56 protein-coding genes, 1 tRNA gene, 1 other RNA gene and 1 pseudogene (2 of these 59 only partly in view) are annotated in these 54,902 nt (G+C 68.8%); 23 read left to right on the plus strand and 36 right to left on the minus strand.

Annotated elements, in window-relative coordinates; all coding sequences use genetic code 11:
* Positions 1 to 1,920 carry the 5' portion of an aminodeoxychorismate synthase component I gene (locus tag AC1DVU_RS03310; RefSeq protein ID WP_476920998.1) on the minus strand. It extends 807 nt beyond the left edge of the window, so 1,920 of the gene's 2,727 nt are visible here — the first part of the coding sequence; its start codon is at positions 1,918 to 1,920; its stop codon lies beyond the left edge, outside the window.
* Between the two features lie 322 nt (positions 1,921 to 2,242).
* Positions 2,243 to 3,928, minus strand: a pseudogene (locus AC1DVU_RS03315) (DNA polymerase III subunit gamma and tau); the annotation flags it as partial.
* Between the two features lie 137 nt (positions 3,929 to 4,065).
* On the opposite strand from AC1DVU_RS03315, the gene AC1DVU_RS03320 reads away from it, so the two are divergent.
* The gene (locus AC1DVU_RS03320) at positions 4,066 to 4,731 is read left to right on the plus strand and encodes a hypothetical protein (protein ID WP_476920999.1); all 666 of its coding nucleotides are present in this window, start codon (positions 4,066 to 4,068) and stop codon (positions 4,729 to 4,731) included.
* Between the two features lie 36 nt (positions 4,732 to 4,767).
* Here AC1DVU_RS03320 and AC1DVU_RS03325 read toward each other — a convergent pair whose 3' ends face one another.
* Both AC1DVU_RS03325 and AC1DVU_RS03330 read right to left on the minus strand, forming a co-directional pair.
* Complete coding sequence (locus AC1DVU_RS03325; protein WP_476921000.1) at positions 4,768 to 5,163, minus strand: VOC family protein; 396 nt, start codon at positions 5,161 to 5,163, stop codon at positions 4,768 to 4,770.
* Positions 5,160 to 6,146, minus strand: a complete 987-nt coding sequence (locus AC1DVU_RS03330) for an alpha/beta hydrolase (protein ID WP_476921001.1) — start codon at positions 6,144 to 6,146, stop codon at positions 5,160 to 5,162. Before AC1DVU_RS03330 ends, AC1DVU_RS03325 begins: the two co-directional genes overlap by 4 nt.
* 49 nt (positions 6,147 to 6,195) lie before the next feature.
* On the opposite strand from AC1DVU_RS03330, the gene AC1DVU_RS03335 reads away from it, so the two are divergent.
* The 3 genes from AC1DVU_RS03335 to AC1DVU_RS03345 are packed head-to-tail and all read left to right on the plus strand — an operon-like array spanning position 6,196 to position 9,912.
* A complete protein-coding gene (locus tag AC1DVU_RS03335; RefSeq protein ID WP_476921002.1) occupies positions 6,196 to 7,542 on the plus strand; it encodes a threonine/serine exporter family protein in 1,347 nt (448 codons plus the stop codon).
* 53 nt (positions 7,543 to 7,595) lie between these two features.
* Complete coding sequence (locus AC1DVU_RS03340; RefSeq protein WP_476921003.1) at positions 7,596 to 8,774, plus strand: acyl-CoA dehydrogenase family protein; 1,179 nt, start codon at positions 7,596 to 7,598, stop codon at positions 8,772 to 8,774.
* A gap of 1 nt (position 8,775) precedes the next feature.
* The gene (locus AC1DVU_RS03345) at positions 8,776 to 9,912 is read left to right on the plus strand and encodes an acyl-CoA dehydrogenase family protein (RefSeq protein ID WP_476921004.1); all 1,137 of its coding nucleotides are present in this window, start codon (positions 8,776 to 8,778) and stop codon (positions 9,910 to 9,912) included.
* A gap of 2 nt (positions 9,913 to 9,914) precedes the next feature.
* Here the strand turns inward: AC1DVU_RS03345 and AC1DVU_RS03350 are convergent, their stop codons facing one another.
* Positions 9,915 to 10,592 (minus strand): TetR/AcrR family transcriptional regulator, encoded by a 678-nt coding sequence (locus tag AC1DVU_RS03350; RefSeq protein ID WP_476921005.1) that lies wholly within the window; start codon positions 10,590 to 10,592, stop codon positions 9,915 to 9,917.
* A 99-nt stretch (positions 10,593 to 10,691) separates the two neighbouring features.
* On the opposite strand from AC1DVU_RS03350, the gene AC1DVU_RS03355 reads away from it, so the two are divergent.
* Positions 10,692 to 12,323, plus strand: coding sequence for an MFS transporter (locus AC1DVU_RS03355; RefSeq protein WP_476921006.1), 1,632 nt, complete (start codon positions 10,692 to 10,694; stop codon positions 12,321 to 12,323).
* A 66-nt stretch (positions 12,324 to 12,389) separates the two neighbouring features.
* Here AC1DVU_RS03355 and ffs read toward each other — a convergent pair.
* Positions 12,390 to 12,486: signal recognition particle sRNA small type (gene ffs / locus AC1DVU_RS03360), an RNA gene on the minus strand.
* Between the two features lie 98 nt (positions 12,487 to 12,584).
* Between ffs and AC1DVU_RS03365 the strand changes: the two genes are divergently transcribed.
* From AC1DVU_RS03365 to AC1DVU_RS03390, 6 genes are all read left to right on the plus strand, one after another.
* On the plus strand, positions 12,585 to 12,992 hold the full coding sequence (locus tag AC1DVU_RS03365) for a hypothetical protein (RefSeq protein ID WP_476921007.1): 408 nt from the start codon (positions 12,585 to 12,587) through the stop codon (positions 12,990 to 12,992).
* Between the two features lie 56 nt (positions 12,993 to 13,048).
* Positions 13,049 to 13,133 (plus strand) — tRNA-Ser (locus tag AC1DVU_RS03370).
* 305 nt (positions 13,134 to 13,438) lie between these two features.
* Complete coding sequence (locus AC1DVU_RS03375; RefSeq protein ID WP_476921008.1) at positions 13,439 to 13,936, plus strand: hemerythrin domain-containing protein; 498 nt, start codon at positions 13,439 to 13,441, stop codon at positions 13,934 to 13,936.
* Between the two features lie 108 nt (positions 13,937 to 14,044).
* Positions 14,045 to 14,398, plus strand: a complete 354-nt coding sequence (locus AC1DVU_RS03380; RefSeq protein ID WP_476921009.1) for a YciI family protein — start codon at positions 14,045 to 14,047, stop codon at positions 14,396 to 14,398.
* Positions 14,395 to 15,639, plus strand: coding sequence for an RNA polymerase sigma factor (locus tag AC1DVU_RS03385; RefSeq protein ID WP_476921010.1), 1,245 nt, complete (start codon positions 14,395 to 14,397; stop codon positions 15,637 to 15,639). The genes AC1DVU_RS03380 and AC1DVU_RS03385 overlap by 4 nt, the downstream gene beginning before the upstream one ends.
* 54 nt (positions 15,640 to 15,693) lie before the next feature.
* Complete coding sequence (locus AC1DVU_RS03390; RefSeq protein ID WP_476921011.1) at positions 15,694 to 16,032, plus strand: helix-turn-helix domain-containing protein; 339 nt, start codon at positions 15,694 to 15,696, stop codon at positions 16,030 to 16,032.
* On the opposite strand, the gene AC1DVU_RS03395 is transcribed toward AC1DVU_RS03390, so the two are convergent.
* From AC1DVU_RS03395 to AC1DVU_RS03415, 5 genes are all read right to left on the minus strand, one after another.
* Positions 16,029 to 16,634, minus strand: coding sequence for a ClpP family protease (locus AC1DVU_RS03395; protein ID WP_476921012.1), 606 nt, complete (start codon positions 16,632 to 16,634; stop codon positions 16,029 to 16,031). The two genes, AC1DVU_RS03390 and AC1DVU_RS03395, sit on opposite strands and share 4 nt — an antisense overlap.
* A complete protein-coding gene (locus AC1DVU_RS03400; protein WP_476921013.1) occupies positions 16,631 to 17,245 on the minus strand; it encodes a ClpP family protease in 615 nt (204 codons plus the stop codon). Before AC1DVU_RS03400 ends, AC1DVU_RS03395 begins: the two co-directional genes overlap by 4 nt.
* Positions 17,246 to 17,332: 87 nt before the next feature.
* Entirely contained in the window at positions 17,333 to 18,091 is a 759-nt protein-coding gene (locus AC1DVU_RS03405; RefSeq protein ID WP_476921014.1) for a 2-phosphosulfolactate phosphatase, read from the minus strand.
* A 13-nt stretch (positions 18,092 to 18,104) separates the two neighbouring features.
* A complete protein-coding gene (locus AC1DVU_RS03410) occupies positions 18,105 to 18,905 on the minus strand; it encodes a phosphatase PAP2 family protein (protein WP_476921015.1) in 801 nt (266 codons plus the stop codon).
* 139 nt (positions 18,906 to 19,044) lie between these two features.
* Positions 19,045 to 20,799 (minus strand): helicase HerA-like domain-containing protein, encoded by a 1,755-nt coding sequence (locus AC1DVU_RS03415; protein ID WP_476921016.1) that lies wholly within the window; start codon positions 20,797 to 20,799, stop codon positions 19,045 to 19,047.
* Between the two features lie 49 nt (positions 20,800 to 20,848).
* Between AC1DVU_RS03415 and AC1DVU_RS03420 the strand changes: the two genes are divergently transcribed.
* Both AC1DVU_RS03420 and AC1DVU_RS03425 read left to right on the plus strand, forming a co-directional pair.
* On the plus strand, positions 20,849 to 21,151 hold the full coding sequence (locus AC1DVU_RS03420) for a type II toxin-antitoxin system VapB family antitoxin (protein ID WP_476921017.1): 303 nt from the start codon (positions 20,849 to 20,851) through the stop codon (positions 21,149 to 21,151).
* Positions 21,148 to 21,663 carry a LytR C-terminal domain-containing protein gene (locus AC1DVU_RS03425; protein ID WP_476921018.1) on the plus strand — a complete coding sequence of 172 codons (516 nt, stop codon included), beginning with the start codon at positions 21,148 to 21,150 and terminating at the stop codon, positions 21,661 to 21,663. Before AC1DVU_RS03420 ends, AC1DVU_RS03425 begins: the two co-directional genes overlap by 4 nt.
* 75 nt (positions 21,664 to 21,738) lie before the next feature.
* Here AC1DVU_RS03425 and AC1DVU_RS03430 read toward each other — a convergent pair whose 3' ends face one another.
* Positions 21,739 to 23,226 carry a potassium/proton antiporter gene (locus AC1DVU_RS03430; RefSeq protein WP_476921019.1) on the minus strand — a complete coding sequence of 496 codons (1,488 nt, stop codon included), beginning with the start codon at positions 23,224 to 23,226 and terminating at the stop codon, positions 21,739 to 21,741.
* 98 nt (positions 23,227 to 23,324) lie between these two features.
* On the opposite strand from AC1DVU_RS03430, the gene AC1DVU_RS03435 reads away from it, so the two are divergent.
* A complete protein-coding gene (locus AC1DVU_RS03435) occupies positions 23,325 to 24,050 on the plus strand; it encodes an alpha/beta hydrolase family protein (RefSeq protein ID WP_476921020.1) in 726 nt (241 codons plus the stop codon).
* A gap of 55 nt (positions 24,051 to 24,105) precedes the next feature.
* On the opposite strand, the gene AC1DVU_RS03440 is transcribed toward AC1DVU_RS03435, so the two are convergent.
* The 6 genes from AC1DVU_RS03440 to AC1DVU_RS03465 form a co-directional block, all read right to left on the minus strand.
* Positions 24,106 to 24,279, minus strand: a complete 174-nt coding sequence (locus AC1DVU_RS03440) for a CsbD family protein (RefSeq protein WP_476921021.1) — start codon at positions 24,277 to 24,279, stop codon at positions 24,106 to 24,108.
* Positions 24,280 to 24,337: 58 nt separating this feature from the next.
* Positions 24,338 to 24,769, minus strand: coding sequence for a hypothetical protein (locus AC1DVU_RS03445; protein WP_476921022.1), 432 nt, complete (start codon positions 24,767 to 24,769; stop codon positions 24,338 to 24,340).
* Between the two features lie 50 nt (positions 24,770 to 24,819).
* Positions 24,820 to 25,950 carry a MalY/PatB family protein gene (locus tag AC1DVU_RS03450; protein WP_476921023.1) on the minus strand — a complete coding sequence of 377 codons (1,131 nt, stop codon included), beginning with the start codon at positions 25,948 to 25,950 and terminating at the stop codon, positions 24,820 to 24,822.
* A 33-nt stretch (positions 25,951 to 25,983) separates the two neighbouring features.
* On the minus strand, positions 25,984 to 26,847 hold the full coding sequence (locus AC1DVU_RS03455) for an aldo/keto reductase (protein ID WP_476921024.1): 864 nt from the start codon (positions 26,845 to 26,847) through the stop codon (positions 25,984 to 25,986).
* Between the two features lie 42 nt (positions 26,848 to 26,889).
* A complete protein-coding gene (locus AC1DVU_RS03460; RefSeq protein WP_476921025.1) occupies positions 26,890 to 28,521 on the minus strand; it encodes an AbfB domain-containing protein in 1,632 nt (543 codons plus the stop codon).
* A 180-nt stretch (positions 28,522 to 28,701) separates the two neighbouring features.
* Positions 28,702 to 29,139 (minus strand): nitroreductase family deazaflavin-dependent oxidoreductase, encoded by a 438-nt coding sequence (locus tag AC1DVU_RS03465; RefSeq protein ID WP_476921026.1) that lies wholly within the window; start codon positions 29,137 to 29,139, stop codon positions 28,702 to 28,704.
* A gap of 61 nt (positions 29,140 to 29,200) precedes the next feature.
* Here AC1DVU_RS03465 and AC1DVU_RS03470 point away from each other — a divergent pair, with 61 nt between their 5' ends.
* On the plus strand, positions 29,201 to 30,178 hold the full coding sequence (locus tag AC1DVU_RS03470; protein WP_476921027.1) for an aldo/keto reductase: 978 nt from the start codon (positions 29,201 to 29,203) through the stop codon (positions 30,176 to 30,178).
* A 3-nt stretch (positions 30,179 to 30,181) separates the two neighbouring features.
* Here AC1DVU_RS03470 and AC1DVU_RS03475 read toward each other — a convergent pair whose 3' ends face one another.
* The gene (locus tag AC1DVU_RS03475; RefSeq protein WP_476921028.1) at positions 30,182 to 31,075 is read right to left on the minus strand and encodes a glycoside hydrolase family 16 protein; all 894 of its coding nucleotides are present in this window, start codon (positions 31,073 to 31,075) and stop codon (positions 30,182 to 30,184) included.
* Between the two features lie 444 nt (positions 31,076 to 31,519).
* On the opposite strand from AC1DVU_RS03475, the gene AC1DVU_RS03480 reads away from it, so the two are divergent.
* On the plus strand, positions 31,520 to 33,022 hold the full coding sequence (locus AC1DVU_RS03480; protein ID WP_476921029.1) for an MFS transporter: 1,503 nt from the start codon (positions 31,520 to 31,522) through the stop codon (positions 33,020 to 33,022).
* Between the two features lie 68 nt (positions 33,023 to 33,090).
* Here the strand turns inward: AC1DVU_RS03480 and AC1DVU_RS03485 are convergent, their stop codons facing one another.
* Complete coding sequence (locus AC1DVU_RS03485; RefSeq protein WP_476921030.1) at positions 33,091 to 33,504, minus strand: hypothetical protein; 414 nt, start codon at positions 33,502 to 33,504, stop codon at positions 33,091 to 33,093.
* 126 nt (positions 33,505 to 33,630) lie between these two features.
* On the opposite strand from AC1DVU_RS03485, the gene AC1DVU_RS03490 reads away from it, so the two are divergent.
* Positions 33,631 to 34,485 (plus strand): 3-hydroxybutyryl-CoA dehydrogenase, encoded by an 855-nt coding sequence (locus tag AC1DVU_RS03490; RefSeq protein ID WP_476921592.1) that lies wholly within the window; start codon positions 33,631 to 33,633, stop codon positions 34,483 to 34,485.
* Between the two features lie 3 nt (positions 34,486 to 34,488).
* Here AC1DVU_RS03490 and AC1DVU_RS03495 read toward each other — a convergent pair whose 3' ends face one another.
* Both AC1DVU_RS03495 and AC1DVU_RS03500 read right to left on the minus strand, forming a co-directional pair.
* A complete protein-coding gene (locus AC1DVU_RS03495; protein WP_476921031.1) occupies positions 34,489 to 35,082 on the minus strand; it encodes a gamma carbonic anhydrase family protein in 594 nt (197 codons plus the stop codon).
* Between the two features lie 40 nt (positions 35,083 to 35,122).
* On the minus strand, positions 35,123 to 35,953 hold the full coding sequence (locus AC1DVU_RS03500; protein ID WP_476921032.1) for a helix-turn-helix transcriptional regulator: 831 nt from the start codon (positions 35,951 to 35,953) through the stop codon (positions 35,123 to 35,125).
* A gap of 106 nt (positions 35,954 to 36,059) precedes the next feature.
* Between AC1DVU_RS03500 and AC1DVU_RS03505 the strand changes: the two genes are divergently transcribed.
* Entirely contained in the window at positions 36,060 to 37,592 is a 1,533-nt protein-coding gene (locus AC1DVU_RS03505; protein WP_476921033.1) for an AMP-binding protein, read from the plus strand.
* A gap of 12 nt (positions 37,593 to 37,604) precedes the next feature.
* On the opposite strand, the gene AC1DVU_RS03510 is transcribed toward AC1DVU_RS03505, so the two are convergent.
* The 6 genes from AC1DVU_RS03510 to dnaK all read right to left on the minus strand — a co-directional run bounded on the left by AC1DVU_RS03510 (position 37,605) and on the right by dnaK (position 46,340).
* Complete coding sequence (locus AC1DVU_RS03510) at positions 37,605 to 38,690, minus strand: fatty acid desaturase family protein (protein WP_476921034.1); 1,086 nt, start codon at positions 38,688 to 38,690, stop codon at positions 37,605 to 37,607.
* Positions 38,691 to 38,827: 137 nt separating this feature from the next.
* Positions 38,828 to 42,208 carry a pyruvate carboxylase gene (locus tag AC1DVU_RS03515; protein WP_476921035.1) on the minus strand — a complete coding sequence of 1,127 codons (3,381 nt, stop codon included), beginning with the start codon at positions 42,206 to 42,208 and terminating at the stop codon, positions 38,828 to 38,830.
* A gap of 120 nt (positions 42,209 to 42,328) precedes the next feature.
* The gene (locus tag AC1DVU_RS03520) at positions 42,329 to 42,712 is read right to left on the minus strand and encodes a heat shock protein transcriptional repressor HspR (RefSeq protein WP_476921036.1); all 384 of its coding nucleotides are present in this window, start codon (positions 42,710 to 42,712) and stop codon (positions 42,329 to 42,331) included.
* The gene (dnaJ, locus tag AC1DVU_RS03525; RefSeq protein ID WP_476921037.1) at positions 42,712 to 43,836 is read right to left on the minus strand and encodes a molecular chaperone DnaJ; all 1,125 of its coding nucleotides are present in this window, start codon (positions 43,834 to 43,836) and stop codon (positions 42,712 to 42,714) included. Before dnaJ ends, AC1DVU_RS03520 begins: the two co-directional genes overlap by 1 nt.
* Positions 43,837 to 43,869: 33 nt before the next feature.
* Positions 43,870 to 44,481 (minus strand): nucleotide exchange factor GrpE, encoded by a 612-nt coding sequence (locus AC1DVU_RS03530; RefSeq protein WP_476921038.1) that lies wholly within the window; start codon positions 44,479 to 44,481, stop codon positions 43,870 to 43,872.
* On the minus strand, positions 44,478 to 46,340 hold the full coding sequence (gene dnaK, locus AC1DVU_RS03535) for a molecular chaperone DnaK (RefSeq protein WP_476921039.1): 1,863 nt from the start codon (positions 46,338 to 46,340) through the stop codon (positions 44,478 to 44,480). The genes AC1DVU_RS03530 and dnaK overlap by 4 nt, the downstream gene beginning before the upstream one ends.
* Positions 46,341 to 46,474: 134 nt before the next feature.
* On the opposite strand from dnaK, the gene AC1DVU_RS03540 reads away from it, so the two are divergent.
* Positions 46,475 to 47,056 carry a hypothetical protein gene (locus AC1DVU_RS03540; RefSeq protein ID WP_476921040.1) on the plus strand — a complete coding sequence of 194 codons (582 nt, stop codon included), beginning with the start codon at positions 46,475 to 46,477 and terminating at the stop codon, positions 47,054 to 47,056.
* Between the two features lie 44 nt (positions 47,057 to 47,100).
* Positions 47,101 to 47,586: a hypothetical protein gene (locus AC1DVU_RS03545; protein WP_476921041.1), complete on the plus strand. Its 486-nt coding sequence runs from the start codon at positions 47,101 to 47,103 to the stop codon at positions 47,584 to 47,586.
* Positions 47,587 to 47,592: 6 nt separating this feature from the next.
* Here AC1DVU_RS03545 and AC1DVU_RS03550 read toward each other — a convergent pair whose 3' ends face one another.
* Genes AC1DVU_RS03550 through AC1DVU_RS03560 form a run of 3 tightly spaced genes read right to left on the minus strand, consistent with a single transcriptional unit; the run spans position 47,593 to position 49,652 of the window.
* The gene (locus AC1DVU_RS03550) at positions 47,593 to 48,840 is read right to left on the minus strand and encodes an RNA polymerase sigma factor (protein ID WP_476921042.1); all 1,248 of its coding nucleotides are present in this window, start codon (positions 48,838 to 48,840) and stop codon (positions 47,593 to 47,595) included.
* A 60-nt stretch (positions 48,841 to 48,900) separates the two neighbouring features.
* On the minus strand, positions 48,901 to 49,266 hold the full coding sequence (locus tag AC1DVU_RS03555; protein WP_476921043.1) for a YciI family protein: 366 nt from the start codon (positions 49,264 to 49,266) through the stop codon (positions 48,901 to 48,903).
* Between the two features lie 5 nt (positions 49,267 to 49,271).
* Positions 49,272 to 49,652 carry a YciI family protein gene (locus AC1DVU_RS03560; protein ID WP_476921044.1) on the minus strand — a complete coding sequence of 127 codons (381 nt, stop codon included), beginning with the start codon at positions 49,650 to 49,652 and terminating at the stop codon, positions 49,272 to 49,274.
* Between the two features lie 139 nt (positions 49,653 to 49,791).
* Here AC1DVU_RS03560 and AC1DVU_RS03565 point away from each other — a divergent pair, with 139 nt between their 5' ends.
* Positions 49,792 to 50,469, plus strand: coding sequence for a TetR/AcrR family transcriptional regulator (locus AC1DVU_RS03565; protein WP_476921045.1), 678 nt, complete (start codon positions 49,792 to 49,794; stop codon positions 50,467 to 50,469).
* A 6-nt stretch (positions 50,470 to 50,475) separates the two neighbouring features.
* Here the strand turns inward: AC1DVU_RS03565 and AC1DVU_RS03570 are convergent, their stop codons facing one another.
* Positions 50,476 to 50,844, minus strand: coding sequence for a YidH family protein (locus tag AC1DVU_RS03570; protein WP_476921046.1), 369 nt, complete (start codon positions 50,842 to 50,844; stop codon positions 50,476 to 50,478).
* Positions 50,841 to 51,725 (minus strand): oxygen-dependent tRNA uridine(34) hydroxylase TrhO, encoded by an 885-nt coding sequence (gene trhO / locus AC1DVU_RS03575; RefSeq protein WP_476921047.1) that lies wholly within the window; start codon positions 51,723 to 51,725, stop codon positions 50,841 to 50,843. The genes AC1DVU_RS03570 and trhO overlap by 4 nt, the downstream gene beginning before the upstream one ends.
* A gap of 81 nt (positions 51,726 to 51,806) precedes the next feature.
* On the opposite strand from trhO, the gene AC1DVU_RS03580 reads away from it, so the two are divergent.
* Together AC1DVU_RS03580 and AC1DVU_RS03585 are read left to right on the plus strand one after the other, a co-directional pair.
* Positions 51,807 to 52,154, plus strand: a complete 348-nt coding sequence (locus AC1DVU_RS03580; protein ID WP_476921048.1) for a cupin domain-containing protein — start codon at positions 51,807 to 51,809, stop codon at positions 52,152 to 52,154.
* Positions 52,151 to 53,563, plus strand: coding sequence for an amidase (locus AC1DVU_RS03585; protein ID WP_476921049.1), 1,413 nt, complete (start codon positions 52,151 to 52,153; stop codon positions 53,561 to 53,563). Before AC1DVU_RS03580 ends, AC1DVU_RS03585 begins: the two co-directional genes overlap by 4 nt.
* Positions 53,564 to 53,581: 18 nt before the next feature.
* Here AC1DVU_RS03585 and map read toward each other — a convergent pair whose 3' ends face one another.
* The 3 genes from map to AC1DVU_RS03600 all read right to left on the minus strand — a co-directional run.
* A complete protein-coding gene (gene map, locus AC1DVU_RS03590; protein WP_476921050.1) occupies positions 53,582 to 54,349 on the minus strand; it encodes a type I methionyl aminopeptidase in 768 nt (255 codons plus the stop codon).
* Positions 54,346 to 54,717: a hypothetical protein gene (locus AC1DVU_RS03595; RefSeq protein ID WP_476921051.1), complete on the minus strand. Its 372-nt coding sequence runs from the start codon at positions 54,715 to 54,717 to the stop codon at positions 54,346 to 54,348. The genes map and AC1DVU_RS03595 overlap by 4 nt, the downstream gene beginning before the upstream one ends.
* A 72-nt stretch (positions 54,718 to 54,789) precedes the next feature.
* Positions 54,790 to 54,902, minus strand: the 3' portion of a protein-coding gene (locus AC1DVU_RS03600; RefSeq protein WP_476921052.1) for a DUF222 domain-containing protein. The gene runs 1,132 nt beyond the window's last position; only the last 113 of its 1,245 coding nucleotides appear in the window; the start codon falls outside the window, past its right edge; it ends in the stop codon at positions 54,790 to 54,792.

The following is a 54,902-nucleotide window of genomic DNA, read 5'->3' on the forward strand; positions in this document are numbered from 1 at the left end:
CGAGTTGCTGACGAAGACCTCGGTCGCCGTCGACAGGTCCTCGACCGTCAACCGGCGCTGGAACACCGGGACGGTTCCTTCGCGCAGGATCTCGATGACGCGGGCGCGCGCCGTGCCGGGCAGGATGCGCCCGTCGGTCGGAGGCGTGTGCACCCCGTCGTCGTGGACCACGAAGATGTTGGCGCGGGCGGTCTCGAGGATCGCGCCGTCCTCGGCGAACAGCAGCAGGTCGCGGTCCGGGGCGTGCTCGAAGGACAGGGCTCGCCGGTCGCTCCACTTGTGCTGGCCGAAGCCGCCCTCGATCGTCCTCGGCGTCAGGGTCCAGGCGTCGGCATCGTCGTCGATGACCCGGCTGCTCATCGAGACCGCAACTCCGTGGTCGCTCGGCACCGCGTCGATGCGCATCCGCTGACGACCACGCAGACTCGCCGCCCGGCGCAGCACGGCGTCCTCGAGGCCGGCACGGATCGTGTCGCCGTAGATCGCTCGAACACTGGCGTCGAGGCGCGCGAGGTGCGCTTCGAGGTCAGCAACATGGCCGTCCTCGACGAGCAAGGTGTCGTAGATGCCCATCGACTCGTCGACAGTCGGCGGGTGCTCGGGAACGCCCGGCAGTCGCGGCTCGTCGAGGTCGGGGGTGTCGGCGGTGAGCTCGAGCACGCCACCGATCGCGTCGATCAGTGGTCGCGCCTTGACCAGGCACTCGGCGTACTCCCCGTCGGGAGTCGAGTCAGCCACGATGCCTCCACCGACGCCGAGCCACACGCGATCACCGGCGAACTCGAACGTCCGGATCACGACGTTGAGCTCGAGGCCCGCCGCCGGACTGACATGGCCGATCGCGCCGGTGTAGGCCTCCCGCCCGGTGGCCTCGAGCGTGTTGATGATCTCCATCGCGCGCACCTTGGGCGCGCCGGTGACCGAGCCGGGCGGGAACGTCGCCCGCAGCAGCTCCGAGTCGCGTACGCCACGGGCGACGTGGCCGACGACGTCGGACACGAGGTGCCAGACCGCGTGGCGCTCGGCGCGGGTGATCGCTGGCACGCGTACGGATCCGGGCACGCTGACGCGGCCGAGGTCGTTGCGCATCAGGTCGACGATCATGATGTTCTCGGCGCGATTCTTGGCCGAGGCGACGAGCTCGTCGGGATCGGTGTCCAGCGACGCCGTGCCCTTGATCGGTGAGCTCAGGACCTCGTCGCCCGTGCGCCGCAGGAACAGCTCCGGCGACAGGCTCGCGAGTGCGCCCTCAGGGCTCGAGACGAACGCGGCGTAAGCCGGTCGCAGCCGCTCGACGCCGGCGCAGAAGACATCCAGCGGGTCACCGCCGAACGGCGCCTCGAGCCGGGTGCAGAGATTGGCCTGGAAGATGTCGCCTGCCGCGATGTGCTCCAGCACGGTGCTGAGGGCGGCGCGGTGCGCGTCGGGTGTCGGCGTCATCTCGAACGTGCCGACCTCGTACGCCTGGGGGTCCGGCGAGCCGGTCCGGAGCGTCGCGATGATCGTGGCGTCGCGCTCCTCGTCGGCGCGCAGCGACTCCAGCCACCAGGTGCCGTCGGTGCGCCGCAGGACATGGTTGTAGAACGCGATGCGGTGATCCGGCTGCGGGATCGGGCGCCGCGGGGCATCCGGCAGCTCCTCGACGAGCCGGCCGAGCTGGTAGCCCCACGCGCCGATCCAGCCGCCGCCGAATCCGCCGACGTCGGACGGCAGTGGGTCGAGGTCGATGCCGGTGAACGGGTCGCCGTCGAGCACCGCGACCGGGTCGAACGCGATCAGCGCCTCGCCGTGGTGCCAGGCGCCGAGCAGCGCCACGAGCCGGTCGCGGCCGCGGAACAGCCGGAGGACGTCGAGCGGATCGAGGTCGAGGTCGAGACGCGTGCGGCCGAGGCCGTGGTCAGTCGGTGCGGGACTCGTCAATGACCTGTGCCCCCAGCTCCCGAGTCAGAAGGTCCTCAGGATCGATGTCCTCCTGCTCCACGACGGGATCGTCGCGGGTGGCGGTGGCATCGGGATCCTCGCGGGTCTCCGGGGTGGCGGGTTCGCGCAGCGCCTCACGTACGGACTCAGGTGCTCCCACACCCTTGCGTGGCGCAGCCGGGCTCGGATCGGCCGACGCCGGCTCGTCGGAGTCGGTCGCACCGGGTCGCGCACTCGGGTCGACGATGGCCTCGATCTTCCAGGTGACCCCGAGCACGGCGTGGAGTGCCTGCTGGACGTACTCCTCGGAGCGGCTGTTGATGAACGAGTCGCGGGCGCCGGCGTTGACCAGGGCGATCGTCAGGGTCGACCCGTCGAGGCCGGTGACCTGGGCGTTCTGGCTGAGCATGACCCACGCGAAGCGCCGCAGGTCGCGGATCTTGTCGAGGATCTCCGGCCACAGCCGGCGTACGTCCGCGATCGTGAGGTTGCCCGTCACCGGCGGAGCCTGCTCGGCCTGCGGTGGTTGAGGTGCGGAGCGAAGCGGAGCCTGCTCGGCCTGCGGTGGTTGAGGTGCGGAGCGAAGCGGAGCCTCGAAACCACCCGGATCGGCCTCTGGTGGTTTCGAGTCTTCGGCCGCGGGCGGCCTCTGCACCTCAACCACCGGGGGTTCGGGTTCGGCGACCGGGGCAGGCTGCTCGGCGACCGGCTCTGCGACCGGCGCCGGTTTGGCCTCAACCGGCGGAGCCACCGGGGGCCGGGTCGCGACAGAAGCCGGGGCGGTGCCGCCGTCGATCGACAGGCGACGCTCGAGCCGGTCGAGCCGGGCCTGGAACCCCTGCGTCGAGTTGTCGGACCCGGGCACCAGGATCCGCGCGCACATCAGCTCGAGCAGCAGCCGCGGCGCCGTGGCACCACGGAACTCGATCAGGGCCGCGTTGACGATGTCGGCGGCACGGGTCAGCTCCGACGGGCCGAAGTTGCTGGCCTGGCTGAGCAACCGCTCGGCGCGGTCGCCGGGGACGTCGAGCAAGCCCTTCGACAGCGCGTCGGGCACCGCGGCCACGATGACGAGGTCGCGCAACCGCTGGAGGAGGTCCTCGGCGAAGCGGCGCGGGTCTTGCCCCGACTCGATGACCTTGTCGACGACGCCGAACACCGTCGAGCCGTCGCTCGCCGCGAACGCGTCGATCGCCTCGTCGAGCAGGGAGTCAGGCGTGTAGCCGAGCAGCTGCACCGCGAGGTCGTAGGTCACGCCCTCCGGCCCCGCGCCGCCGAGCAGCTGGTCGAGGACGCTGAGCGTGTCACGGACCGAGCCCTGCCCCGCACGTACGACGAGCGGCAGCGCACTCGGCTCGAGCGTGACGTGCTCGGCCTCGCAGAGCTGGAGCAGGTAGTCGCCGAGGGTCTTGGGCGGCACCAGCCGGAACGGGTAGTGGTGCGTGCGCGACCGGATCGTGCCGATGACCTTGTCGGGCTCGGTCGTCGCGAAGATGAAGCGGAGGTGCGGTGGCGGTTCCTCGACGAGCTTGAGCAGCGCGTTGAAGCCCTGCGGCGAGACCATGTGCGCCTCGTCGATGATGTAGACCTTGTAGCGGCTGCTGACCGGTGCGAAGAACGCCCGCTCGCGCAGGTCACGCGCATCGTCGACGCCACCGTGGCTGGCTGCGTCGATCTCGATGACGTCGATGCTGCCGGGCCCGCCGCGGGCCAGGTCGCGGCAGCTCTGGCACTCGCCGCACGGGTCGGCGATCGGGGCCTTCTCGCAGTTGAGCGCCCTGGCGAGGATGCGGGCGCTGGTCGTCTTGCCGCAGCCTCGCGGGCCGGAGAACAGGTAGGCGTGATTGACCCGGTTGGCGGCCAGCGCGTGGCGCAGCGGCTCGGTCACGTGCTCCTGCCCGATCACCTCGGCAAACGTCTCCGGCCGGTAGCGGCGATAAAGGGCAAGGGGGGCATCCACGTCCTGAACTCTATAGACCCCGTCCGACGCTGACGAGGCCGTCGCCACCTCAGGTCGCCATCGGCGGGAAATCTTCCCGACCGACCCGGAAGTTCTCCTCGGACGGTCGGGAATCTTCCTCTGTTCCCGGGACTGCGGCCGGTTGGAACGTTGCTGGCAACAGCCATCACCGAAGGGATCTCACCATGACCAACATCTCTCGCACCACCGATCGCCGCGTCCACCCGATCCCGCTGGCCACGTGGGGTGTGGCGCTGTTGCTGCCGATCGGGCCCGCAGCGATCGCCGTGCTCAGACTGCTTCTCCCGTACTACACCGAGAGTGACTCGGCCGGCATGGTCGCCGCGGTTGACGCGCACCCGGGACGGCAGAGCGCCGTGCTCTGGCTGGCGTACATCGGCATCCTCACGCTCGTGCCCGGGCTCTTCGCCGCCGCCCGAGTCTGCCGCGACGCGTCCCCGCGTCTGACGACCTGGGCACTGGCGCTCAGCGTGCCCGGCTACCTGTCGCTCGGCATGTTGGTGGGTGGGGACCACCTGCTCTGGAGCGCATCAGACGCCGGCCTGTCCCGAGCCGATGCCGTCGCGGTGGTCGATGCGGGTCACCCGTCGATCGACGTCGCCATCGGGGTATTCGTCCTGGGTCACGTGATCGGCACGGTGCTCCTCGGGCTGGCGCTCCTGCGGTCCGGCCGGATCCCGGCCTGGGCAGGTTGGGCGATCGCCGTGTCGCAGCCGCTGCACTTCATCGCCACCGTGATCCTCGGCAGTCCACAGGTCGACTTCGTCGCCTGGAGCCTCACGGCCCTGGGGATGGCCGTCGTCGCCCGCGAGGTGCTGAAGCACGGCTGAGCGGTGACCGTTTGCGGCCCGGGCGCGGTACGACCGTCAGCGACCGGGTCGCGTCGGTGCCATGACCTCGACCCGGTTGTCGTTGCCATCTGCCGTGTGGAATCGCTCGAACCCGGCCAACGTCGAACGTTCGGACCAGTCGACCTCGAAGCCCGCGGCGTGCAGATCGTCGGCCCGCTGCTCGAGCTCTTTGGTCGAGTCGAGGACGAGCGCCGGATGTGCCTTGCGTGCTGGTACGAACTCCTGCTCGACGCCGACATGGATCTCAGCCGTCGTCTCGTCTCCGGTCGTCGAACGGAACCAACAGCCGCCGCGGTCGGCGAGGTTGGCCGGCTTGTCGACCTCCGTCATACCGAGGCCGTCGGCATAGAACCGGCGCGCGGCGTCCTCCCCACCCGGCGGGCAGGCGACCTGGACGTGGTGGACTCTCACCGGTTGACGAGCTCCTTGACCCGCAGCCAGTTGTCGACCGCGTCGTACGCGGCTCTGCGGGGCTCCTCCAGCGAGATGAACACGTCGTGCTTCGCGCCCTCGATCGGCATCACCGTGACCTGATCACCGAAGCAACCTGCCCACCGGGCGATCTGCTTGACGTCGAGCACGGCATCGGCCGTGGCGACATCGTCGTTGTAGCGCCGCGCGAAACGGCTGCGGGCCGAGCGGAGCACCAACGAGGGCACCCCGATGTCGAGGCCCTTGTGCAGGGCGGCGTGGCCGCGCCGGATCGCGGTCAGCCAGCCGTACGAGACGGGGAACCCTTCGAGCGGCTTGAACGCGGTGTTGAAGTCCCACTCGCCGTTGGCGCTGACGTGCAGGCTGCTGCCGTACGCATTCGTGTGCGGCAGCTTGATGATCGACTTGGGCTTGAGCCGCGCGACCGTCGCGATCGCCGTGGTGCCGACCGTACGCATCCAGGGTGCGCCCTGCAGGTCGAGCCACGGGCTGTTGAACACCGCACCGACGATCCCGGCGCCCTTGGTCCCGCCGGGCTGTTTGTTGAGCCGGTCGAGCCACAGCGCCATGATCAGGCCGCCGGTCGAGTGGGCCGACAGCAGGACGGGCTTGTCGCCGGTCTCGGCGCGAATGATCGCGAGCGACTCGTCGAGCTCGACGTCGTACAGCGCAAGGTCCGAGACGTAGTGGCCCGTCTGCCCCTCACGGCGAGAGCGCCCGCACTTGCGCAGGTCAAGGGCGTAGAACGCGAACCCGCGCTCGGCGAAGAACTCGGCGAGCTCACGCTGGAAGAAGTAGTCGCTGAACCCGTGCACATAGAGGACCGCGGCCTCGTACGTCTCGCCGGGCACCCGTCGGACGAGAGTCGCCTCGACCTCGCCCTCACCGTCGGGATCAGCACCGAGCGGGATCGTGTGCTGCTCATATCCCTCACCCAGCTCGTCCGGGATCCACTCCGTCATTCGGCACTCCTCGTTTGGACAGGGACGTCGGGTCCAACAGTATGGGACGGTGACCGAGACACGTGAGATCCAGCGCACGCTCGACCTCGCCCTGCGGGTGGGCGACATGCTCTTGGCCAATGGCGCCGGCGCCGCCGACGTCACGGCGACGATGTCGTCGATCGCGCATCATCTGGGCCTTCGGCAGGCCCTCGTCGACGTGACGTTCACGACGGTGCACATGAGTTATCAGGCCTCGCCCGACGATCCGCCCGTCGCGGCGACCCGGCACGTCAAGCAGCGCGAGACCGACTTCGACGACCTCACCCGGGCCGACCACCTCGTCAGGGACCTGCTGTCGGACGAGATCGACGCCGAGGAGGCCCGCATCCGGCTGGCCCAGATCGCCTCGACGGGCCACCGCACGCCGCGCTGGGCCGTGACGCTCGGCTGGGGTGCCATCGGTGCCGGCATCGCGATGCTGATCGGCGGCGACTGGATCGTCACCCTGATCGCTGCGCTCGCGGCGATCGGGCTCGAGATCCTGCAGCGCTACCTGACCCGCCTCCGGCTGCCGTTCTTCTACGCGCAGGTCGCCGGCGGGCTGTTCGCGTCCCTGCTCGCGGTCGGCGTGTCGGCGGTACATCCTGCGACGGATCCGTCGCTCGTCATCACCGCCAGCATCGTCATGCTGCTGGCCGGGCTCGGCTTCATCGGCGCGATCCAGGACGCGTTGACGGACTTCTACCTCACGGCCGGCGCCCGCATCCTCGAGGTCATGATCTCGACGGCCGGCGTGATCGCCGGGGTCAGTGGTGGCCTCACGGTCGGCCGGTTGATGGGCGTCGACATCGCCCTCGATCCCGGCGTCTCCGGCCTCTCGCAGTTCCCCCTCGTCATCGGGGGCGCCGCGCTGAGCGCGGGAGCCTTCGCCTTCGCGGCGTACGCCCCGAGCCGCGTCCTGCTGCCCATCGCGGCGATCGCCGGCGCGGCCGCCGGGATCAACCTGCTGCTCGCCGAGAACGAGCTGGGGCGAGCCTGGCCCGCCGCGATCGCCGCGATCTTCATCGGCCTGGTGAGCTACACCGTTGCGGGCCGGGCACAGGTACCGCCGCTCGTGATCGTCGTGTCGGGCATCGTCCCGCTGCTGCCTGGCCTCTCGATCTATCGCGGGCTGTCGCTGCTCGGCGCCGACGACTACTCCGGCATCCTCCAGATGATCACGGCCGCCGCGATCGCGATCTCGCTCGCCGCGGGCGTGATCCTCGGCGAGTACGTCGCCCAGCCGCTGCGGCGCGAGGCCCGGCGACTCGAGCACCGCCTGGCCGGTCCGCGACTCGTCGGCCCGCTGCGCGCCCGGACAGTGCGCAAGGCGGCCAAGGCGACGAAACATGCACTCGATGTGAATAAAGTTTGAAAAAACACTAGACTCGCCGTGCGCCGCGTGGCGCGATCGCCGAGGAGTCGTACATGAAACTTCAGCTGTCAGCAGAGGACGCAGCCTTCCGCGAGGAGATGCACACGTTCTTCACGACGCAGATCCCGCAGCACATCCGCGACACGGTTGCCGCTCGACGCGAGCTCACCAAGGAGCAGATCGTCGAGTCGGTGCAGGCCATGAACGCCGCCGGGATCGCCGTGCCCAACTGGCCCGTCGAGTGGGGTGGCAAGGACTGGACCCCGCTGCAGCGCCACATCTGGCACGAGGAGATGCAGCTCGCGAACGTACCCGCGCCACTGCCGTTCAACGCCTCGATGGTCGGTCCGGTCATCGCCGCGTTCGGCTCGCAGGAGATCAAGGAACGCTTCCTGCCCAAGACCGCCAACCTCGACATCTGGTGGTCGCAGGGGTTCTCCGAGCCTGACTCCGGCTCCGACCTCGCCTCACTGCGCACGACCGCCGTGCGGGACGGCGACGACTACATCGTCAACGGCCAGAAGACCTGGACGACGCTCGGCCAGTACGGCGACTGGATCTTCACGCTGGTCCGCACGGACCCCACCGTCAAGAAGCAGGCCGGCATCTCGTTCCTGCTGATCGACATGACCTCGCCGGGCGTCACGGTGCGCCCGATCGAGCTCATCGACGGTGGCCACGAGGTCAACGAGGTCTGGTTCGAGGACGTACGCGTGCCCGCCGAGAACCTCGTCGGCGAGGAGAACAAGGGCTGGGACTACGCCAAGTTCCTCCTCGGCAACGAGCGCGTCGGCGTCGCACCGGTCGGTTCGACCAAGCGCACGCTGTCGCAGGCCAAGGAGTACGCCAAGACGGCCGGCCCGGGCGGCACCTCGCTGCTCGACGACCCGCTCGTCGCGGCGCAGATCGCCGACCTCGAGAACGAGCTGCTGGCCCTGGAGCTGACGGCGCTTCGAGTCGTCGCCAACTCGTCCGACGGCAAGCCGCACCCCGCGTCGTCGGTCCTCAAGCTGCGCGGCACGGAGCTGCAGCAGGCCGTCACCGAGCTGTTCGTCGACCTCGCTGGCCCGTTGGCGCTGGCCTCGGGTGCGGGCGAAGGGTCGGACGTCCCTGACTGGGCACGGGTCACGACGCCCAACTACCTCAACTTCCGCAAGGCGTCGATCTACGGCGGCTCCAACGAGGTGCAGCGACAGATCATCGCCGGCACGATCCTGGGATTGAAGGGCTGACATGGACTTCCAACTGGACTCCGAACAAGAGGCCCTGCGCGACGCGGTCCGCGGGCTGCTCGCCAAGGCGTACGACACGTCCGAGACGCGGCGTGCCGTGACGAAGCAGGACCCGGGCTGGGACGAGAAGACCTGGCAACGCCTCGCCGAGATGGGCATCCTCGGGCTGCCCTTCGCCGAGGAGGACGGCGGCATGGGCGCCGGCCCGGCCGAGGTGTCGATCGTCGCGGAGGAGATCGGGCGGGTCATCGCCCCCGAGCCGTTCGTCGAGGCCGTCGTGCTGGCCGGTGGCCTCGTCGCCGCCGCGGGCACCGCAGAGCAGCGGGCAGAGGTCCTCGGGGCGCTGGCAGAGGGCGCACTCGTGCCGGCCTTCGCGCACACCGAGCCGTCCTCCCGCTATGAGCTCGCGGCATCCGACGTCAAGGCGTCGAGCACGGGCGACGCCTGGACGCTCAGCGGCGTCAAGGAGCCGGTGCTCGGCGGCGCTCGGGCCGACCTGCTCGTCGTCAGCGCGGCCGTCGAGGGTGGCACGGGGCTGTTCCTCGTACGGCCCGAAGCCGACGGCCTCACGCGTACGGGCTATGCCACGTTCGACGGTGGTCGCGCCGCCCGCGTGGCGTTCGACAACACCCCGGCCACCCCGCTGGGCGAGCCCGGCGCCGACCAGTCGGACGTCATCGCCGCGACGGTCGCACGGGCCCAGATCGCGTACGGGCACGAGTCGCTCGGCGCGATGGAGACCGCGCTGCGTACGACGACGGACTACCTCAAGACGCGCAAGCAGTTCGGCGTCCCGCTCATGACATTCCAGGCGCTGACGTTCCGTGCGGCCGACATGTACGTCTCGCTGGAGCTCGCGCGGAGCACGGTCTCATGGGCCACGCTGGTGCTGCTCGACGGCGGCGACGCCACGGAGGCCGCCTCACGAGCCAAGCTGCAGGTCAGCAAGGCGGGCCGGCACATCGGCCAGGAGGCGATCCAGCTGCACGGCGGCATCGGCATGACCGCGGAGTACAGCGTCGGCCACTACATGAGCCGGCTCACCGCGATCGACCACGCCCTCGGCGACGGCCGGCATCATCTCAACCGCCTGGTGTCGACCCTCGAGGGCCACACCGTCGTCGACCCCCTGCCCTGAGGTCAGGCCTGGGTGAGGGTTCTGGCGTCGGCCATGACGCCGGCGACGAAGATGTCGATGCCGTCCGCGTAGTACTCGTCGGAGTTGCCGCACTCGATCATCGCGTCCGCTGCGGCGCGCAGACGGGGATAGCGGTCCTCGGGGAGGGCCTGGATGTGGGCGCGCTTCGCTGCGAGCACATCGTCACGCTCATCGGGCTTGACGCCGAGCTCCGAGCCCGGCTCGCGGCTCACGAGCGTCAGCGAGATCTGCATCGTGTAGTGCGCGACCGCCGCTGACCTGTCGATGTCGAATCCCGCGACGGCGAGCTTGTCGAGGAAGCGCTCGGTCAGGTCCAGGCCGTTCTCGCCGAACATGAGCTGCTGGGCCACGAGTGTCGATGCGCTGGGGTGCGCGCGCATCGCGTCGATCAACGACGTCATCGCTTCGCGGAGGTAGTCCTCGAGCGGGAGCTCCGCGTCGGGCAGCCGGATCTGTGAGACCACGGCATCGCCCACCGCGGCCAGCAGGGCCTCCTTGTTGGCGAAGTGCCAGTAGAGCGCCATCGGCGTGACCCCGAACGCGTCAGCGACCTTGCGGACCGTCAACGCCTCGAGACCGTCGGCGTCGACGATCGCGAGCGCCCGGTCGACCAGAGCATCACGGCTGAGTGAATTCTTCGGGGCGTTCTTCGACTTCATGTTGACAACTGTACGGCATATAGTGTCCTATATCTAGTACATGTACGCCGTATAGTTACTCGGCGCACCAGCCACACCTCCCCACACCAAGGACCTCTCATGACTGACACCGCACTGGCACCCAACACCCCGCCGCCCGACCCCACGACCGCCGACAAGCCCGCCCGCCTGGGCTGGGCCCTGCTGCTCATCTCGGTCGCGCAGCTCGTCGTCGTGCTCGACGCCACGATCGCCACGATCGCCCTGCCGTTCATCGGCTCTGACCTGCACATCGGCTCGGCCAGCCTGGCCTGGGTCGTCACCGGCTACTCGCTCGCGTTCGGTGGCCTGCTGCTCCTCGGCGGCCGGCTCGGCGACATCTATGGCCGCCGCCGGATCTTCATGGCCGGCCTGGCGACGTTCGCCATCGCGTCGCTCCTCGGTGGCCTCGCCACTAACGAGGGCCTGCTCCTGGGTGCTCGCGGTCTGCAGGGCTTCGGCGCCGCACTCGCCTCACCCGCCGCTCTCGCACTGATCGCGACGACGTTCCCGGCCGGCCCGGCGCGCAACCGCGCCTTCGCCGTGTACGCCGCGATGTCCGGCGTCGGTGCCGCAGTCGGCCTGATCCTCGGTGGATGGCTCACCGGCCTCGACAGCGCGTTCGGCATCGAGATGAGCGGCTGGCGCCTGACCTTCCTGATCAACGTGCCGATCGGCCTGATCGCCGCGCTGCTCGCTCCCCGCTTCCTCAAGGAGTCCGAGTCACAGCTGGGCAAGCTCGACATCCCCGGAGCGCTGACCGGCACGCTGGGTCTGCTCGGGATCGTGTTCGGCCTGACCCGCGCCGGCGAAGAGGCACACGGCTGGGGAGACCAGTGGACGCTCGCCTCGCTCGTCAGCGGCATCGCCCTGCTCGTCGCGTTCGCCGTCATCGAGGGCCGCGTCGCCCACCCGCTGCTGCCGATCCGCATCCTGCAGAACCGTACGCGCGCCGCCAGCTTCATCGTCATGATGATCATCCCGGCCGCGATGTTCTCGATGTTCTTCTTCCTGAGCCTGTTCATCCAGCAGGTCGTCGGATTCAGCCCCCTGGAGACCGGATTCGCGTTCCTGCCGTTCTCCTTCGGCGTCATCGCAGGTTCGGCGATCTCGTCCAACCTGGTCAACCGCTACGACGCCCGGTTCGTCGCCGGGACCGGCGCGCTGCTGGGCTCGATCGCCCTGTTCGGCCTCTCGCGACTCGACGTCAACGACTCGGCCAGCAACATCGTGTCGACGCTCGCCTCAGGCGGCCACCTGGGCGGCGACGTGAACTACTGGGCGTCGATCTTCCCGTTCGTCCTGCTGCTCTCGTTCGGCATGGGCCTGGTCTGGGTCCCGATGACCCTGACCGCCGTCCACCACGTACGTGACGAGGACACCGGCATCGGCTCGGGCGTGCTCAACACGATGCAGCAGGTCGGCGGCGCCCTCGGCCTCGCGATCCTCAGCACGGTGTCGCTGCACTTCACCAGCGGCCGGGCCGACGACCTCGGTCCGCAGCTGACCAAGCTGGCAGGCGACAGCATGAGCCCGGACCAGCTGGGCTACGCCAGCTACCTCGGCTCGTTCACCGACGGAGCGACTGCGGCGATCCTGGTCGGCTCGGTCCTGATGCTGATCGGAGCCGTCGTGGCGTTCCTGTTCATCAACGTCAAGCACGACGAGCTGGCCACCTCCGGGCCGGATGGTGTGCCGGTCCACATCGGCTGATCACCGGGGTGGGCGGGGACGGGTGCGTCGGCCTTCGGGCCGGCGCACCCGCCGGCGTTTCTGGGCATGAAGGACCCCTCGCGCACCCGACAGAGGTCACTGACCCTTGCTGCCTTCCGGCCCTGGGGGAGTTGGGTGATGTGTCGCCGCGCGAGGGGCTGTCGTCCATCATACGGAGCGCTCTCGTACGGCCTCAAGTCGGGCGCTCGCTCTCCGAGGCCTCCCGGCCGACAATGTGGAATGACCCCAACAACGCGCAGAGTGATCGCCGTCCTCATCGGGGCGGTCGTCGGTGCGGGGCTGTTCCTCGCCGGCCGACTCACCAGCGACACCGACGACGCCCGAGGGGCCGGCTACTACGCAGGCCTGCGGCAGGGTGAGTCCCGTGGCATCCAGGAGGGTCGCGCGCTCCAGCTCACGGACGCCCTCCCCCAGGACGCGCGTGAAGCCGCCCGCGCTGCCTTCGACACCGGCTATGCCGCCGGCGCGAACGACGTCTTCGGCGGATACGACGGCGGGTGGTATGTCTCGAGGCCTTACGTCATCACCCTCGCCAAGGGCAGCGGACCCATCACGTACGACCTCAGCTCACGCACGATCCTGCACGCCGGCACGGACTACTTCTTGTGCCCGCACGCGCGCACGATCTGCCAGCGACCGCATCGCTGACGCTCGCGGGTGTCCCGATTCGTCGGCAACCGCAGTGGACCGGTAACCTCGTCCGCGGAGGATTCGCATAGTGGCCTAGTGCGCTCGCTTGGAAAGCGGGTTGAGTGAAAGCTCTCAGGGGTTCGAATCCCCTATCCTCCGCCGCTACGCGAGGAGCCCGGCTGACGCCGGGCCCTCGCGTCTTTGCTGGTCGCCTCGAATCTCGAGCCGGCGGAGGCTTGCCGCCGCCCCGTGAGGTCACAAGCTCGCGCGACCACGTCCACGCCGGGCCCTCGCGTCTTTGTGGTCGCCTCGCGAGATGACCCGGCGGAGGCTCGCCGCCGCCCGGCCCGGCCCGGCCCCACGCTCCCCTGCAACCCCGGCCCAAAGAGGCTACGAAGCACGCATGCGCCACCTCCCCCAGGGGTATGTACGGGCGTCCGACCCACCCCGTCCGAGGAGCCCCCATGTCAACCGATGCCATCGTGCTGCTGAAGAACGACCACAAAGAGATCCGCAAGGCGTTCGCGGACTTCCAGAAGGCAGAGGACAACGCGAAGGCGAAGGGCAAGCTCGTCGACAAGATCATCGAGCTGCTCACGATCCACACGTACATCGAGAACGAGGTCATGTACCCCCGCGTCCGCGATCTCCTCCCCGACCTCGAGGAGGACGTGCTCGAGTCGTACGAGGAGCACCACGTGGCCGATGGCCTGGTCATGGAGCTCGCGACCATGAAGCCCGACGACGAGCGGTTCACTGCGAAGACCACGGTGCTGATCGAGAACGTCACCCACCACATGGACGAGGAGGAGCAGGACTGGTTCCCGAAGGTCCGCGGTGGGCTGGGTCGCAAGGTGCTGCAGCAGCTCGGCGAGGACATGATGAAGGCCAAGAAGAAGGCCCCGCGTCGCCCGTCGCAGCCCAGCGCGCTCAAGAAGACCGTGGACGCCATGCTGAAGTAGGCCGTGGAACTTTCGGAGGATTTCCGAGAAGGTGTCGTATCGGGCCTGATCCGTTCGTGGAGACGTTAGAGGCAGCCGACCGGCCGCCAGCGACGAAGGGAATTCGACATGACGCAATACATGCTTTCCGTCTACGGCACCGCCGAGACCTACGACATGCCGCTCGAAGAGGCGCAGCCGATGTACGAAGCCACCGGGCGATTCAATGAGAAGCTCATGGCTGACGGCACGTGGGTCTTCGGCGGGGGCCTCGAGCGCCCGGACACCGCGACCACGGTCGACGGCACCGTCAGCGACGTGATCGTCACCGACGGGCCATACCTGGAGACCAAGGAGTTCCTCGGCGGCTTCTGGATCATCGAGGCTCCCGACCTCGACGCTGCCATGAAGATCGCAGCCGAGGGGTCGAAGGCCTGCGGCGGCAAGGTCGAGGTCCGACCGTTCCAGGCCGAGCCCGCTTGACCCCGAGCTCGGACCTGCGCGCGGAGATCGACCGGATCTACCGCGAGGAGTACGGCCGCGTGGTGGCTTCGCTCGCCCGTCGCTTCAGCGATCTCGACATCGCCGAGGACGCGGCGGCCGAAGCCCTCCTCACCGCGCTCGAACGCTGGCCCGTCGACGGCATACCGCCCAATCCCGGCGGCTGGCTGACGACCACGGCGGGCAATCGCGCCATCGACCGGCTCCGCCGCGAGTCCCTGCGTGACACCAAGCACCAGGCGGCCATGATGATCACCGACGACACCCCGCACGAACCGACCGGACCGGTCGAGGACGACCGGCTCCGGCTGGTGTTCACGTGCTGCCACCCGGCCCTCGCGCCCGAGGCACGTGTGGCCCTGACCCTGCGACTCCTCGGCGGGCTCACGGTCCAGGAGATCGCGCGCGCGTTCCTCGTGCCCGAGACCACGATGGGGCAGCGCATCACCCGCGCCAAGGCCAAGATCAAGGCTGCCCACATCCCCTATCGCGTGCCCGATCATGACGACGTGACGGACCGCCTGGGCGGAGTGCTGGCCGTGCTCTACCTGGTGTTCAACGAGGGCTATCTGGCGGGCAGCGGCGATGATCCCGTACGCGCTGAACTCACCGCCGAGGCCATCCGCCTCGGTCGCATCCTTCGTCAGCTGTTGCCGGACGAGGGTGAGGTCGCCGGCCTGCTGGCGCTGATGCTGCTCAGCGAGGCCCGTCGCACCGCCCGTTTCGCCGGCGGCGAGCTGGTGACCCTCGACGAGCAGGACCGCAGCGGCTGGGACCGTGCGCTGATCACGGAGGGACACGCGCTCGTCCGCGAGTGTCTCGCCCGGGTCGCCTCGACGTCGTCCCGGCCCGGCCAGTACCAGATCCTGGCGGCCATCAACGCGGTCCACACCGACACGAATGACGCGCGCGACACCGACTGGTCACAGATCGTCACCCTGTACGACCAGCTGTACGCAGTCGCACCGACCCCGATCGTCGCGCTCAACCGCGCGGTCGCTGTCGCGGAGCTCGACGGCCCCGACGTGGCGCTCGCGATCGTCGACTCGCTCGACCTCGGCGGCTATCACGCCTGGCATGCCACCCGAGCCGACCTGCTGCGGCGCCTGGGCCGCAGCGCCGAGGCGCGCACCGAGTACGACGCGGCGATCGCGGCGACGCAGAACCCGGCCGAGACGGCATACCTGAACCGCCGGCGAGCGCATCTCGTCTCGCCGGACTGATCTGCTCACAGCAGAATTCCGCCGGGTCTTCTGCGTTTGTGCCTAGGCTGAAGCATGACCGAGATCGTCCGTCTGCACGCCGTCCCGACGCACCGCGTCGCCGAGCCGGAGCCGCTCTGGCGTGAGGTGCTGGGCCAGCGGCTCCGCGAGCTGCGCCGCCGCCGCGGTGAGACGCTGACCGAGACCGCCGAGCGGGCCGGCATCTCGCCGCAGTACCTCTCCGAGATCGAACGCGGCCTCAAGGACCCGTCGAGCGAGGTGCTCGCCGCCGTCGCCGGGGCGCTCGGAGCAACGCTGATCGACCTGACCTCGCAGGTCAGTGTCGACCTGCGCAGCTCGTACGTCCTCGGCACTCCGCAGGCCTCCGGCCAGGCCCTGCTGCTGGTGGCCTAGGCCGCTTCGACCGACGTACGCCGGAGCAGCACCTCGTCGGCGAGCCCGTACGCGATCGCCGCCTCGGCCGCGAACACCCGGTCCCGATCGGTGTCCGCCCGCAACGCCTCGCCGGTCTGCCCCGTGTGGACCGACAGGATCGACTCGATCGCGGCGCGGATGCGTACGACCTCGTCGGCCTGCAGGATCAGGTCGGGGATCGCTCCCCGGCCCTGGACCGCCGGCTGGTGCAGCACGACGCGGCTGTGCGGCAGGACCGAGCGTCGACCTGGTTCTCCGGCGGCGAGCAGCACCGCGCCGGCGGCGATGGCCTGGCCGACGCATGTGGTGGCGACCGGGGCCTGGATGAACTGCATCGTGTCGTAGATCGCCAGCATCGCGGTCTCGTCGCCGCCCTCGCAGTTGATGTAGAGGTTGATCTCCTGCCCGGGACTGTCGGCCTCGAGATGCAGGAGCTGGGCGATCAGCGCGTTGGCGACTCCGGAGTCGATGCCCGTGCCGAGATAGATGATGCGCTCGGCCAGCAGGTGCGAGTAGACATCCATGACCCGCTCACCCCGCGGATGCTGCGCGATGACGTTGGGGATCGTGTAGCTGCTCATGCCCGAACCCCCATCGCCATGACCGGCCGAGTCGTCGGCATGACCTGCTCGAAGTTCTCGACGATCGCATCGACGAACCCGTAGTCGACGGCCTCCTGCGCGGTGTACCAGCGATCGCGCAGCGAGTCCTCGAAGATCCGCTCGATCGGTTGCCCGGTGTCCTCGGCAATGATCCCGAGGACCGTGTCGCGGGTATGCCGCAGGTCCTCGGCCTGCAGCTCGACGTCAACGGCGGACCCGCCGATGCCGGCCGAGCCCTGGTGCATGAGGATCCGCGAGTGCGGCAGGGCGTACCGCTTGCCCTTGGTGCCCGACGACAGCAGGAACTGGCCCGCGCTGCAGGCGAGGCCGAGGGCCAGCGTCGCCACGTCGCACGGCACCAGCCGCATGACGTCGCGGATCGCCAGCATCGACGGCACCGAGCCGCCCGGTGAGTGGATCCACAGGACGGCGTCGGCGCCCGGATCCTCCGCCGCCAACGTCAGCAGCTGGGTTGCGAGCAGGGTGCCGTTGTCGTCGTCGAGTGCGCCGTCGAGCACCAGGACGCGCCGGTGCAGGAGCTGCTGGCGCATCTGCCCGGTGAACAGTGAAGTCTTGTCGTTGTCAGCCATGTGACCATCGTGCGGACCCGGGTCGCTGCGCAACAGGTCTTGCTGCTGCGGGCGGATCAGCCCAGAGCAGAGGCCAGAGACTTCGGCCTATGGCGCAGCGATGAATCCGCGATCGCTCAACAACGGGACGGTCGTCCCGGCGCCAACCTCGGCCGCCACCGCGACATCCTCGGCATAGCCCGCCTCGACCAGCTCGTGACCGCTGGCGCACGCCATCAGATGCGCCTCCTCACGGCCCGCGATCAACCGATAGGCGTCCGCCGCCATCGCCGCCTCGGGCGACAGCCCCGGCCAGTCGTGGTCCTCGAGTGCCGCGAGGACCGCACCGGCGCCCCAGAGGTCCTCGATCGCCGGGCGCAGGGATCCATCCGGCCACCGCTCGCCGGCGGCGATGACCGCGATCGACGCGGTCTCGGCGTCATGCTCACGGGCGATCCAGTCGGCGACAGCCCTTGCGTTGCGCAGGGACGCGCCGACGACGGTCGTCACGATCGACGCGAGCTCCACCGAGATCGCCGAGCCGTTGGGAGACGGCAGGACGAGCCGCTCGATGGGGTCCGCGGCTCGTACGCTGGCCGGCGAGATGCTCATCTGTCCGGGGCCTGCCGCGCTGCGGCCGACCGCGAGGACCGCGCGGTTCTGCGCGGCGTACGTCGGGGCGTCCTCGGCCTCCCACGGGTAGGGCAGGACCACGATGCCGAGGTCGGCCGCGACGCTGAGGGAGGTCGAGAACGAGAAGACGTCGACGACGACCGCGACATCCGCGCCGTCGGCGATCGCCCGGGCGCCCGTCAGGCCCCAGTCGAACCTGACTCCGTACGGGGCCTGGTGAAGGACAGAGTTCACAAGGGTGACTGTGTCAGACCGGTATGGGCTGGTCCTCGTGGGCGACGACCGGACTGCGTCTCTCCCAGGCGATGACGCCACCGAACGCGGCCAGGACGACGATCCAGCCGACGATGGCATCGAGCACCCAGTGGTTGCCGGTGCCGACGATCACGATCGTCATGACGGCCGCGTAGGCGATGCCGAGGGCCTGGATGATCCGGTGCACGTTGGCGCGGATCAGCACGATCGCGACCCACAGGGCCCAGCCCGCGTGCAACGACGGGAATGCCGCCAGCTCGTTGGTCATGCCCCCGAGTCCCTTGGGTGCCGACGCGTCGGCTCCCCACCAACCCGCAGCGGAGTGCAGGCTCAGCACGTCGACGTACATTCCGCTGATCATCCGCGGCGGAGCAGTCGGCATCACGAGGTAGAACGAGAGGCCCAGGATCGTCGAGAACACCAGGGCACGGCGGGCCGTGACGTATTCGGAGGCGCTGCGGCGGTAGATCCACACCAGGATGATCGCCGTGACGATGTAGTGCGTGGTGGCGTACCAGAAGCTGCCGAAGAGTCCCAGCCAGTCGTACTCGATGAACTTGTCGTTGAGCCAGGACTCGGCATCGATGCGCCACGACTTCTCGAACGCCAGGATGTCGAGGGCGCGGCCGCGTGCCGGCGCGAAGTCGTTGGACGCCAGCAGCCGGGAAGCGCTGTAGCCGACGTAGAGGATCGCGAGGAACGTCAGCTCGATCGCGCCGCGCTTGAGGCCCAGAGGCACACCAGAACGGCGTACCACTTCGGTACGCCCTGTCTGCTGTGACGTCTGCGCCATTGCGTCTCCTGTGCCTGTGCACCGGGGGGAGTTCCCGGTGGAAAGCGCCCAGGTGCGCCTTCCTGTTGTCACTCTGTTGCCGGTTGTTGCTTAGGGCAACCAGAGACAACCCTGATTTCTTCCCTGAGACTACCGGCGATCACCGACGTTTTCTGAACAAATTCTTGATCAGTTCGCGTGCCAGCGTGCGGCTGGCTTCCCCCACAGCGCGGTCGACGGGCGACATTCGCCGCGATCGTGGCCTGCTCGGCGCCTTCTGCTTGGCGAGCTTGTCGGCCTCCTTCTGGAGGCGCTCGGCCTCCTTCTGCTCCCACTGCTTGCTGGTCTCCTCGGCCGTCGCTCCGACGTCGCCGCCGGTCGGCGCCGCAGCCTTCTTGGCGCCGAGGATCTCGCTCGCCGACTGCGGATTGACGGCGGTGCCATAGGTGGACAGCAGCGGCGATGCCGCGACAGCTGCCTGGATCTGGTCCGACGGCGTCGGGTCCATCGAGCCCTGCGGAGCCCGCAACCGGGTCCAGGCGACCGGGGTCGGAGCGCCCTTGTCGCTCATCACGGTCACGATCGCCTCGCCGATGCCGAGCGACGTCAGCACCTCCTCGAGGTCGTACGTCGTGTTGGGATAGGTCGACACCGTCGCCTTGAGCGCCTTGGCGGCGTCGGGCGTGTGGGCACGCAGCTGGTGCTGGACCCGAGAGCCCAGCTGAGCCAGGACGTCGCTGGGTACGTCCTTGGGCGTCTGCGTCACGAAGAAGATGCCGACGCCCTTGGACCGGATCAGCCGGACGGTCTGGGTGATCGTCTCCAGGAAGTCGTCCGACGCGTCGGCGAACAGCAGGTGCGCCTCGTCGAAGAAGAACACGAGCTTGGGCTTGTCGGAGTCGCCGACCTCGGGCAGCTCGGTGAACAGCTGCTTGAGCAGATACATCAGGAACGTCGAGAACAAGGCCGGCTTGTCCTGCACTCCCGGCACCTCGAGGAGCGACACGATCCCGCGGCCGTCAGGGGCATTGCGCAGGAAGTCGGACACCACGATCTCTGGCTGGCCGAAGAACTGGTCAGCTCCCTGGTCGGCGAACGCGATCAGCTCACGAAGGATCACGCCCACCGTCGAGGCGGACAGGCCACCCAGCGTCTTGAGCTCGCCCTTGCCCTCGTCGCTGGTCAGGTGCGTGAGGACGTCCCGCAGGTCCATGAGGTCGACCATGGGGAGCGAGGCGTTGCGGGCGTAGTGGAACACCAGACCGAGCGACGATTCCTGCGTGGCGTTGAGCCCCAGCACCTTCGACAGCAGGGTCGGGCCGAACCCGTCGATCGTCGCGCGTACAGGGACGCCCATGCCGATGCCACCCAGGGCGAAGTACTCCGTCGGGGTCGCCACCGACTGCCAGTCCTGGCCGATGCTCCTGGTCCGCTCGAGCAGCTTGTCGCTGGACGCACCGGGTGTCGCGATGCCGGACAGATCGCCCTTGATGTCGGCCGCGAAGACCGGCACGCCGTTCGCCGCGATCTGCTCGGCGAGGACCTGCAGGGTCTTGGTCTTGCCGGTGCCGGTCGCCCCAGCGACCAGTCCGTGCCGGTTGAGCATGGCGAGCGGGATGCGTACCTGCGCCTCGGGCACCGGCTCCCCGTCGACGAGTGCGCCCATCTCGATCGCGGTGCCCTCGAAGGCATACCCGGCCTTGACGATCTCGACGATCTCGCTGCTGCCGGCCGGCTTGACCTTGGGCTCCTCCGCCTTGGGCTCCTCGGCCTTGGCCGCGTCCGACTCGGCGTCCCGTGCTGCGGCGGCGAGCTCGTCGGCCTTCTTCTGGGCTGCGTCCGCCTCGGCCCGGGCCTCATCTGCGGCCTTGGCGGCCTCTTCGGCAGCCTTCTGAGCGTCATCGCTGGTCGTCATGGCCATACGCTACCTCCAGCCTTCGGGCAGCCCTGTCTAGACTGACGAGGTGATCTTCAGGAGGGTGAGCGAGGGGCGCCCCTATCCGGACCACGGGCTGACTCAGAGCACGTGGGCCGAGATCTCGCCGTCCCAAGTCCGGCTCGACGACCTGACGACGACCAAGACCCAGCTCGATCTCGAGCACCTGCTGGACGACGACTCGACCTACTTCGGCGACCTGTTCGCGCACGTCGTGAGCTGGCGCGGCGAGCTGTTCCTCGAGGACGGCCTGCACCGCGCCCTGCGTGCGGCGCTGCAACAGCGCAACATGCTCCACGCCCGCGTCCACTCGATCGACGAGAAGGCATGACCCGCGCATATCAGCTGCTGACCCTGTTCGTCGCGGCTGGGATCTTCGTGTTCGGTGGGATCACCGGGTTCCGGCTGCTCACCTCGAGCGCCGACACTGCCGATCCGGCCCCCACGTGCACCAACAAGACGGTCAAGAAGGGCGAGAAGCTCGACAGCAACCTCGTCACGGTCAACGTCTTCAACGCGTCGAACCGCTCGGGACTGGCCAACCGCGTCACGATCAACTTGCAGACCAACGGCTTCCTCGGCGGCACGATCGGCAACAACGAGAGCAACGTCAAGCCCAGGCGCGTGGTGATCCTGACCGACGATTCCAATGATCCCCGCGTACGCCTGGTGGCGCAGCAGTTCAAGGACAAGGTCCTCTACCGGACGCCCGACGTCACGGTCGACAGCGGCGTCATCGTGATCGTGGGCGATGACTACGCGGGCCTGCGCAAAGAGGCGCCGACGCAGATCACGTCAGACCGGGACATCACGGCCTGCATCCCCCAGGTCGCCCTGCCGTAGCGGCTCAGCCCGCTGGTTGAGGTGCGGAGGCCGCCCGCGGCCGAAGCCTCGAAACCAGCAGCGCGTCGCTTGACCTCAGGTGTCCAAGCCCCAGCCGGCCAGCCGGCCATGGCGGCCGACGGCACGCAGCCGATCCTCGGCCCGCTCGCGTACGGCCCGGTCCGCGACGATCAGCAAGTCGTCGTGGATCGCGATCCGGTCGGTGCGGTGCGGCACGTATGCCTTGCCGTCCCTGACCACCAGCGAGACCGAGGCGCCCACCGGCAACCGGAGCTCTCCGATCTCGACACCCGCGAGCCTCGAGCCCTTGGGCACGTGGATCTGCAGCAGATCGGCCGACACCCGCTCCAGCGGTGCCGCCTCGACCTCGACGTCGCGCGCCTCGTCGCTCAGCACGCCGCACCACGCAGCCAGACGGGCGAGCGGAGCAGCCTGCACCAGCGTGTAGATGACGACGGCCACGAACACGACGTTGAACAAGTCGCGCGACCCCGGTACGTCGGCGGCCAAGGGGATCGTCGCCAGCACGATGGGCACGGCGCCGCGCAGGCCCGCCCACCCGATGAACAGCTGCTCGCGGACCCCCCGCTTGAACCACACGGCGCAGGCCACGACCGACAGCGGGCGGGCCACGAACGTGAGGATCGCTCCGGCGGCGAGCCCGTGCCACACGTGCCACCAGTGCAGCTCGTCCGGGCTCGCGAGCAGGCCGAGCATGACGAACAACCCGATCTGGGCAAGCCAGCCGATGCCCTCGACGAAGGATCGAGTCGCCACCCTGTGCGGCAGCTCGGTGTTGCCGAGCACCAGCGCGGCGACGTAGACCGCCGCGAACCCGCTTGCGTGGACGGATGCCGCCGTGCCGTAGGCCAGCACGGCGAACGCGAACACGACGAGGGGATAGAGACCTGACGCCGGCAGGGCGACCCGGCGCAGCCCGTTCGCGCCGATCCACCCGATCGCGAAGCCGATCGCACCACCGGCGATCAGCTCGAACACGATCAGCCCGATCAGCGCCCAGACGCCGTGGTCGAGCGCGTCACCGGCGCTGATCGCCACGACGAGCACGACGATCGGCGCATCGTTGAGGCCCGACTCGGTCTCGAGCGTTCCCGTCACCGAGTGCCGCAGGGGCACGGTGCGCAGGACGGAGAAGACGGCGGCGGCGTCGGTCGGCGTCAGCACCGCAGCCAGGAGGATCGCGAGCTCCCAGTGCAGGTCGAGGAGGTAGTGGGCGCCAGTGGCGACGACCGTGACACTGATGATCGAGCCGAGGGTGGCCAGCAGCAGGCCGTAGCCAAGGTTGGGCTTGACGTGCTCCCACTTGGTCGTCAAACCACCCTCGGCGAGGATCAGCACGAGGCCGCCGAAGCCGAGGGCGTGCGCGACATCCGCGTCGGCGAACTCGATGCCGAATCCCGAGCTGCCCAGCAGCAGGCCGAGGAACAGGTAGACGAGGAGCGACGGCAGGCCGGCCGTCACCGAGATGCGGACCGCGAGGACCGCCAGCACCAGGACACCGGAGCCGATCAGGAGGATCTGGTCGAGCTTGTCGGCATCCACGAAGGCTCCTCCCATGGTGTCGACGGAACCCGATTCTATCGGTCAACGGACGTGTGCCTGACCGTCCCGCATACGATGCCGACGACGGAGGAGGCAGCGTGGACCAGATCCGCTACGGGGACGATCGCTCCCAGTTCGGTGAGCTGACCCGGCCGCCCGGCCGTTCCCGAGGTGTCGTCGTCGTGATCCACGGCGGGTTCTGGCGGTCGATGTACGACCTCTCGCTCGGCCGTCCCCTCGCGGAGTCACTCGTTGCGCACGGCTGGACGGCGTTCAACCTGGAGTACCGCCGGGTCGGCAATGGCGGGGGTTACCCCGTGACCCTCGACGACGTGGCGACCGGCATCGACGCCCTTGCCGCCGTCGACGGGCTCGACACCTCGACGGTGGTGACGCTCGGCCACTCCGCGGGCGGGCATCTCGCCGTGTGGGCGGCGGGCCGGCCCAAGCTCGCCGGTACGCCCTGGGGCGATCCAGCCGTGCGGGTCACCGCTGCCGTCGCCCAGGCGGGCGTGCTCGACTTCCACACCGCGGTTCATCTCGGGAGCGGTGCGGCCAAGGCGTTCATGGGCGAGCACGACGACAGCACGTACGCCGACCCGACCGCCCAGATCCCGCTCGACGTACCGGTGCGCTGCGTGCACGGCTTCGCGGACGACATCGTGCCGATCAGCCAGTCGATCGGCTACGTCGACCGGGCCACGGCGGCCGGTGCGGATGCCAAGCTCCTCGAGGTGGAGGGCGACCACTTCGTCGTCATCGATCCGGCGTCGGTCGCCTGGGCTCAGACGCTGGAGGTACTGGAGACTCTCGCGGCGCCCTGAGGCGCACGATGGGAGCGCCCCGACCCCCGTCGAAGCGCTCCCTGCTCGTGGGCGCTCAGTGCTTGAACGCGTCCTTGACCTTCTCGCCCGCATCCTTCAGATCGGACTTGGCCTGGTCGGTCTTGCCCTGACGCTCGAGCTCCTCGTCGTCGGTGCCTTTGCCAACGGCTTCCTTCGCCTTGCCCTTGGCGTCCTCGGCGGCGTTGCTCAGCTTGTCATCCATTCCCATGATGGGTTCCTTTCGTCGGCTCCCCTCGACATACCCGGAACCAGCCGGGATAACCGCGTCAGTCCGGTGTCGCCTCGTGGTGCCGGCGGCCGTGCGTACGCCGGTCCTCCTTCATCTCGGCCTCGAACAGATGCGTACGCCCGGGGGTGAGCGCCTCGCGGGCCGATCGCTCCTGCTCCTTGAACGTCGCGTAGTAGCCCGCGTCGTACTCCTCGACGACCTGGAACGTCCAGCGGCCCTCCAGGACGTTGCGGCCGATCAGGTCGGTCGTGATGCGCTCCGCGATGTCGTCGTGACCCGCCTGGCGGAACAGGTCAACGGCGTCGTCCAGCGCCAGATCGGCCTCGCCCGTGCGCCGGTGGAACGTGTAGAGCAGCCCGCGCGCCTCCTCCACGATCTCGAGCGCCTCGCTGAGCTTGCCGAGCGCCTCGACCGTGGTGTCGTCAACGCCGTCGGGCCGTGTGTGCTGCGACTTCGGTGCCTCACCCATGCGACCACGCTAGATCCAGCGCATCGACTCGGCACGTCGACCGCTGAGCCTCAGACGACGCGGCCCATTCGCTCGAGCGCCTCCGTCAGGACCTCAGGAGTCGTGCCGAAGTTGAGGCGCACGTGTCCCGCGCCGTTGTGGAACGGCAGCCCGGAGTTGACCGCGACTCGGCCACGCTCCAGGAACGCGGCAGCCGGATCGTCGCCGAGACCGAGCTCGCGGCAGTCGATCCAGGCCAGGAACGTGGCCGGCCCTCCGCCCCACCGAGCGCCCGGCAGGTGGGTCACCAGCAGGTCGGCGAGGAGCGCGCGGTTGGCGGCGAGGTCGGCGTGCAGCGCGTCGAGCCAGGGGCCACCCTCGCGGAACGCCGTGGTGTGGGCCAGGTCGCCGAAGTGGCTGGGGCCGTCGGCCACGACCCATGACAGCCGCTCGAGGTCCGCCGTCGCCCGCTCCCCCGCGATGAGCAGAGCTGCTTTGAGGCCCGCCAGGTTCCACGCCTTGGTGGCCGACACCAGGCTGAACGCGTCCGACGTACCGGGCACACTCAGGTAGGGCACAAACCCCTCCGCCACCAGCGGAGCGTGGATCTCGTCGACGACGACCCGCACGCCGTACGTCTGTGCGAGCGCCGCGACGCCGGCCAGCTCCTCAGCGGTGTGCACCACGGCGGTGGGATTCTGCGGGTTGCACAGCAGGTAGGTCACCGGGCGACCGTCGGCGCCGGCGTGGATGAACGCGGCCTCGAGGGAGTCGAGGTCCAGGCGGCCGTCATCGCCGAGCACTGCCTCGACGACCTCGCGGTTCGCGTGCTCGATGAACCCGAAGAACGGCGGGTAGACCGGAGGGTTGACGACGACGGGGTCTCCGGGCGCGGAGACCAGGCCGATCGCCTCGACGATGCCGGTCATGACGTCGGCGACCAGCGCCGTACGCCCCGGATCGACATCCCATGACCACCGCTCGGCGGCGAAGGCCGCGAACGCCTCGGCGTACCCGCTCCCGTGCGGGTAGCCCGTGTCGCCCTCGGCCACCGCCTGCGTCACCGCCCGAGCAATCGGCTCGGCGAGTCGGACGTCCATCTCGGCCACCCACAGGGGCAGCACGTCAGGGTCGTACTCACGCCACTTGACGCTCGTGCGGCGACGCAGGTCCTCGATGGTCAGGTCACGGAGGGGATGCATGTCCCCCATCATGTCGGGCCACCCGAGGGAGGGTCAGACGGCGTCCGAGAGGGCCTGGAACTGCTCGTCGGTCAGCTCGATGCCGGCGGCGCCGATGTTGTCCTCGAGGTGGGCGACGGTCGACGTGCCGGGGATCGGCAGGACGACCGGCGAACGCTTGAGCAGCCAGGCGAGGGCGAGCTGCGACGGTGTCGCGCCCTGCTCCTTCGCGATCTCCGCGAGCGGACCGCCATCCTTGACCAGCCCGCCGGTGGCGAGCGGGAACCACGGGATGAAGCCGATGCCGTTGGCCTCGGCGTGGTCGAGGAGCGCTTCGGCGGACCGGTCGGCGAGGTTGTAGAGGTTCTGCACCGACACGATCTCGGCGGTCTTCTGCGCCTCCTTGAGCTCGTCGACGGTGACCTCGCTCAGGCCGATGTGGCGCACCTTGCCCTGGTCCTGCAGCTCCTTGAACGCACCGACCTGGTCCGCGACCGGGACCTCGGGGTCGATGCGGTGCAGCTGGATCAGGTCGATGCGGTCGAGGCCGAGGCGGCGGAGGCTGAGCTCGACCTGCTGCTTGAGATAGGCCGGGCGGCCGACGGAGATCCATTCGCCCGGGCCGGTGCGCGTCAGTCCTGCCTTGGTGGCGATCACGACATCGTCGGCGTACGGGTGGAGTGCCTCGCGGATGATCTCCTCGGAGACGTTGGGCCCGTAGGAGTCGGCGGTGTCGATGAAGTTCACGCCGAGCTCGACGGCCCGGCGGAGCACGCGGATCGCCTCGTCGCGGTCACGGGGCTCGCCCCAGACACCGCTGCCGGTGATCTGCATCGCCCCGTAGCCCAGACGTACGACCGGGAGGTCGCCGCCGATCTCGAAGGAGCCGGATGTGGTTGCCGAGATGGTTGAAGTCATGTCGGGGTCAAGACGACAGGTTGACGACTTATTCCGAGCGGCTCAGTCGACCGTGCGGAACGTCGCGTCGGCGCGGTCGAGCTCGCTCGTGATCACATCGATCCGCAGGCCGAAGTCGTAGTGCCGGAGGTGGCGGTCAGGGAAGTTGTGCGCCCGGAAGGACGTGAGCTTCGAGTGCGCCAGCCCGGCGACCGGGAGGAACGTGGCGTCGGCAGCCAGCCGAGCCGAGCCGTCATTCTTGACCAGGCTGACCTGGTAGCCCCAGTGCCGCAGGAAGTGCCCCGGCACATCGACGGACTCGAACGACACGCGCCCATCTGTCTGCGCAGCGAGGCCGGGAACGACCCGGAACTCCGAGGTCGCGAGCGTCGCGGCGGTGGGGTCCAGGCGAACCACCGACCCCGAGTGCTGGACGTAGCGGTTGGGATAGTTGAGGCTCTGCAGCCTTGAGACCCGTCGGCCGGTCTCGGCCGGGTACTGCGTGAGGGTGCCGAAGCCCAGTGCGTCGTACCCGCCGGAGTTCGGGCCGTAGTCGCCGCCGCCCCCGTCGGGCCGGATGCTCGCTGCGATCTGGGTGACCCACGGGGTCTCGAGTCCCATGCGTCCCGAGTAGTGCCCCAGCACCTGGTCCCACACCGGTCGGGCCTGCCCGCGGGAGCCGGCGCCGGAAACTGTCTGCGTCTGCCACCCGGCATGGGCCGCCGTCGTCGCCCGCGGACCCGACTGCCACGTGTACGGGGTGAACGGCACGTCGTGGCCGAGGTTGTACTTCGCGACGTACTCGGCGCCCTTGAGGAACCGGTTGTCGTCCGCCCCGTAGCAGTCGATGCCCTGGTTCCAGGCCATCTCACAAAAGGCGCCCATGAGCCCGATGCCCATGACCGTGTGCGCCTGGTCCCGGCCGCTCTCCTGCCACTGCCCGAGCCCACCGTCGTGGAGGAACGGCACGGCGTGCGCGAGGGAGCCGTTGCCGGCGCCGTTGTGGAAGTAGTCGACGGCCCGGTCCACAAGGTCGTCGCGGTCGGCGAAGATGCCGATCGCGAGGATCGACGCCATGTTGCAGAGGTCCCAGTTGGCCCAGTAGTTGGTGATGACCGCGCCGTTGTGGTCCGTGAGGAACTGCTCGTTCATCGGGTGGAAGATCGTCAGGAGCATGTCGCGGAATCGCTCGAGCTCGAAGTCGGGGCGATCCCGCACGAGCTCGGCGGCGTTCGCGAACTGGTAGCCGTAGATGCCCGCGGCGAGGAACCGGTCGGCGTTGCCAGTGACCGTCTTCAGCTTCGCGGACCACGCATTGAGGATCCGCACCGCGGCGACACCATGCGCCTCGTCGCCTGAGATGCGCCAGCGCAACGCGTTCTGGTACGCCGCGTGTATGTCGGTGAACAGCGGCCCGTAGTTCTCTCCGGTGCCGCCCCGGATGACGGTCTCGACGGGGCGCGGCGTCCAGGTCGAGCTCGATCTTCCGTTGGCGGTGAGTCGGTTCCAGCCGCCGGTCCACGGGTCGGTGCCGATCTGACCCGAGATGCGCTCGAGATCCGACAGCGTGTGCACGAGTCCCGGGTGCGCGTACGTCCACGTGGCCGTCGCTGCGGTGGCGCGATCGCCGAGCCACCCTGACCCGCCGGACGCTACGAAGGCAGTCAGTGGCAACGCGAGGGATGCACCCCTCACGAAGGACCTGCGGGAGATTCCGTTGGCCGATGGCAGGGGACCGCGATTCGTCGACATCGTGTTTTCCGTTCCGTGTGGAGGGCTACGAAGGTCGGACCGCGGAATCCGTTGGCCGGAATCGTCACACAGCGGAGGGCGCACGCGTCCGCGACATCCCGCGGAGTGAGACGTACCGAGCGGTTACTTCACCGGCGTCAGCAAAAAGACCGGAATGACGCGGTCGGTCTTTTCCGCGTACGACGCGTAGGGCGGCCACGCCTCGACGGCTCGCTCCCACCAGACCGCGCGCTCGTCGCCGTGGAGCTCGCGCGGCACGTAGTCCTTGCGGACGGGGCCGTCCTGCAGCTCGACGAGCGGGGCATCGACGACGTTGTGGTACCAGCTCGGATGCTTCGGCGCCCCGCCCTGCGATGCGACGACGGCGTACTCGCCGTCGTGCTCGACCCGCATCAGCGCGGTCTTGCGGAGCTTGCCGGACGTCGCTCCGACAGTCGTCATCAGGATGATGGGTCGCCCCTGCAGCGTGTTGCCCTCCGCACCGTTGGTGCTCTCGAACAGCTCGGCCTGCTTGCGGGCCCAGCCGACGGTGCTGGGTGCGTACTCTCCGGTCAATGGCATGCATCCAGCGTGGCAGAGGCCTCCCAACCGGGATCTTGCCGGCGCACGGCATGATCGAGGCATGGACCGCGTGAAGCTCGGAACCAGTGACCTCGAGGTGTCGAGCATCATCCTCGGCTGCATGAGCTACGGGGATCCCGATCGCGGCACGCATCCGTGGTCGCTGCCCGAGGAGCAGAGCCGGCCGTTCATCCAGCAGGCCCTCGAGGCCGGCATCACGACGTTCGACACCGCCAACATGTACTCCGACGGCAGCAGCGAGGAGATCGTCGGGCGCGCCCTCGCCGACTTCGCCCGTCGCGAGGACGTGGTCATCGCGACCAAGCTGTTCTACCCGATGGGCGGCGACCCCGCCACCGGCGGACTGTCGCGCCAGGCCGTGCTCACGCAGATCGACGAGAGCCTCCGCCGCCTCGGCACCGACTACGTCGACCTCTACCAGATCCACCGCTGGGACCCCGAGGTCCCGATCGAGGAGACGATGGAGGCGCTCGACGAGGTCGTCACGGCCGGCAAGGCACGCTTCATCGGCGCCTCGTCGATGTATGCCTGGCAGCTCGCCCAGGCCCAGCATGCCGCCGACCTCAACGGCTGGACGCCGTTCATCTCGATGCAGGATCAGTACAACCTCGTCCAGCGTGAGGAGGAGCGCGAGATGCACCCGTTCTGCCTCGACGAGGGCATCGGCGTGATCCCGTGGAGCCCGCTCGCGCGCGGCCGGCTGACCCGCGACTGGGACGACCTCAGCACGACGCGCAGCGGAGCCGACGAGGTCGCGAAGGGCTACTACCGGCAGGCCGAGGAGTCCGACCGCGCGATCTCCGCCGCCGTCGGCGAGATCGCCGCCGAGCGTGGAGTGTCCCGCGCCCAGGTCGCCCTCGCCTGGGTGCGCCAGCACGACGTCGTCGCGGCCCCGATCGTCGGCGCGACCAAGCCGCTGCACCTCTCCGACGCCGTCGCCTCGCTCGAGATCACCCTTAGCGGTGACGAGATCGCCAGACTCGAGGAGCCGTACGTTCCACGGCTCCCCGAGTTCTGACGGTCACTTCCAGACGCGCACGTAGTCGACCGCGGTGGTGGCCGGCAACGGCGTCGAGTCGGTCACGGCGTTGGAGCCTTGCCCCAGCGCCTGCGTCAGCGCCACCATGAACGGCTGGTCGAACGGCTTCGAGCCGTCGCTCAGCGTGTGCGACATGCAGGTCTTCCCGTCGTACTTGATCGTGATCGCGGTCGGCGTCCACTCCGCGACGTAGGAATGGAACGCCGAGACGTCGCTGATCATGCAGTAGTTGTTCGTCAAGGTCGTGTCGTCCGCTGCCGAGTCGTAGTGCAGGTAGGGGATGACCCTGTCCGGGTACTGCGAGTAGAACTCGGCGATGTCGATCTCGCCCGAACCGGGCCAGGCGCCGTACTTGTTCGGGTCGACCGGCCACAGCCAGAGCGCGCTCTGGAGGCCGGCGACCTTGGCAGCGGGGAACTTCGCCCGGATCTCGAACCTGCCGTACGCCTGGGCGAACCGGCCGTACGTGCTGACCATGCCGCTGGTGTATCGCGTCAGGTAGCCGCCGCCGGGATAGGCGCACAGGAAGCTGCTGGCCTCGCGCCGAGTCGTCAGGTAGAGCGCGCCACCGGACACCGACACGTTGTTGGGGTTGTCGACGAAGCACTCACCACCATTTTGGTAGCCGCTCGTCAAGGTCTGCTGCGCTATCCACTTGCTCCCGTCCAGTCGGGTGCCATCGAAGTTGTCGACGAACGTGCACACCCAGCGTGAGCCGCCGGCCTTGACGATCGTGGTGCCGCAGTTCGGTGCCGCCGGCGCCTTGGGCGCCTTGGGCGCGGCCTCGGCCGGGGCGGCAGTGAGCAGTGCGGCGACGGCGAACGCCGCGAGAACCGCGGCACCCACGCGTCGAGGCGTGGTAAATCGATATTGCATCGTGAGACTCCCTCGTGATGCGCCATGAAGGCGACGAGCCCCCGAACCATTCACCTCTGCACGCCCGCGGACTCCCTGTGCCGCGGACTCGCGATGTCGGACCACCGAAACTGCACCGTGGTGCAGCTCTCCCTTCGGTGGACGCCAACGCGGCTTCCGTGAATGCCAGCTCCCTCTTGACATTCCGACGGTAACCGCATTCCCGTTCGCATCGCAGGGAAAACGATGAATCAGGCTGTCTCCTGCGGCAGCGGATTCGGAGTGAGAAATGTCGACCATGCCGAGCTCCTGGTGACGTGGGGTGAGCACATCTTGGAACCTCAGCCTTGAGAAAAGTTTGAGATCGAGTGGGGCACGTCACACCAACCAAATGGAGAGTTCTTTCCGTTTATACCCTAGAGTGAAACGGAAGATACTTTCCACTTCTGCTTTCTGGAGTTCCCCATGACTGACACCCTGGTCGTCGACCGGCCACGGCCGACCCCGCCCGATCACACGGACAACCCTCACCACGCGACCCGCTGGTTGATCCTCGGCGTCATCGCCCTGGCGCAGCTGATGGTCGTCCTCGACGCGACGATCGTGAACATCGCACTTCCCACCGCGCAGGAGTCGCTCGGCTTCTCGAACGACAACCGGCAGTGGATCGTGACCGGGTACGCCCTGGCGTTCGGCTCGCTGCTCCTGCTCGGCGGCCGCCTGAGCGACCTGGTCGGCCGCAAGCCGATGTTCATCGTCGGCCTGATCGGCTTCGCCGCGGCCTCCGCGATCGGCGGTGCCGCACAGAACTTCGAGATGCTCGTGTCGGCGCGCGTCGCCCAGGGCATCTTCGGGGCCCTCCTGGCTCCCGCGGCGCTGTCGCTGCTGACCGTCACGTTCACTGATGCCGCCGAGCGCGCCAAGGCGTTCGCGATATTCGGCGCGATCTCCGGTGGCGGTGGCGCGATCGGCCTGATGCTCGGCGGAGCGCTGACCGAGTACCTGTCCTGGCGCTGGTGCCTGTACGTCAACGTGCCGATCGCCGTCATCGCGGTGATCGGCGGCGCCCTGATGCTCAAGAAGCAGACCCGCGAGGAGAACCCGCCCAAGCTCGACATCCCCGGCACGGCCGTCGTGGTCGCCGGCCTGGTCTCGTTCGTCTACGGCCTCGCCAACGCCGAGTCCGACGGCTGGTCGAGCGCCACCACGCTGATCTGCATCGGAGTCGGCCTGACCCTGCTCGCGGTGTTCGCCGTGGTGGAGAGCCGCGTCGAGAACCCGCTGCTTCCCCTGCACATCGTCTGGGACCGTACGCGGGGCGGATCGTTCCTCACCGTCGCGATCATCGGACTCGGACTGTTCGCGGTGTTCCTGTTCCTGACCTACTACGTCTCGCTGACGCTGGGCTACTCGCCGCTCAAGACCGGGTTCGCCTTCACACCGATGATCCTCGGCATCATGGCCACGGCTACCGGGTTCTCCGGAGTCGTCGCCCGCATCGGGCCGAAGATCCCCGTCTTCGCCGGCATGATGCTCGCTGCCGTGGGGCTCGTCCTGTTCGCACAGCTCGAGCTCGACAGCACGTACGCCGCCAACATCCTGCCCGGCCTCGTCATCACCGGGCTGGGTGTCGGACTGGCCATGGCGCCGGCGTTCAGCGCCGCGACCTCGGGAGTCGACGCCGAGCACGCAGGCGTCGCCTCAGCGGCGGTCAACACGTTCCAGCAGATCGGCGGCTCGATCGGCACCGCCGTGCTCAGCGCCTTCGCCGCGACCGCCGCGACGAACTACCTCGACGGCAAGACGCCGACCCCGCAGCACCAGGCACTCGCCGCGATGGAGAGCTACACCACCGTGTTCTGGTGGGGTGCGGGGATCTTCGCGGTCGGGGCCGTCATCTGCGGGCTCCTGCTGCGGCCGGGACCCATCGCAGTCGACCCCGATGCGGCACCTGTCATGGCGCACTGACGCAGCGCCACACCCTGCCCGCGACCCGTCACGGCCATCGGCCGGGTGGGTCGTGGGCTGTTCGGAGATCAGCGCTGGGCGAGCACCTGTACGTGGCAGGGGCCGTCGTCACTGGTCGCGGGCAGGTTGTTGATCACGAACTTCGTGGATCCGCCGGCGGCGACGTTGGCCACCTGTCGGGTCTTGGCCTTCTCGGCACCGCCCGCCGCCGCGCCGACGTAGACCGTGACCTGGAACGTGACCCTGGCCTTGGTCCGGTTGGCGAGGTAGCCCGACGTGTTCCACAGGCCCTTCGACGTCTTCGCGCAGCGGAACTTCGAGAGCGCCTCGGGAGCCGGTGTTCCCTTCGGCGGTGCAACCGTCGGCTTGGTCGTGGCCGTGGTCGGCGCCGGGGTCGTCGTGACTGAATCGGAGGGCTGGTCGCCCGAACCGCCGCCGCAGCCGGCGAGCACCAGGAGGAGAGCCACCGCCAACGTACGCATGAGGTCATCCCATCATGCGTCGACGGCGTCAGGCCGGAGGCGCGCTCCTACCCACACTGCCTTCGCAACCCATGGGGCGTTCGAGATACTATGACGTCCTACTAACTGAGGAGCACCATGAGTGGGATCGACAGGGTCGGCGTGATCGGCGGCGGACTGATGGGATCAGGCATCACCGAGGTCGCAGCCCGCGCTGGGCTCGACGTGGTCGTGGTCGAGGTCAACGTCGACGCGGTCAAGGCGGCGTCCGAACGCGTCGAGAGCTCGCTGCGCAAGGCCGAGTCGCGCGGCAAGATCACCGCCGACGAGGTCACCGCGGTGCTCGACCGGATGAGGTTCACCGACGACCTGGAGCTGTTGGCCGACCGGGACCTGGTCGTCGAGGCCGCATCCGAGGACGAGACCACCAAGCTCGACCTGTTCCGCCGGGTCGGCCAAATCCTGGACAAAGACGACGCGATCCTCGCGTCCAACACCTCCTCGATCCCGATCGTCAAGCTCGGCGCCGTGTCGGGACGCGCGCACCACGTGATGGGTGTGCACTTCTTCAACCCGGCACCTGTCATGCAGCTCGTCGAGCTCATCCCCTCACTCACCACGTCGTCCGAGACGCTGGACCGTATGCGTACGTGGGTCACCGACACGCTCGGCAAGAAGCCGATCGACGCCACCGACCGGGCCGGGTTCGTCGTCAACAGCCTGCTGGTGCCCTACCTGCTGTCGGCGATCCGCATGTACGAAGCCGGCTACGCCTCCGCCGAGGACATCGACCGCGGCATGGTGCTGGGCTGCGGCCACCCCATGGGACCCCTCGCCCTGTCGGACTTGATCGGCCTGGACACCCTGAAGGCGATCGGCAAGTCGATGTACGACGAGTTCAAGGAGCCGCTCTACTCGCCGCCACCGCTGCTGGACCGCATGGTCGACGCCGGGCTGCTCGGCAAGAAGACCGGGCAGGGCTTCTACGGCTACGAGAAGTAGCTCCTAGTCGATGACGCGGTCGTCGCGGTGGGCCGCGAAGAACTCGGCCTGCTGCGCCATGATCTCCCGCATGCCGGCCCCCTTCGGCACGCCGTAGACCGTCCCCCCGAAGTCGAGCGTGCTCTGGATCATCCAGATCTCGTCGTGCCGGTCCGGCGCGAACATCTGCGCCGGGTCGCCGACCGCGACCCAGCCGATCGGCAGCGACTCACCGGGGCCGATGCGGGAGTTGACCTGCAGCACGCTGTTGATGCGCATCTCGGACCCGCTCTCGACGGCCGATCCCGGGAACAGCGACGCGCCCGTGGCGATGAACACCTCGTCGGCGATCGTCGCCCCGTTGACGTGGGCGTGCGGGCCGATCATCACGTCGTTGCCGATCGACACGGGATGGCTCGCCCGGCCGCGTACGAGTGCGTGCTCCATGACGACGACCCGCGCTCCGATCGACACGCTGCCGTCCTCGGCCGTGATGACGGCACCGTGCAGGATGCGGGCGTCGGCGCCGATCGTGACGTCTCCGCTGATGACCGCCGACTGAGCGACGTACGCGGTCGGGTCGATGCGTGGGCTGGCGCCGCGGTGCTCGATCATCATGGTCCGACGGTATCCCTCGGCCGGTCGGAGCCTGGCGGTCTCACACCAGCTCGCCACGGCGGCGCGCCCGCAACACAGCCTCTCCGCGGGTGTGCGCGTCGAGCTTTCGCATCGCGTTTCGCAGATAGCTGCGGACGGTCTCGGTGCTCAGACCAAGTCGCGTCGCGACCTCGCTGTTGCCGCAACCCAGCGCGACAAGGCTCAACACGTCGGTCTCGCGCACGGTCAGCAGTCGTTCCGCCATCGGAGCGACAACGAGGCTGTCCACGATCGCCCGCAGGCGCTCGCCAAGTGCGGTGCCATCAGCCTCGGCCACAAGGCTTCTCAGCTCGGCCTGCACTTCGCGAAGGGCCGCCAGCTCCTGCTGGGTCACCGACTCGTTCGGCTGGATCGCAGCCGCGATCCGACGGTCGACCTCGTCTCGGATCCGTACCTCCTGCTCTACCGCGGTCACGAACGGGCGGGCAGCCGTGATCAGGCGCTCGCCCAACGGGGCCGGTTCACGCGTTCCGAGATAGACCAGTCCTCGCGGCCGGTCGAACACACGGATGGGCAGCGCCAGGATCGAGGTGATGCCCTCGCCGAGGACTGGTCCGTCGTAGTCGTGCGAGATCGTGCGAGCCGTACGGTAGTCGGCCACACCCCGCGGCACCCCCTCCACCCACACCCGTCCGCCCAAGCCGGCATGCGGCGAGATCAGCAGACCTCGGAGGCCCTTGGTGCGCGTTCCGAACAGCTCGGTGATGATCGGGCCGTTCTCGATGTCCATGCCGCCGAACACGACCGGGACGTCGATCGACGAACGCAGTCGTCGCAACGCGGACCGCAAGACGTCGCTGTCACGACTGCGGAGGGGCTCGGGGCTCGGCACGACTACACCTTTTCGGGGGTGGCGGTCTGCTCGACCATTACGTTGAATGGTAGGTGACGGGCGTCACGCCGCGTGCCGTCGACCCACGTCATACCTGGAGGCATACGTGCACTTTCCCCTGACCGTCATGGACTTCCTCGACCGCGCCGTCACGGTCTATCCCGATCGGATCGCGGTGGTCGACGAGCCCAACCAGCCGGCCGAGTCGTGGGGCGAGATCACCTACGCCGAGATGGGTCGCCGGGCTCGCGCCCAGGCTGCGTCGCTGGACGAGATGGGGGTGCCGGTCGGTGGCCGGGTCGCGATCGTGTCGCAGAACTCTGCCCGGCTGTTGACGTCGTTCTTCGGTGTCTCGGGCTGGGGGCGGGTGCTGGTGCCGATCAACTTCCGTCTCGCGGTCGCCGAGATCCGCTACATCGTCGAGCACTGCGGTGCTGAGGTGCTGATGGTCGACCCCGACCTGCGCCACCTGGTCGACGAGGTCGAGTGCAAGCGGACGTTCGTGCTGGGTGAGGACGACGACAAGATCTGGGGTTCGACGGCCGAACCGCAGCCGTGGGCGGGCGACGAGGGTGCGACCGCGACGATCAACTACACGTCCGGCACCACGGCCAGGCCCAAGGGCGTACAGCTGACGCACCGCAACAACTGGCTCAACGCGACGGTGTTCGGGTGGCAGGCGTCGGTGTCGGACCGTGACGTCTATCTGCACACGTTGCCGATGTTCCACGCCAACGGCTGGGGTCACCCGTTCGCCGCGACCGGGATGGGCGCCAAGCATGTGGTGCTGCGGCAGGTCGACGGCACCGAGATCCTGCGGCGCATCGAGCAGCACGGGGTCACCTACCTGTGCGCGGCCCCAGCTGTGGTGACCGCTGCCCTGGACGGCGCGAAGACCTGGGACGGTGAGATCCCCGGCCGTGATCGCGTGCGCATCATCGTCGCGGGTGCCCCGCCGCCGACGCGCACGATCGAGCGCGTACGCGAGGAGCTGGGCTGGGAGTTCATCCAGATCTACGGCCTCACCGAGACCGCGCCATTGTTGACGATGTCGCGTATGCGTGCCGAGTGGGACGACCTCGACCCGCACCAGCAGGCCCTCAACCTGGGCCGGGCCGGAGCGCCGGTGATCGGCGTCCGCATGAAGATCGACGATGAAGGTGAGGTGCTGGCGCAGTCCAACCACAACCTCGAGGCGTACTGGGACAACCCCGAAGCAACCGCTGAGGCGCAGGCCGACGGCTGGTTCCACACCGGTGACGGCGGCACGTTCGAGGACGGCTACATCGCGATCGCCGACCGCAAGAAGGACGTCATCATCACCGGGGGCGAGAACGTCTCGTCGATCGAGGTCGAGGACGCCCTCAACTCGCACCCGTCCGTGCGCGAGGTCGCCGTGATCGGCATCCCCGACGAGAAGTGGGGCGAGCTCATCACCGCCCTGGTCGTGCTGGATCCCGACGAGGAACCGGTCGACCAGGCGGGCCTCATCGCGCACTGCCGCGAGCACCTCGCGGGCTACAAGTGTCCCAAGAAGATCGAGTTCCGCGACGAGCTGGCTCGCACCGCCACCGGCAAGCTGCAGAAGTTCAAGCTCCGTCAGCCCTACTGGGAGGGCCACGACCGCCAGGTCAACTGACCCGGCGATCAGCTAGAGGCTGGGTGCCCTGAGCTGTGCCGAGAGTGGGCAGTCGAAGGGGTCACGGGCGCGGAGGCCGACGTTGTTGAGGTAGTCGACCACGATCGCGTACGAGTGGAAGAGCCCGACCTCCATGTAGTCGATACCCTCGCGCTCGCAGTGCGCGCGGACGAGCGGCTGCGCCTTCTTGAGGTTGCAGCGCGGCATGTTGGGGAACAGGTGGTGCTCGATCTGGTAGTTGAGCCCGCCCATCGCCCAGTCGACGACGGGGTTTCCGCGCACGTTGCGCGACACCATGACCTGGCGGCGCAGGAAGTCGAGCTTCATCTCCGGCGGGATGATCGGCATGCCCTTGTGGGCCGGCGCGAACGACGCTCCGAGGCAGAAGCCGAACACCGCCATCTGGATCGCGAAGAACGACAGCGCCTTGCCCAGCGGGAGGAACGTCAGGAGCACCGCGACGTATGCCGTGAGGCGCGAGACCACGAGGAACAGCTCGAGGCGGCGCCACGGCTGGTTGGACTCCTTGTCGCGGGCAGCCCGGATCGACTCGGCGTGCAGGTTGAGACCCTCGAGCGTCAGCAATGGGAAGAACAGCCAGCCCTGGCGCTTGACGAACCAGCCGGCGAATCCCTCGGTGCGTTGGGCCACGATGCCGGGGGTGAACGCGATCGCGCCGGCGCCGATGTCGGGGTCATAGCCCTCGAGGTTGGGGCCCTTGTGGTGCATGTTGTGCTTGGCTCGCCACCACGCGAAGCTCAGCCCGGCGAACGCGCCGGCGAGGATGCGTGCGGTCCAGGAGTTCCATGCCGCGGAGTTGAACATCTGGCGATGCGCCGCGTCATGACCGAGGAAGCCGAACTGCGTCACGATCACGCCGAGGGCCGCGGCGAGGATGAGCTGGAACCAGGAGTTGCCGAGCCAGAAGAATCCGGCCCAGATCGCGAAGAACGCGCCGACGTGCGCGCCGATCTGCAACCAGTAGTAGATGTGGGCCCGCTCCAGCAGGCCGGACGCCTTGACGTCCTGCATCAGCTCGGTGAAGTGACTCACGTAGCGCTCGTTGGGAGCGGAGTCGATCTGTGCTTCCTGAGTCATCTGCGGCACCCTCCGCCGGATTGCACGCATCATCGGGGCCTTCCGCCGCGGACTGTCTACGCCTCTTCATCATGGCACGCTCGCGGCACACCTTGACCTGAGAAGTTTTCGTGAGTCCTTCGTCGCAGGTCAGCGAGCTAGCTCAAAACGAGCAGGAGGTCTCCGCCCTCGGCCTGGCGGGTGTCGGGGATGACGAGGCGCTCGACGGTGCCCGCGTTGGGGCTCGTGATCGATGCCTCCATCTTCATGGCCTCGATCGTCGCAACGGTCTGGCCGGCCTCGACGGTGTCACCCTCGGCGACGGTCGCGTGCACGACGCCGGCGAACGGGACGGCGACGTGCCGCGGGTTGCCGGTGTCGGCCTTCTCGGCCGCAGCCACCTTGGAGTCGACGGAACGATCGCGGATCTCGGTCGGCCGCAGCTGGCCGTTGATCGTGCCGAGCACGTTGCGCATGCCCCGCTCGTCGGCGTCGCCGATGGCCTCGATGCCGAACAGCAGTAGGTTGCCCTCGGAGACCTCGACCTCGGTCTCGTTGTCGTTGCGCAGTCCGTAGAGGAATGCACCGGTGGGCACGGACGTGAGGTCGCCGAACTCGGCCTGCGCCTTGTCGAAGTCCTGCGTCGGCCCGGGGAACAGCAGCCGGTTGAGGGTGTGACGCCGGTCGTCGACGAGTCCAGCGCGTTCCTCGGCGGTCAGCTCGGTGACCTTGGGCTTGGCGTTGCGACCCTCGAGGGCCTTGGTGCGGAACGGCTCGGGCCAGCCTCCGGGCGGGTCGCCGAGCTCGCCGGACAGGAAGCCGATGACCGACTCCGGGATGTCGAACGACGCCGGGTCGTCGGCGAACGCCTGGGGGTCGGCGCCGACCGCGACGAGGTGCAGCGCGAGGTCGCCGACGACCTTGGACGACGGCGTCACCTTGACGACGTTGCCGAGGATGTCGTTCGCCGCGGCGTACATGTCCTCGATCTGCTCGAACTTCTCGCCGAGGCCAAGAGCGATGGCCTGCTGGCGCAGGTTGGACAGCTGTCCGCCGGGGATCTCGTGACGGTAGACCCGGCCGGTCGGCGCCGGCAGGCCGGACTCGAACGGCGCATAGAGGCGGCGAGTGGCCTCCCAGTAGGGCTCGAGCGCGTTGACCGCGTCGATGTCGAGGCCGGTCGTACGTTCGGAGTGGTTCGTCGCCGCGACCAGTGCCGACATCGGCGGCTGGCTCGTGGTGCCGGCCAGCGCAGCGGAGGCGGCGTCGACGGCGTCCACGCCGGCCTCGATCGCCGCGACCAAGGTGGCGAGCTGGCCGCCGGGGGTGTCGTGCGTGTGCAGGTGCACCGGCAGGTCGAAGCGCTCACGCAACGCGCGTACGAGCGTACGAGCCGCGGGCGCCCGCAGGAGCCCGGCCATGTCCTTGATCGCCAGCACGTGCGCACCGGCGTCGACGATGCGGTCGGCGAGCTCGAGGTAGTAGTCGAGCGTGTAGAGCTTCTCGTCCGGGTTGGACAGGTCGGCGGTGTAGCAGAGTGCGACCTCGGCGACCGCGGTGCCGGTCGCGCGCACGGCCTCGATCGCCGGGCGCATCTGGTCGACGTCGTTGAGCGCGTCGAAGATGCGGAAGATGTCGATGCCGGTCGCGGCCGCCTCGTGGACGAACGCGTCGGTGACCTCGGTCGGGTAGGGCGTGTAGCCCACGGTGTTGCGGCCGCGCAGCAGCATCTGCAGGCAGATGTTGGGCGCCGCCTCCCGCATCGCGGCGAGTCGCTCCCACGGGTCCTCCTTGAGGAATCGCAGCGCCACGTCGTACGTCGCACCGCCCCACGCCTCGATGCTCAACAGCTGCGGAGTCGTCCGTGCGACATACGGGGCGACGGTCACGAGGTCGCGCGTACGTACGCGGGTCGCGAGCAGCGACTGGTGGGCGTCGCGGAACGTCGTGTCGGTGACCCCGACGGTGTCGCGCTGGCGCAGGGCTGCGGCGAATCCCTCGGGCCCGAGCTCGAGCAGGAGCTGGCGCGATCCGGCCGGCGGAGCGACGGAGAGGTCGACCTTGGGCAGCTTGGTACGGGGGTCGACGACGGTCGGTGCGGCGCCGTTCGGCTTGTTGACGGTGACATCCGCGAGCCAGGACAAGATCTTGCCGGCCGGGTCGGACGCGCCGTGCGCCTCGAGCAGCTCGGGGTGGCCCTCGATGAACGTCGTGGTGACGTGGCCCGCGCGGAAGTCGGGGTTGGCCAGCAGGCCCTTGAGGAACGGGATGTTGGTCGAGACGCCGCCGACATGGAACTCGCCGAGTGCGCGCTCGGCGCGGGTCACGGCTGCCTCGAAGTCGCGACCGCGGCAGGTCAGCTTGGACAGCATCGAGTCGAAGTGGGCGCTGACGACGGCGCCGGTGAAGGTCGTGCCACCGTCGAGGCGTACGCCCGGGCCACCCGGGGAGCGGTAGGACGTGATCGTGCCGGTGTCGGGACGGAAGCCGTTGGCCGGGTCCTCGGTCGTGATGCGGCACTGCAGGGCGAAGCCCCTAGCCTTGATCGCAGTCTGGTCGGCGAGGTCGAGCTCGGCCAGCGTCGCGCCGGCGGCGATCTGCATCTGCGCCTGCACGAGGTCGACGTTGGTGACCTCCTCGGTCACGGTGTGCTCGACCTGGATGCGCGGGTTCATCTCGATGAAGACGTAGCGGCCGTCGGCGCCGAGCAGGAACTCGACGGTGCCGGCGCACGAGTAGTTGATCGACTCAGCGAACTTCACCGCGTCGGCGCACATCGCCTTGCGGGTCGCCCGGTCGAGGTTGGGCGCCGGAGCGATCTCGACGACCTTCTGGTGCCGGCGCTGCACCGAGCAGTCACGCTCGCGCAGGTGGACGACGTTGCCGCGCTGGTCGGCGAGGATCTGGACCTCGATGTGCCGCGCGTCGACCACGGCCTCCTCGATGAAGCAGGTCGGGTCGCCGAACGCGCCGTCGGCCTCGCGCATCGCCGCCTCGATCGACTCGCGGAGCTTGGCCGGGTCGTCGACCCGGCGCATGCCGCGGCCGCCACCACCGGCGACGGCCTTGACGAACAGGGGATAGGTCAGCACGTCCGAAGCCGACATCAGCTCGTCGACATCGGCAGACGGCTCGACCGAGTTGAGCGTCGGCACTCCGGCGGCCTTGGCGGCGGCGATCGCCGATGCCTTGTTGCCGGTCAGCTCCAGGACCTGGCGGGGCGGACCGATGAACGTGATGCCAGCCCGCTCACAGGCCTCGGCGAGGTCGGGGTTCTCCGACAGGAATCCGTAGCCCGGGTAGATCGCGTCGGCGCCACTCTGCACCGCGACCTCGACGATCGCTTGGGGATCGAGGTACGCGCGTACGGGGTGACCCCGCTCGCCGATCTCGTACGCCTCGTCGGCGCGCACCCGATGCTCGGAGCCACGGTCCTCGTGGGGGAACACGGCAACGGTCTGGGCACCCAGCTCATGGGCAGCACGGATCGCCCTGATGGCGATCTCACCACGGTTGGCGACGAGAATCTTCTGGAACAACGGGATCGTCCTTGCTCGGCGGAAGCGTCGGGGTCAACCTATCGTCCGCGTGCTAGGAACACATTGCGAGGGTTCCCTCATGTTTTCGGGACGGGTTGTCCCGGTGTCGCTCGTAGTGGGCTAGCGGCGCTTCTTGTGCCAGATCACGACGTGCTGGTCGGCGATCAGGGCCGGGAGGTTCTGCGGGAGCTTGGTCTGTGCGAGCTCGGCCTGCAGCTCGGCGACCTTCTCCTGGAGCGCCAGCACCTGGTTCTCCAGCTCGATGACGCGCTTGACGCCCTCGAGGCCGAGGCCCTCGGCGGTGAGCCGCGCGACGGTGCGCAACAGCTCGATGTCACGCAACGAGTAGCGGCGTCCCCCGCCACCCGTGCGGCCGGCCGCGACCAGCCCGAGCCGGTCGTACGTCCGCAGGGTCTGCGGGTGAAGACCCGACAGCTCGGCCGCCACGCTGATCACGAAGACCTTGGCCTCGGGCCCCGGAGGGCTGAAAGGAGTGGAGCTCATCACGTCACCGCCTCGAACAATCCATCACGCGGCGAGGATGTGCCACGCAGCTCTCGCAGGGTCTCGACTGCCGCCTTGGCCTCGGCGGGCAGCTCGGTCGGCACCTGCACCTCGACCGTGACGAGCAGGTCGCCCCGGCCGCCGGTCTTCTTCATCGCGCCCTTGCCGGTGGCCCGGAACGTACGTCCGTTGGGCGTGCCGGCCGGGATCTTGATGCGTACGGGAGGTCCGTCGAGCGTCGGCACCTGGATCTGCGCTCCGAGCGCGGCCTCGTCGAACGCGACGGGAACCGTGATCGTGAGGTGGTCGCCCTTGCGGCCGAACAGCTTGTGCGGCTCGACGTGCACCACGAGGAACAGGTCACCGGCGGGGCCGCCGGCGTCGCCCTTGCCACCCTTGCCCTTGAGCCGAATGCGCTGGCCGTCCTTGACGCCCGCGGGCACCTTGACGTTGAGCGTGCGGCTGGAGGGCGCACGGCCTGATCCGCGGCAGACGTCGCACGGATGCTCGACGATGAGCCCGCGGCCGCGGCACTGGTCGCACGGCTCGGTCATCGCGAACAGTCCGCCCGCAGCACCGGTCTGCATGCCGCTGCCCTGGCACTTGCTGCACACCTTCGGCACGGTGCCTGGCCGCGCGCCCGTGCCGTGACAGTTGGCGCAGGCCTCGTCGCTCGTCATGCGCAGCGGCAGGGTCGCCCCCTCGACGGCCTGCTCGAAGGTGATCGTCGCCTCGGTCTCGAGGTCGTCACCCTTGCGGGGCTGCGGCTGGCGCGGACGACCTCGCCCACGCCCGCCGAACAGCCCGCCGAACAGGTCACTGACGTCGAAGTCGGCCTGGCCCGGACCGCCCGGTGGGCGGAATCCGGTATTGCCGCCGCGGAACTGCCCGAACAGCGTGCGCTGCTCGTCGTACTCCTTGCGCTTGTCCTTCGACGACAGGACGGCGTAGGCCTCAGAGACCTCCTTGAAGCGCTCCTCGGCCGCCTTGTTGCCGGGGTTGGAGTCGGGATGGTTGTCGCGCGCGAGCTTGCGATAGGCCTTCTTGATCTCGTCCTGCGACGCATCCTTCTTGACGCCGAGGACCTTGTAGAAGTCCTTGGTCGCCCAGTCACTGGCTGCCATCCCGTCCTCCTTTCCGGTTACTCGTCACTTGTCTTACTCTTCAGGCGCTTCGTCCGCGAGGACGTCGTCCTGTTCTGCCTCTGCCGAAACCGATTCTTCCGGTGCCACGGCCGCCGCGGGGTCGACCACGCCGACAGTGGCGGGACGAAGCACGCGGTCACCGATCTTGTAGCCCGTGCGCAGGACGCTGTCGACCGTCGTGGTCTCCACCTCGGCCGACTCGCCGGCGTGGAACACCGCCTCGTGGTGTGCCGGGTCGAACGGCTCGCCCTTGGCGCCGAACGCCTCGAGCTTGTGCTTGGCCACGGCCTGCTGCAACGAGTCGGCGACAGCCTTGAAGCCACCCTCGAGCTCGCCGTGATCGGCCGCCCGGGAGATGTCGTCGAGCACCGTCAGCAGCGACTGCAGCACGGCGGCCTCACCCTGAGCACGTACGAGCTCACGGTCGCGGTCGACGCGGCGCTTGTAGTTGACGTACTCCGCCTGGAGCCGCTGGAGGTCAGCAGTGCGCTCGGCCAGCTGCTCCTCCAGCGTCGGCACCTTCGGCTCTTCGGGTGTCGGCTCGGCCGGAGCCTCCGCCGGCTGAGTCTCCTCAGCCGGCGGCGTCTCCTGCTCGGGGGCCGAGCCCTCGTCGGGCTGGGTCACTTGGACTCGTCCTTCGACTCACCCTCGGCCGGCTCGTCGTCGACGATCTCGGCCTCGACGACGTCACCGTCATCGTCGGCCGCGTCGGCGGTCGGAGCGTCCGCGCCGGCGGCCTGGGCCTCGGCAGCGGCGTACATCGCCTCACCCATCTTGGAGCTCGACTCGCCGAGCTTGGTCACGGCTGCCTGCACGGCGTCCGCGTCCTCGCCCTTGAGCGCCTCGTTGAGGGCGTCGAGATCGGCCTGCACCTCGGTCTTGACGTCGTCGCCGACCTTGTCGCCGTTCTCCGCCAGGAACTTCTCCGTGGTGTGGGCCAGCGACTCGGCCTGGTTGCGGACCTCGACGGCCTCGCGGCGCTTGCGGTCCTCCTCGGCGTACTGCTCGGCGTCCTTGACCATCTTGTCGATGTCGTCCTTGGACAGCGCCGAGCCGCCGGTGATCGTCATCGACTGCTCCTTGCCGGTGCCGCGGTCCTTGGCGGACACGTTGACGATGCCGTTGGCGTCGATGTCGAACGTGACCTCGATCTGCGGCACGCCGCGCGGCGCCGGGGGCAGCCCGGTGAGCTCGAACGTGGCCAGCAGCTGGTTGCCGGCGGCCATCTCGCGCTCGCCCTGGTAGACCTGGATCGCGACGGACGGCTGGTTGTCGTCGGCCGTCGTGAAGACCTCGGACCGCTTGGTCGGGATCGTCGTGTTGCGCTCGATGAGCTTGGTCATGACGCCGCCCTTGGTCTCGATGCCAAGGCTCAGCGGGGTGACGTCGAGCAGGAGCACGTCCTTGACCTCGCCCTTGAGCACGCCGGCCTGCAGGCTCGCGCCGATCGCGACGACCTCGTCGGGGTTGACGCCCTTGTTGGGCTCCTTGCCACCGGTCATCTCCTTGACCAGTGCGGAGACGGCGGGCATACGGGTCGAGCCGCCGACCAGGACGACGTGGTCGATCGCGCTGAGCTGGATGCCGGCGTCCTTGATCACGCTGTTGAACGGCGCCTTGGTGCGCTCGAGCAGGTCAGCGGTGATCTTCTCGAACTCCGAGCGGGTCAGCGTCTCGTCGAGGAACACGGGGTTCTTCTCGGCGTCGACCGTGATGTAGGGCAGGTTGATCGAGGTCGAGGACGAGCTCGACAGCTCGATCTTGGCGCGCTCGGCGGCCTCGCGGACACGCGGCATCGCCATCTTGTCCTTGGTCAGGTCCAGGCCCGTGCTGCTCTTGAACCGCGTGACGATCCAGTCGACGATCTTCTCGTCCCAGTCGTCACCACCGAGGTGGTTGTCACCGCTGGTCGCCTTGACCTCGATGACGCCGTCGCCGATCTCGAGCAGGGACACGTCGAACGTGCCGCCACCGAGGTCGAACACCAGGATCGTCTGGTCGTCGCCCTTGTCGAGGCCGTATGCGAGCGCAGCCGCGGTGGGCTCGTTGATGATGCGGCTGACGTTGAGGCCTGCGATCTCGCCGGCCTCCTTGGTCGCCTGACGCTGGTGGTCGTTGAAGTACGCCGGCACGGTGATGACCGCGTCGGTGACGGGCTCACCGAGGTAGGCCTCGGCGTCCCGCTTGAGCTTCTGCAGCACGAACGCCGAGATCTGCTGCGAGTTGAACGTCTTGCCGTCGATCTCGGTCTTCCAGTCCGTGCCGATGTGGCGCTTGACCGAACGGATCGTACGATCGACGTTCGTCACGCCCTGGCGCTTGGCGACCTCACCGGCCAGCACTTCGCCGTCCTTGGCGAACGCGACGACCGACGGGGTCGTACGGGCGCCCTCGGCGTTGGCGATGACGGTGGGCTCGCCGCCTTCGAGTACGGCGACGACCGAGTTGGTCGTGCCGAGGTCAATTCCGACCGCTCTGGCCATGGTGTTTCCTCCTGCTGTTGGGTGCTTTGGGGTGGTTCACGTTTGGGTGTCAACTGACTTGAGTCTGATGTTATCAACTTTGACCTGAGCCGATTCATTCCGGGTCCGGGCAACAAATCCGATAGTTTTCGGACATGAAGTCTCTTGCACGGCCGTTCGCGGTCCTCGCCCTGCTCATCGCCACGCTGGCCGCTTGCGGCGGGAGCGGCTCGGACGACAAGGCCGACACCGGGCCGACGAAGAACACCGCAGCAGCGCTCGACGCGAAGCCCGCCGACGGCGACACGATCACCACCGACGACTTCAGTTACACCGTGCCGAAGGACTGGAAGGAACAGCCGGAGTCGAGCGCACTCACGCTGGCCGTCGACTCGAAGGACCCCGACGGCTTCTCCGACAACATCAACGTCGTGGCCGACAAGACGATCGTCGGGATCAAGGGTGACAAGCTCGAGGACGCCGTGGAGCAGGTCCTCGCGAACGCCAAGGCGACCGACGTCACGATCAAGGACCGGGTGCAGGTTGACGGCGAGGAAGCCATCCATGTCGGTGCGATCTTCGACCTCAACGGCACGAAGTACCGGACCGAGCAGTACGCCCTCGCGCACGGCGACTCCGGCTATGTCGTGACCGTGTCGTTCAGCCCGGACGTACCGGCGGCAGAACGCGACGCGGTCAGCGAGTCGATCCTCACCACGTGGAAATGGAAATCCTGAGACGGGTTCTGCAACCCCGCACGGCGTGGGTCTACTGTGACGGCATGAACGAGGCTGACAACCGCAGTGACGCGTGGGCGCGCGCTGCCCATGAGCTGGTGACCGAGACGGCTTCGCGCCAGATCTCCCGGGACATCGCACACCTGGCCGAGATCGAGGTCGACAGCCATGGCACCCATGCGGTCTCGCCGCCCGAGGGCTATCAGGCGCCGCCGTCCGGCGTGATCACGACACACGTGCTCGCCCGCTCCCGCGACGTCCCCGAGGCAAGCGTCGAGACCCGGGTCGCCGTGTGGGTCGCCAAGGAGGCCAACGAGCCCGCCGTTCTCCTGACACGCGTCGGCAGCGACCGGGTCCTCGAGCTCTCCGCTTCGGATCTCGAGCCGGAGCCGACCCAGCAGGCCAAGAGCCAGGTCAACGACTACGTCGCCGTCGTCATCGCCCACATGGTGTCGTCGCTCAACGCGGCGATGCAACGCACGTACGGTCACGAGTCCGAGGTCGGCGAGGCGGAATACGGCGAGAGCTGACTCCGGTCAGTCGGACACGGCGGCGGCGCGCTCGAGCAGCAGGGCCCGTTCGCGCTCGTTCTGGGTGAGCCCGGCCGCGCGCTCGAACTCAGCCCGCGCCTCCTCGGCACGGCCGAGCTTGGCCAGCAGGTCGCCGCGCACGCTGGGCAGCAGGTGATAACCCTCGAGCGCCGGTACGTCCAGCAGCTGGTCCGCGAGGGCGAGGCCGACAGCAGGGCCCTCGGACATCGCGAGGGCCACGGCGCGGTTGAGCTCGACGACCGCCGAGCCGGACAGCACGGCGAGCGACTCGTACAGCTGGGCGATGCGTGCCCAGTCTGTCTCGTCCGCCGTACGGGCGCGCACGTGGCACGCGGCGATGCCGGCCTGCAGGACGTACGGGCCGGGCGGCCGTCCCAGGGCCTCGGCCCGCTCGAGCGCGGCGAGGCCACGGCGGATCAGGAGCTGGTCCCACCGTGAACGGTCCTGCTCGAGCAGGAGGACCGGGGTGCCGTCGGCGTCGGTGCGGGCTGCTGCACGGGAGGACTGGATCTCCATCAGCGCGACCAACCCGTGCACCTCGGGCTCGGCAGGCGCCAAGGTCGCCAGGATCCGGCCGAGCCGTACGGCCTCGTCGCACAGCGCCGGACGGAGCCAGTCATCACCGGCCGTCGCCGAATAGCCCTCGTTGAACAACAGGTAGAGCACGCCGAGAACCGCCGAGAGTCGGGAGGCGCGCTCGTCCTCCGCGGGCTCCTCCATCGGTGCGCCGACCTCGGCGAGCGTCTTCTTGGCTCGCGTGATGCGTGCGCCGATCGTCGCCTCCGAGGTGAGGAACGAGCGGGCGATCTCCTTGGTCGTGAGGCCCGCAAGCAGCCGGAGGGTCAGCGTGACCTGGGCGTCGGACGAGAGCGCCGGGTGGCAGCAGATGAACATCAGGCGCAGGACGTCGTCCTCGACGTGGTCTATCGACGACTCGATGCCGGCCACGACAACCTCCTGGTGCTGCCCGATCTCGCCGTACGCACGGTCCTGCCGTTCGCGGCGACGGAACGTGTCGATCGCGCGGCGCTTGGCCACCGACATCAGCCAGGCGCCCGGCTTGTCCGGGATGCCGGACTCGGGCCACTGCGCGAGCGCCGCCTCGAGGGCGTCCTGCGCGAGGTCCTCGGCTAGCCCGACGTCGCGGGTGATCCGGACGAGTGCGGCGACGAGCTTCGTCGACTCGACGCGCCACACCGCCTCGACCGAGCGGTGGAGGTCTTGATCGGCCATGACACCGATCCAACCACCACCGCCCGGAGGCAGGAACTACTCCTGCGGAGGCGTACCCCGTCAGCCGTCGGTGAGGCTGCCGGCCACCTGACGCAGCTCGGTGACGACCTCGAGGTCCGGCCAGTGCTCGGCGTGCAGCTCGACGAAGCCGCGCGTCCAGGCCGCCGCATCCTCGGGTGTCGGTGCGTCGATCAGCATGAATCCGCCGACGACCTCCTTGGTCTCCGCGAACGGCCCGTCGGTCATCATGACCTCGCCGCCCCGTGATGCGACGCGAATCGCGGCGGAGGTCGGCGTCAGACCGGCATCGGTGACGACCTTGGCGTGACGTTCGTCCGCCACGTGGGCGAACATGGCGTCGATCAGCTCGGCGGGAGGCTCCTCGGCGCGGTTCTCATCGACATGGATCAGTACGACATAGCGCATCTCGATCACATCCCCGGCTGGGCGTCGTCAGGACCGAAGACCTGGCGGACCACGCTGGTGCCCTCGAAGCCGGGCCACGTGTCCAGGTGGATCTGCATGAAGCGGCGCGACCACTCGACCGCCTCGTCGACGGAGCGAACCTCGTACATCCCGTAGCCGCCGATGACCTCCTTGGCCTCGGCGAAGGGACCGTCGGTGACCGTCAGCTTGCCGCCGGAGATGCGGATGTGCGGGCTGGTCTCGATCGCGGCGAGGCCACCCTGGTCGACGACGACGCCCGCGGCGACGGCTTCGGCACCGAACGCACCGATGGCCTCGAACAGCTCAGGTGGCGGCGGGCCCCACGGCTGTGCGGGGTCGGACTCGATGTAGCTCAGGAATCGCATGATGTCTCCTTGTGTCGGCGGCGGCCCGTCCGGACCAGCCTTTCACTCGTACGTCGTCCGGCGGGGCCGGAAATCGACACGGACCCGGAAAGAATCTCGAGAATTTTTCCGCGACACGGAGCCGACTAGATTGGCCATCGTGACCGACACCGCTCCACGCTCGTCCAAGAAGGCCGAGCAGACCCGGCAGTCGATCATCGACGCGGCGATGCGGCTGTTCCGGTCAGGCGGCTACGACCAGGCGACAATGCGGGCGATCGCGGACGAGGCCGGCGTCTCGGTCGGCAATGCGTACTACTACTTCTCGTCCAAGGAACACCTGATCCAGGCGTACTACGACCAGATCCAGGCCGCGCACGCCGAAGCCGCCGAGGCGCCGCTCAGCAGCGAGGACGGCTTCACGGATCGGCTGCGCGGGGTGCTCCTCGCCTGGGTCGACGTGGCCGAGCCGTACCACGAGTTCGCCGGCAAGTTCTTCAAGAATGCCGCGGAGCCGAGCAGTCCGCTGTCACCCTTCAGCGAGGACTCGACAGCGGCGCGCGAGGCCGCGATCGAGCTGCACCGTCGGGTCATCGACGGCTCCGACCTCAAGCTCGCGAAAGGTCTGCGTGAGGAGCTGCCCGAGCTGCTCTGGCTCCTGCAGATGGGCATCGTGCTGTTCTGGGTGCACGACACGAGTGATGGTCAGCAGCGCACCCGCGACCTGGTCGATCAGGCGGTGCCGATCATCGATCGGATGCTGCGGCTGACCCGACTCCCGGGCGTACGCGGTGTGGTCGACGACATCGTTGGCCTGATCCACATGATCAGGCCCTAGGACGCCTCAGCGCAGGGCGTCGACGACGACGCCGATGGCCACCCCGACGATCAGCACGCCGAGCACTGCCGCCAGCAGCACCGGGCCTCCAAAGCCGGGAAGCGGCTCGCCCGTACGCATCGCGCGCTCGGTCGCGCGCCAGCGGGTCCAGGACTGCACGATCGCGACCCCGGCTGCAGCCAGGAGGCACAACGAGGCAATGGTCTTGGCCCACCCATCGAGGTCGAGGGCCGGCGTGTGCACAGCGACGGCACCGGCCACCAGCGCAAGCGAGGTGCGTACCCAGGCGAGGAACGTCCGCTCGTTGGACTGGGACAACCGCGGGTCCGGGTCCTCGCCGTCGTCGAAGACCTGCTTCGGGAATCGGGGGTTCATGTGTGACTCAGGCAAAGGTCGTTTCGCGACTGGCACCCATCGCAGCGGTTCATCTGGCGTACGCAGGAGACATCGCCGCAGTCGGCGACATGATTCGTGGGCGTCTCGCACGTGTCGCAGCTCCCGACCAGCGCGGTGTGGTCCGAGAAGTCCATCGTGATGCGGTCGTCGAAGACATACAGCGAGCCCTCCCAGAGGCCGTCGTCGCCGTATGCCTCGCCGTACGTCGCGATGCCGCCGTCGAGCTGGTAGACCTCCTGGAACCCGCGATGCTTCATGAGCGGCGTGAGCACCTCGCAGCGGATGCCGCCGGTGCAGTAGGTCACGACCGGCTGGTCCTTGAGGTGGTCGTACGCCCCGCTGTCGAGCGCGGCGATGAACTCCCGCGTCGTCTCGACGGGTGGGCGCACGGCACCGGCGAAGTGGCCGATCGCCGACTCGATCTGGTTGCGCCCGTCGAAGAACACGACGTCCTTGGACTCGACGAGGGCGTGCAGCTCGGCCGGTGTCAGGTGCGTGCCGCCGTCCACGACGCCGCCCTCATCGACCTCGAGCTCGTCGGGGGCGCCGAACGTCACGAGCTCGTCGCGCACCTTGACGCTGAGCCTCGGGAAGTCGGCGGTCGTGCCGTCCTCAAGCGCCCGGCCCTCGCTCCACTTGAAGTCGATCTCCTTGAACGGGGCGTAGGCACGGGTCCCGCGGACGTACTTCTTGAGCTGCAGGACGTCGCCGCCGAGCGTCGCGTTGATGCCGTCCTTGGTGATGATGATGCGGCCCCGGACGCCGAGCGAGTCGCAGAGAGTGTGCTGCCAGAGCCGGATCGCCTCGGGGTCGGCCAGCGGCGTGAAGGCGTAGAACAGCAGGACTTTCGGTGTGGCCACGGGGCAATCCTAGGAGGCTCACGACGCAGTCGGCGCGACAGCCTGATGGCCTTGCCGCCCCATGGGGAGTTGAATGGCGTCATGGACCCCTTCAACGTGCACACCCAGGCAGCAGAGCTTCTCGAGGCAGCGCGGGAGAACAGCGCCGGCCGGGCGGCGTACATGCCGGTCGGCGGGCCCGGCACCGAGATGACGCAGACGGTCATCGCGCTGGCCGGTGGCTTCCGGCTCGACGAGCACGAGAACCCGGGCGAGGCGACGGTTCTCGTATTGTCGGGCGAGGTCGAGCTGGGCTCCGGCGACTCCGTGTGGGCCGGGTTCGAGGGCGACCTGCTCGACGTGCCCGACGCCCGCCACCACCTGTTGGCGAAGACCGACGCGACAGTGCTGCTCACCTCGGTCAAGCGCCGGTCCGGCCTCACGGCGTGAGCGAGCTCCACGAGCTCGATGCGACGGCGCAGGCGGCGGCGCTCCGGTCTCGCGAGGTGTCGTCGGTCGAGCTCGTCCAGCACCACCTCGCCCGCGTCGAAGCACACAGCTCGTCGCTGGGCGCCTTCGTCACCGTCACCGCTGAGGAGGCCCTCGCGCAGGCGGCCGAGGCGGACCAGCGGATCGCCTCCGGCGGGGCTCCCCCGTTCACCGGGGTGCCGACGGCGTTCAAGGACCTGACCTTCACGCGTGGCATCCCGACCTCGATGGGCTCAGCAGGGATGCGCGACTTCGTGCCGGAGATCAACGCGTACGTCGTCGACCTCGTGGAGGCGGCCGGTTTCATCAGCCTCGGCAAGACCAACACTCCGGAGTTCGGTCTCTCCTCCTACACCGACAACGACGTCATCGGTCCGGCCCGTACGCCGTGGGACCCGAGCCGCAACGCCGGCGGGTCCAGCGGCGGGGCTGCGGCTGCCGTGTCCGCGGGGCTGGTGCCGGTGGCGCAGGGCAGCGACGGTGGCGGCTCGATCCGCATACCGGCGAGCGCGTGCGGGATCTTCGGCTTCAAGCCGAGCCGTGGCCGGGTCAGCGCGGGACCCGTCGGGTCGGACTGGAGCGGGCTCGCGGGCGACGGGCCGCTGACGCGTACGGTGCGGGACGCGGCCGCGCTGCTCGACGCCATGGCGCACCCCGAGCCCGGCGACGTACGCCCGCTGCCCGAGCCGCCGGTGCCGTACGCCGAGTGGGCGCGACGGGCTCCGAGACGCATGCGCATCGCCCGCTGGTCCCGGACGCACCTCGACGGCATCGCGCCGGGACCTGACACGGTCGACGCGTGGGAGTCGGCGAGTCAGTTGCTGGAGTCGCTGGGCCACGAGATCGTCGACATCGACAACCCGTTCCCGCAGGAGCTCGAGCCGCAGTTCAATGTCATCTGGTCCAGTGGCATCGCGTCAGCAGCGATCCCGCCGGAGGCCGAGGCGGTGCTGCGGCCCAACACCCGCTACTGGCGCGACCGCGGGCGGGCGTCCACGGCGATCGAGCTGACCCAGGCGCTGCAGTTCCTCGAGCTCACGACGCGACAGGTCATCACGGACCTTCAGGCGTACGACGCCTTCCTGACGCCGACACTGGCCTTGCCCCCGCAACCGGTCGACTGGTTCAACGAGTCGGGCGATCCGCTGGAGGATCACCGTCGGGAGCTTTTGTTCACGCCATACACCGCGCTGTACAACATGAGCGGGCAACCGGCCGCGAGCCTGCCCCTGCACTGGACTGACGATGGCCTGCCGGTCGGCGTCATGATCGCCGGACACCCGGGCCAGGACGGCTCGCTGTTCAGCCTGTGCGCGCAGGTCGAGGCTGCCGCGCCGTGGCACGACCGGCGGCCGCCCGGCTTCGGCTGACTTGCTTCAGGCTCGCGTTCAGCTGCGCGCGGTCATGACGATCGGGTCGCCCTCGGTGATCGCGATGGTGTGCTCGACGTGAGCGCCGCGTGAGCCGTCGGCGCTGCGGATCGTCCAGCCGTCGTCGTCCATCACGATCTCGTCGGTCGTGTGCAGGAACCACGGCTCGATCGCGATCACGAGTCCCGGCTTGAGGGGGAAGCCGCGGCCCGCCCGTCCGTCGTTGGGTACGTGCGGATCGCCGTGCATCGTCCGGCCGACGCCGTGGCCGCCGAACTGGGTGTTGACCTTGAGCCCGTGCGAACGGCCGACCTCACCGATGGCGGCGGAGATGTCGCCCACCTTGTTGCCCGCGCGGGCGACCTTGATGGCGGCGTCGAGCGCCTCCTGCGCGTGGCCGATCAGGCGCACGTCCTCCTCCCGTGGCGTGCCGACGATGACGCTGAGCGCCGAGTCGCAGACCCAGTTGTCGACCGAGGCGGCGAAGTCGAAGCTCACGAGGTCGCCGTCGCGGAGCTTGTACTTGTGCGGGAGTCCGTGCAGCACCGCATCGTTGACGGAGGTGCAGAGCACCTTGCCGAACGGCATCGCCCCGAACGACGGGTGGTAGTCGATGTAGCAGGACTCGGCGCCACGTTCGCGGATCATCTTGTGGGCGAGGGCGTCGAGCTCGAGCAGGTCGACGCCGACGTCGGCGGCTTCTTCGAGCGCGGACAGCACGGATGCGACGAACCGCCCGGCCGGGCGCATCTCGTCGATCTGGGTGGGGGTCAGGAGCTCGATCATCGGCGGCCTTCCGTGCTGATCGGGGTGGGTCGAGAGCCGGCGAGTCCGAGCGCGAGGCCCGCGACTCCGGCGGCGGCGGTGAGGGAGTTGCCGAAGATCTGTCCGTCGGTGGCGCTGAATGCTGATGAGGCGGCGAGCGCACCACCGAGCAGCACGGCAGCCACGGCGGCGTGGTCGCGCGGTGTGTGTTGCTTGCGGACGCTCCACAACTGGTAGATGACGCCCGCGCAGACGACGGCGCCGACGATCACGGCGGCACGGCCGGTGGCGGCGGCTCCCTTGCTGAGGTCGGAGCCTGCGAGCAGGTCAACGACGTACGCGATCAGCACCAACGCTGCCGCGATCGCGGCGACCCCGAACGCCTTCATGCTCCCTGCCTCACCTGTCGTCTCATCGGCGCCAAGCGTACGCCGGGGGTGGAGCGGGGCGGTTGCTGCGGCCTATTGGCGGAGGTGGCCGGGTTGGTCTGTGGGCAGTAGTGGTGGTGGGTGGGAGATGTAGGTGTGGCCGGTGGGGGTGCGCCAGACGGTGGCTTGGCCCTTGGCGGTGATCT

The sequence above is a fragment of the Aeromicrobium sp. P2_G6 genome (assembly GCF_056403535.1).

What these genes read in the sequence shown, in the direction of transcription:
- AC1DVU_RS03320 (WP_476920999.1), top strand. Translation starts at nt 4,066, where the DNA reads ATGACCAACATCTCTCGCACCACCGATCGCCGCGTCCACCCGATCCCG.
- AC1DVU_RS03330 (WP_476921001.1), bottom strand. Translation starts at nt 6,146, where the DNA reads ATGACGGAGTGGATCCCGGACGAGCTGGGTGAGGGATATGAGCAGCAC.
- AC1DVU_RS03340 (WP_476921003.1), top strand. Translation starts at nt 7,596, where the DNA reads ATGAAACTTCAGCTGTCAGCAGAGGACGCAGCCTTCCGCGAGGAGATG.
- AC1DVU_RS03345 (WP_476921004.1), top strand. Translation starts at nt 8,776, where the DNA reads ATGGACTTCCAACTGGACTCCGAACAAGAGGCCCTGCGCGACGCGGTC.
- AC1DVU_RS03350 (WP_476921005.1), bottom strand. Translation starts at nt 10,592, where the DNA reads ATGAAGTCGAAGAACGCCCCGAAGAATTCACTCAGCCGTGATGCTCTG.
- AC1DVU_RS03355 (WP_476921006.1), top strand. Translation starts at nt 10,692, where the DNA reads ATGACTGACACCGCACTGGCACCCAACACCCCGCCGCCCGACCCCACG.
- AC1DVU_RS03375 (WP_476921008.1), top strand. Translation starts at nt 13,439, where the DNA reads ATGTCAACCGATGCCATCGTGCTGCTGAAGAACGACCACAAAGAGATC.
- AC1DVU_RS03380 (WP_476921009.1), top strand. Translation starts at nt 14,045, where the DNA reads ATGACGCAATACATGCTTTCCGTCTACGGCACCGCCGAGACCTACGAC.
- AC1DVU_RS03390 (WP_476921011.1), top strand. Translation starts at nt 15,694, where the DNA reads ATGACCGAGATCGTCCGTCTGCACGCCGTCCCGACGCACCGCGTCGCC.
- AC1DVU_RS03395 (WP_476921012.1), bottom strand. Translation starts at nt 16,634, where the DNA reads ATGAGCAGCTACACGATCCCCAACGTCATCGCGCAGCATCCGCGGGGT.
- AC1DVU_RS03400 (WP_476921013.1), bottom strand. Translation starts at nt 17,245, where the DNA reads ATGGCTGACAACGACAAGACTTCACTGTTCACCGGGCAGATGCGCCAG.
- AC1DVU_RS03410 (WP_476921015.1), bottom strand. Translation starts at nt 18,905, where the DNA reads ATGGCGCAGACGTCACAGCAGACAGGGCGTACCGAAGTGGTACGCCGT.
- AC1DVU_RS03415 (WP_476921016.1), bottom strand. Translation starts at nt 20,799, where the DNA reads ATGACGACCAGCGATGACGCTCAGAAGGCTGCCGAAGAGGCCGCCAAG.
- AC1DVU_RS03425 (WP_476921018.1), top strand. Translation starts at nt 21,148, where the DNA reads ATGACCCGCGCATATCAGCTGCTGACCCTGTTCGTCGCGGCTGGGATC.
- AC1DVU_RS03440 (WP_476921021.1), bottom strand. Translation starts at nt 24,279, where the DNA reads ATGGGAATGGATGACAAGCTGAGCAACGCCGCCGAGGACGCCAAGGGC.
- AC1DVU_RS03445 (WP_476921022.1), bottom strand. Translation starts at nt 24,769, where the DNA reads ATGGGTGAGGCACCGAAGTCGCAGCACACACGGCCCGACGGCGTTGAC.
- AC1DVU_RS03450 (WP_476921023.1), bottom strand. Translation starts at nt 25,950, where the DNA reads ATGCATCCCCTCCGTGACCTGACCATCGAGGACCTGCGTCGCCGCACG.
- AC1DVU_RS03455 (WP_476921024.1), bottom strand. Translation starts at nt 26,847, where the DNA reads ATGACTTCAACCATCTCGGCAACCACATCCGGCTCCTTCGAGATCGGC.
- AC1DVU_RS03465 (WP_476921026.1), bottom strand. Translation starts at nt 29,139, where the DNA reads ATGCCATTGACCGGAGAGTACGCACCCAGCACCGTCGGCTGGGCCCGC.
- AC1DVU_RS03470 (WP_476921027.1), top strand. Translation starts at nt 29,201, where the DNA reads ATGGACCGCGTGAAGCTCGGAACCAGTGACCTCGAGGTGTCGAGCATC.
- AC1DVU_RS03475 (WP_476921028.1), bottom strand. Translation starts at nt 31,075, where the DNA reads ATGCAATATCGATTTACCACGCCTCGACGCGTGGGTGCCGCGGTTCTC.
- AC1DVU_RS03480 (WP_476921029.1), top strand. Translation starts at nt 31,520, where the DNA reads ATGACTGACACCCTGGTCGTCGACCGGCCACGGCCGACCCCGCCCGAT.
- AC1DVU_RS03485 (WP_476921030.1), bottom strand. Translation starts at nt 33,504, where the DNA reads ATGCGTACGTTGGCGGTGGCTCTCCTCCTGGTGCTCGCCGGCTGCGGC.
- AC1DVU_RS03495 (WP_476921031.1), bottom strand. Translation starts at nt 35,082, where the DNA reads ATGATGATCGAGCACCGCGGCGCCAGCCCACGCATCGACCCGACCGCG.
- AC1DVU_RS03510 (WP_476921034.1), bottom strand. Translation starts at nt 38,690, where the DNA reads ATGACTCAGGAAGCACAGATCGACTCCGCTCCCAACGAGCGCTACGTG.
- AC1DVU_RS03520 (WP_476921036.1), bottom strand. Translation starts at nt 42,712, where the DNA reads ATGAGCTCCACTCCTTTCAGCCCTCCGGGGCCCGAGGCCAAGGTCTTC.
- dnaJ (WP_476921037.1), bottom strand. Translation starts at nt 43,836, where the DNA reads ATGGCAGCCAGTGACTGGGCGACCAAGGACTTCTACAAGGTCCTCGGC.
- dnaK (WP_476921039.1), bottom strand. Translation starts at nt 46,340, where the DNA reads ATGGCCAGAGCGGTCGGAATTGACCTCGGCACGACCAACTCGGTCGTC.
- AC1DVU_RS03540 (WP_476921040.1), top strand. Translation starts at nt 46,475, where the DNA reads ATGAAGTCTCTTGCACGGCCGTTCGCGGTCCTCGCCCTGCTCATCGCC.
- AC1DVU_RS03545 (WP_476921041.1), top strand. Translation starts at nt 47,101, where the DNA reads ATGAACGAGGCTGACAACCGCAGTGACGCGTGGGCGCGCGCTGCCCAT.
- AC1DVU_RS03550 (WP_476921042.1), bottom strand. Translation starts at nt 48,840, where the DNA reads ATGGCCGATCAAGACCTCCACCGCTCGGTCGAGGCGGTGTGGCGCGTC.
- AC1DVU_RS03555 (WP_476921043.1), bottom strand. Translation starts at nt 49,266, where the DNA reads ATGCGCTATGTCGTACTGATCCATGTCGATGAGAACCGCGCCGAGGAG.
- AC1DVU_RS03560 (WP_476921044.1), bottom strand. Translation starts at nt 49,652, where the DNA reads ATGCGATTCCTGAGCTACATCGAGTCCGACCCCGCACAGCCGTGGGGC.
- AC1DVU_RS03570 (WP_476921046.1), bottom strand. Translation starts at nt 50,844, where the DNA reads ATGAACCCCCGATTCCCGAAGCAGGTCTTCGACGACGGCGAGGACCCG.
- AC1DVU_RS03580 (WP_476921048.1), top strand. Translation starts at nt 51,807, where the DNA reads ATGGACCCCTTCAACGTGCACACCCAGGCAGCAGAGCTTCTCGAGGCA.
- map (WP_476921050.1), bottom strand. Translation starts at nt 54,349, where the DNA reads ATGATCGAGCTCCTGACCCCCACCCAGATCGACGAGATGCGCCCGGCC.
- AC1DVU_RS03595 (WP_476921051.1), bottom strand. Translation starts at nt 54,717, where the DNA reads ATGAAGGCGTTCGGGGTCGCCGCGATCGCGGCAGCGTTGGTGCTGATC.